General features: G+C 69.7%; 47 protein-coding genes and 9 pseudogenes (1 of these 56 running past the window's edge). 24 read left to right on the top strand and 32 right to left on the bottom strand.

From position 1 onward, the window contains the following. From SRB17_RS42000 to SRB17_RS41990, 3 genes are all read right to left on the bottom strand, one after another. Positions 1-42, bottom strand: partial view of a hypothetical protein gene (locus SRB17_RS42000; protein WP_153547015.1) — the beginning only. Its footprint begins 120 nt before the window's first position; 42 of the gene's 162 nt are visible here — the first part of the coding sequence; its start codon is at positions 40-42; its stop codon lies off the left edge, out of view. Between the two features lie 164 nt (positions 43-206). Next, on the bottom strand, positions 207-785 hold the full coding sequence (locus tag SRB17_RS41995; protein WP_153547013.1) for a GNAT family N-acetyltransferase: 579 nt from the start codon (positions 783-785) through the stop codon (positions 207-209). Between the two features lie 198 nt (positions 786-983). Next, positions 984-1376: a hypothetical protein gene (locus SRB17_RS41990; protein ID WP_323377507.1), complete on the bottom strand. Its 393-nt coding sequence runs from the start codon at positions 1374-1376 to the stop codon at positions 984-986. Positions 1377-1394: 18 nt separating this feature from the next. Between SRB17_RS41990 and SRB17_RS47160 the strand changes: the two are divergent. From SRB17_RS47160 to SRB17_RS41980, 3 genes and pseudogenes are all read left to right on the top strand, one after another. Next, a pseudogene (locus SRB17_RS47160) lies at positions 1395-1568 on the top strand (IS256 family transposase); the annotation flags it as partial. An 820-nt stretch (positions 1569-2388) separates the two neighbouring features. After that, positions 2389-3336 carry an NAD-dependent epimerase/dehydratase family protein gene (locus tag SRB17_RS41985; protein ID WP_153547011.1) on the top strand — a complete coding sequence of 316 codons (948 nt, stop codon included), beginning with the start codon at positions 2389-2391 and terminating at the stop codon, positions 3334-3336. A 58-nt stretch (positions 3337-3394) separates the two neighbouring features. After that, complete coding sequence (locus tag SRB17_RS41980; RefSeq protein ID WP_153547009.1) at positions 3395-4288, top strand: RNA polymerase sigma-70 factor; 894 nt, start codon at positions 3395-3397, stop codon at positions 4286-4288. Between the two features lie 19 nt (positions 4289-4307). Here SRB17_RS41980 and SRB17_RS41975 read toward each other — a convergent pair whose 3' ends face one another. From SRB17_RS41975 to SRB17_RS41965, 3 genes are read right to left on the bottom strand one after another with little or no spacing between them, the layout of a single operon-like run. Further along, positions 4308-5336 (bottom strand): aldo/keto reductase, encoded by a 1029-nt coding sequence (locus SRB17_RS41975; protein WP_153547007.1) that lies wholly within the window; start codon positions 5334-5336, stop codon positions 4308-4310. Next, on the bottom strand, positions 5336-6229 hold the full coding sequence (locus SRB17_RS41970) for an alpha/beta hydrolase (RefSeq protein WP_194294321.1): 894 nt from the start codon (positions 6227-6229) through the stop codon (positions 5336-5338). Before SRB17_RS41970 ends, SRB17_RS41975 begins: the two co-directional genes overlap by 1 nt. Positions 6230-6279: 50 nt before the next feature. After that, complete coding sequence (locus SRB17_RS41965; RefSeq protein ID WP_194294320.1) at positions 6280-7176, bottom strand: AraC family transcriptional regulator; 897 nt, start codon at positions 7174-7176, stop codon at positions 6280-6282. Between the two features lie 243 nt (positions 7177-7419). Between SRB17_RS41965 and SRB17_RS41960 the strand changes: the two are divergent. After that, positions 7420-7753 (top strand): annotated as a pseudogene (locus tag SRB17_RS41960) (histidine kinase dimerization/phospho-acceptor domain-containing protein); the annotation flags it as partial. A 39-nt stretch (positions 7754-7792) separates the two neighbouring features. Here the strand turns inward: SRB17_RS41960 and SRB17_RS41955 are convergent. Beyond that, positions 7793-8492 (bottom strand): annotated as a pseudogene (locus SRB17_RS41955) (response regulator transcription factor). A gap of 134 nt (positions 8493-8626) precedes the next feature. On the opposite strand from SRB17_RS41955, the gene SRB17_RS41950 reads away from it, so the two are divergent. Continuing rightward, positions 8627-9328 carry a PepSY domain-containing protein gene (locus SRB17_RS41950; RefSeq protein ID WP_153547001.1) on the top strand — a complete coding sequence of 234 codons (702 nt, stop codon included), beginning with the start codon at positions 8627-8629 and terminating at the stop codon, positions 9326-9328. A gap of 153 nt (positions 9329-9481) precedes the next feature. Then, the gene (locus SRB17_RS41945) at positions 9482-10264 is read left to right on the top strand and encodes a class I SAM-dependent methyltransferase (protein WP_153546999.1); all 783 of its coding nucleotides are present in this window, start codon (positions 9482-9484) and stop codon (positions 10262-10264) included. A 27-nt stretch (positions 10265-10291) separates the two neighbouring features. Here the strand turns inward: SRB17_RS41945 and SRB17_RS47155 are convergent, their stop codons facing one another. Continuing rightward, the gene (locus tag SRB17_RS47155) at positions 10292-10921 is read right to left on the bottom strand and encodes a response regulator transcription factor (protein WP_323377504.1); all 630 of its coding nucleotides are present in this window, start codon (positions 10919-10921) and stop codon (positions 10292-10294) included. Between the two features lie 343 nt (positions 10922-11264). Between SRB17_RS47155 and SRB17_RS48735 the strand changes: the two genes are divergently transcribed. Further along, on the top strand, positions 11265-11432 hold the full coding sequence (locus SRB17_RS48735; protein ID WP_153546995.1) for a hypothetical protein: 168 nt from the start codon (positions 11265-11267) through the stop codon (positions 11430-11432). A 570-nt stretch (positions 11433-12002) separates the two neighbouring features. Here the strand turns inward: SRB17_RS48735 and SRB17_RS41930 are convergent. Next, positions 12003-12422 (bottom strand): annotated as a pseudogene (locus SRB17_RS41930) (RNA-guided endonuclease InsQ/TnpB family protein); the annotation flags it as partial. Between the two features lie 3 nt (positions 12423-12425). Here SRB17_RS41930 and tnpA point away from each other — a divergent pair. Together tnpA and SRB17_RS41920 are read left to right on the top strand one after the other, a co-directional pair. Beyond that, positions 12426-12692: pseudogene (tnpA, locus tag SRB17_RS41925) on the top strand (IS200/IS605 family transposase); the annotation flags it as partial. 442 nt (positions 12693-13134) lie between these two features. Beyond that, on the top strand, positions 13135-13587 hold the full coding sequence (locus SRB17_RS41920; protein WP_153546993.1) for a hypothetical protein: 453 nt from the start codon (positions 13135-13137) through the stop codon (positions 13585-13587). Positions 13588-13770: 183 nt separating this feature from the next. Here the strand turns inward: SRB17_RS41920 and SRB17_RS41915 are convergent. Then, positions 13771-14088: pseudogene (locus SRB17_RS41915) on the bottom strand (nucleotidyltransferase family protein); the annotation flags it as partial. Between the two features lie 52 nt (positions 14089-14140). After that, a complete protein-coding gene (locus SRB17_RS41910) occupies positions 14141-15361 on the bottom strand; it encodes an RNA-guided endonuclease InsQ/TnpB family protein (RefSeq protein WP_153546991.1) in 1221 nt (406 codons plus the stop codon). A 182-nt stretch (positions 15362-15543) separates the two neighbouring features. On the opposite strand from SRB17_RS41910, the gene SRB17_RS48730 reads away from it, so the two are divergent. Next, entirely contained in the window at positions 15544-15714 is a 171-nt protein-coding gene (locus SRB17_RS48730) for a twin-arginine translocation signal domain-containing protein (RefSeq protein ID WP_416237138.1), read from the top strand. Continuing rightward, on the top strand, positions 15705-15827 hold the full coding sequence (locus tag SRB17_RS47800) for a hypothetical protein (RefSeq protein ID WP_267133499.1): 123 nt from the start codon (positions 15705-15707) through the stop codon (positions 15825-15827). The genes SRB17_RS48730 and SRB17_RS47800 overlap by 10 nt, the downstream gene beginning before the upstream one ends. Before the next feature lie 98 nt (positions 15828-15925). Here SRB17_RS47800 and SRB17_RS41900 read toward each other — a convergent pair. From SRB17_RS41900 to SRB17_RS41840, 13 genes and pseudogenes are all read right to left on the bottom strand, one after another. After that, positions 15926-17198, bottom strand: a pseudogene (locus tag SRB17_RS41900) (IS701 family transposase). A gap of 489 nt (positions 17199-17687) precedes the next feature. Next, on the bottom strand, positions 17688-18395 hold the full coding sequence (locus SRB17_RS41895) for a FadR/GntR family transcriptional regulator (RefSeq protein WP_323377503.1): 708 nt from the start codon (positions 18393-18395) through the stop codon (positions 17688-17690). Then, on the bottom strand, positions 18386-19414 hold the full coding sequence (locus SRB17_RS41890) for an aldo/keto reductase (protein WP_153546986.1): 1029 nt from the start codon (positions 19412-19414) through the stop codon (positions 18386-18388). The genes SRB17_RS41895 and SRB17_RS41890 overlap by 10 nt, the downstream gene beginning before the upstream one ends. Before the next feature lie 46 nt (positions 19415-19460). Continuing rightward, a complete protein-coding gene (locus tag SRB17_RS41885; protein WP_323377502.1) occupies positions 19461-20555 on the bottom strand; it encodes a sugar kinase in 1095 nt (364 codons plus the stop codon). After that, positions 20552-21184, bottom strand: a complete 633-nt coding sequence (locus SRB17_RS41880; RefSeq protein ID WP_153546984.1) for a bifunctional 4-hydroxy-2-oxoglutarate aldolase/2-dehydro-3-deoxy-phosphogluconate aldolase — start codon at positions 21182-21184, stop codon at positions 20552-20554. Before SRB17_RS41880 ends, SRB17_RS41885 begins: the two co-directional genes overlap by 4 nt. After that, positions 21181-21942: an SDR family oxidoreductase gene (locus SRB17_RS41875; protein WP_153546982.1), complete on the bottom strand. Its 762-nt coding sequence runs from the start codon at positions 21940-21942 to the stop codon at positions 21181-21183. The genes SRB17_RS41880 and SRB17_RS41875 overlap by 4 nt, the downstream gene beginning before the upstream one ends. After that, the gene (locus SRB17_RS41870) at positions 21939-22982 is read right to left on the bottom strand and encodes a zinc-dependent alcohol dehydrogenase (protein ID WP_153546980.1); all 1044 of its coding nucleotides are present in this window, start codon (positions 22980-22982) and stop codon (positions 21939-21941) included. The genes SRB17_RS41875 and SRB17_RS41870 overlap by 4 nt, the downstream gene beginning before the upstream one ends. After that, on the bottom strand, positions 22979-23416 hold the full coding sequence (locus SRB17_RS41865) for an RbsD/FucU domain-containing protein (RefSeq protein WP_153546978.1): 438 nt from the start codon (positions 23414-23416) through the stop codon (positions 22979-22981). The genes SRB17_RS41870 and SRB17_RS41865 overlap by 4 nt, the downstream gene beginning before the upstream one ends. After that, positions 23407-24309, bottom strand: coding sequence for an amidohydrolase family protein (locus tag SRB17_RS41860; protein ID WP_323377501.1), 903 nt, complete (start codon positions 24307-24309; stop codon positions 23407-23409). Before SRB17_RS41860 ends, SRB17_RS41865 begins: the two co-directional genes overlap by 10 nt. After that, positions 24302-25627: an L-fuconate dehydratase gene (locus tag SRB17_RS41855; RefSeq protein ID WP_153546975.1), complete on the bottom strand. Its 1326-nt coding sequence runs from the start codon at positions 25625-25627 to the stop codon at positions 24302-24304. The genes SRB17_RS41860 and SRB17_RS41855 overlap by 8 nt, the downstream gene beginning before the upstream one ends. A gap of 94 nt (positions 25628-25721) precedes the next feature. Beyond that, positions 25722-26762, bottom strand: a complete 1041-nt coding sequence (locus tag SRB17_RS41850; RefSeq protein WP_153546973.1) for an ABC transporter permease — start codon at positions 26760-26762, stop codon at positions 25722-25724. Then, a complete protein-coding gene (locus SRB17_RS41845; RefSeq protein WP_153546972.1) occupies positions 26755-28320 on the bottom strand; it encodes a sugar ABC transporter ATP-binding protein in 1566 nt (521 codons plus the stop codon). Before SRB17_RS41845 ends, SRB17_RS41850 begins: the two co-directional genes overlap by 8 nt. A 46-nt stretch (positions 28321-28366) precedes the next feature. Beyond that, complete coding sequence (locus SRB17_RS41840; RefSeq protein WP_153546970.1) at positions 28367-29428, bottom strand: sugar ABC transporter substrate-binding protein; 1062 nt, start codon at positions 29426-29428, stop codon at positions 28367-28369. Positions 29429-29896: 468 nt separating this feature from the next. On the opposite strand from SRB17_RS41840, the gene SRB17_RS41835 reads away from it, so the two are divergent. The 3 genes from SRB17_RS41835 to SRB17_RS41825 all read left to right on the top strand — a co-directional run bounded on the left by SRB17_RS41835 (position 29897) and on the right by SRB17_RS41825 (position 36772). Beyond that, a complete protein-coding gene (locus SRB17_RS41835) occupies positions 29897-32128 on the top strand; it encodes an alpha-L-fucosidase (RefSeq protein WP_153546968.1) in 2232 nt (743 codons plus the stop codon). Positions 32129-32891: 763 nt separating this feature from the next. Then, positions 32892-34829 (top strand): autotransporter, encoded by a 1938-nt coding sequence (locus tag SRB17_RS41830; protein ID WP_228396610.1) that lies wholly within the window; start codon positions 32892-32894, stop codon positions 34827-34829. A gap of 176 nt (positions 34830-35005) precedes the next feature. Next, a complete protein-coding gene (locus tag SRB17_RS41825) occupies positions 35006-36772 on the top strand; it encodes an RNA polymerase sigma factor (protein WP_153546966.1) in 1767 nt (588 codons plus the stop codon). A gap of 321 nt (positions 36773-37093) precedes the next feature. Here SRB17_RS41825 and SRB17_RS41820 read toward each other — a convergent pair whose 3' ends face one another. From SRB17_RS41820 to SRB17_RS41810, 3 genes are all read right to left on the bottom strand, one after another. Continuing rightward, positions 37094-37879, bottom strand: coding sequence for a hypothetical protein (locus SRB17_RS41820; protein WP_323377499.1), 786 nt, complete (start codon positions 37877-37879; stop codon positions 37094-37096). Then, positions 37876-38406 carry a SigE family RNA polymerase sigma factor gene (locus SRB17_RS41815; RefSeq protein WP_153546964.1) on the bottom strand — a complete coding sequence of 177 codons (531 nt, stop codon included), beginning with the start codon at positions 38404-38406 and terminating at the stop codon, positions 37876-37878. The genes SRB17_RS41820 and SRB17_RS41815 overlap by 4 nt, the downstream gene beginning before the upstream one ends. Before the next feature lie 146 nt (positions 38407-38552). Further along, the gene (locus tag SRB17_RS41810) at positions 38553-39191 is read right to left on the bottom strand and encodes an expansin EXLX1 family cellulose-binding protein (protein ID WP_323377498.1); all 639 of its coding nucleotides are present in this window, start codon (positions 39189-39191) and stop codon (positions 38553-38555) included. Between the two features lie 573 nt (positions 39192-39764). Here SRB17_RS41810 and SRB17_RS41805 point away from each other — a divergent pair. Then, positions 39765-41555, top strand: a complete 1791-nt coding sequence (locus tag SRB17_RS41805; protein ID WP_323377497.1) for a cellulose-binding protein — start codon at positions 39765-39767, stop codon at positions 41553-41555. Between the two features lie 7 nt (positions 41556-41562). Here the strand turns inward: SRB17_RS41805 and SRB17_RS41800 are convergent, their stop codons facing one another. Further along, positions 41563-43188 carry an IS200/IS605 family accessory protein TnpB-related protein gene (locus SRB17_RS41800; RefSeq protein ID WP_153546960.1) on the bottom strand — a complete coding sequence of 542 codons (1626 nt, stop codon included), beginning with the start codon at positions 43186-43188 and terminating at the stop codon, positions 41563-41565. Continuing rightward, positions 43181-43756 (bottom strand): annotated as a pseudogene (locus tag SRB17_RS41795) (IS607 family transposase). Before SRB17_RS41795 ends, SRB17_RS41800 begins: the two are co-directional and overlap by 8 nt. 41 nt (positions 43757-43797) lie before the next feature. Between SRB17_RS41795 and SRB17_RS41790 the strand changes: the two are divergent. Beyond that, entirely contained in the window at positions 43798-44376 is a 579-nt protein-coding gene (locus SRB17_RS41790; protein WP_323377496.1) for an AbfB domain-containing protein, read from the top strand. A gap of 364 nt (positions 44377-44740) precedes the next feature. Here SRB17_RS41790 and SRB17_RS41785 read toward each other — a convergent pair whose 3' ends face one another. Both SRB17_RS41785 and SRB17_RS41780 read right to left on the bottom strand, forming a co-directional pair. Next, the gene (locus tag SRB17_RS41785; RefSeq protein WP_194294318.1) at positions 44741-45172 is read right to left on the bottom strand and encodes a hypothetical protein; all 432 of its coding nucleotides are present in this window, start codon (positions 45170-45172) and stop codon (positions 44741-44743) included. Positions 45173-45339: 167 nt separating this feature from the next. Beyond that, positions 45340-46137, bottom strand: coding sequence for a FadR/GntR family transcriptional regulator (locus SRB17_RS41780; protein WP_153546958.1), 798 nt, complete (start codon positions 46135-46137; stop codon positions 45340-45342). Positions 46138-46511: 374 nt separating this feature from the next. Here SRB17_RS41780 and SRB17_RS41775 point away from each other — a divergent pair, with 374 nt between their 5' ends. From SRB17_RS41775 to SRB17_RS41740, 8 genes and pseudogenes are all read left to right on the top strand, one after another. Continuing rightward, positions 46512-47873 carry an ABC transporter substrate-binding protein gene (locus SRB17_RS41775; RefSeq protein WP_153546956.1) on the top strand — a complete coding sequence of 454 codons (1362 nt, stop codon included), beginning with the start codon at positions 46512-46514 and terminating at the stop codon, positions 47871-47873. Beyond that, positions 47870-48784, top strand: a complete 915-nt coding sequence (locus SRB17_RS41770) for a sugar ABC transporter permease (RefSeq protein ID WP_323377495.1) — start codon at positions 47870-47872, stop codon at positions 48782-48784. Before SRB17_RS41775 ends, SRB17_RS41770 begins: the two co-directional genes overlap by 4 nt. A 112-nt stretch (positions 48785-48896) precedes the next feature. Continuing rightward, entirely contained in the window at positions 48897-49751 is an 855-nt protein-coding gene (locus SRB17_RS41765; protein ID WP_323377494.1) for a carbohydrate ABC transporter permease, read from the top strand. Positions 49752-49816: 65 nt separating this feature from the next. Beyond that, positions 49817-51829 carry a hypothetical protein gene (locus SRB17_RS41760; protein WP_153546952.1) on the top strand — a complete coding sequence of 671 codons (2013 nt, stop codon included), beginning with the start codon at positions 49817-49819 and terminating at the stop codon, positions 51827-51829. Continuing rightward, a complete protein-coding gene (locus SRB17_RS41755; RefSeq protein WP_153546950.1) occupies positions 51826-52173 on the top strand; it encodes an L-rhamnose mutarotase in 348 nt (115 codons plus the stop codon). The genes SRB17_RS41760 and SRB17_RS41755 overlap by 4 nt, the downstream gene beginning before the upstream one ends. A gap of 38 nt (positions 52174-52211) precedes the next feature. Continuing rightward, positions 52212-53138, top strand: coding sequence for an amidohydrolase family protein (locus tag SRB17_RS41750; protein WP_323377493.1), 927 nt, complete (start codon positions 52212-52214; stop codon positions 53136-53138). A gap of 144 nt (positions 53139-53282) precedes the next feature. Beyond that, positions 53283-53814: pseudogene (locus SRB17_RS41745) on the top strand (alcohol dehydrogenase catalytic domain-containing protein); the annotation flags it as partial. A 714-nt stretch (positions 53815-54528) separates the two neighbouring features. After that, positions 54529-56388: a WD40/YVTN/BNR-like repeat-containing protein gene (locus SRB17_RS41740; protein WP_194294317.1), complete on the top strand. Its 1860-nt coding sequence runs from the start codon at positions 54529-54531 to the stop codon at positions 56386-56388. Here the strand turns inward: SRB17_RS41740 and SRB17_RS41735 are convergent. Further along, positions 56378-57397: a helix-turn-helix domain-containing protein gene (locus tag SRB17_RS41735; RefSeq protein ID WP_323377492.1), complete on the bottom strand. Its 1020-nt coding sequence runs from the start codon at positions 57395-57397 to the stop codon at positions 56378-56380. The genes SRB17_RS41740 and SRB17_RS41735 overlap by 11 nt on opposite strands. Between the last annotated feature and the right edge of the window lie 274 nt (positions 57398-57671).

The following is a 57671-nucleotide window of genomic DNA, read 5'->3' as shown; positions in this document are numbered from 1 at the left end:
CCCGAGCTTCTCGACGACGGCGGTGTACAGCGGTCCCGGCAACGGACCTCCATCGAGCAGGGCGCCGGCGACGTCCGCCGCGAGTACCTCCTCCTCGGTGAGGTCGCCGGGGCGCCTGCCCGCGCACAGCGGCGCCGTTGCGTGTGGATGAGGCGCAGTGATCAGCTGCTTGAGGTCAGCCGCTACCGGGTGCCGAGCGACGGAACTCAGCGGGCGGGAACCGGCTCGGACGACGGCTGCCACTCCCGCCTGATCAGCCCGTAGACCCACGAGTCAGAGACCTCGCCGTTGACGACGCAGTCTTCCCGCAACGTCCCTTCACGCACGAAGCCGAGCTTCTCCAGCACGCGGGCAGAGGCCACGTTGCGCGTATCGGTCTCAGCTTGGACGCGATTCAGGTCCAGCGTGTCGAATGCCCACCGCAGCAGAGCGCGCGCGGCCTCGGTCGCGTAGCCGTGGCCCCACGCTGCATCGTCGAAGCAGTAGCCAAGCGACGCGCTGCGGTAGTCCGGATTCCACCTGTTCAGGCTGCACCAGCCGATGAACACCCCGTCGGAGACACGATCTACGGCCAGCCGCGCCCCGGTGCCCTCCTGTGCCATCTGCCGGCAAGCCGTGATGAACTTCTCGGCGCGCACGCGTTCGCTCCACGGTGGCGCGTCCCAGTAGCGCAGCACGTAGGCGCTGCTGTGCAGTGCGAAGAGGTCGTTCGCATCCGCGTCTTCGAAGGCACGCAGTCGAAGGCGAGCGGTGTGCAACGAGGGGGTGGGCAGCGACGTCCTCATGTTCCCTCCCCTGATCGGTGGCCGATCAATCAGACATCTGATGCGGGTCACTCGCAACGGGTTTTCTCGGCGGGCTGGCAGAACAACGTGTCCGCTCATCGGCGCGACCGAGCGCCCCCAGAGGGCAGCACCTGAGGTGATGCCCGGTTTGGCCTTTCGGTTGGGCTGAGCAGGCTGGTTGCGGCCCGCCGGAGGGGGCTACGGCCGCGGCAGGGTGAACAGCCCCTGCTCGGTCTCGGCCAGGATCCCCCGCTCGGCGAGCCGCTTAAGTTTCAGACGGACGTTGTTGATGTTGCTGGGAGCGATCTCCAAGTCCATCGCCTCACACACCGCCCGCGCCCGCAGCGGGGCATCGGCCGCGGCGAACACCGCCATGACCTGCTGGTAGGCCGGATGGTCCGGCAGCCTCGCGGCCGGCGGCACGGCCAGTGGCGGATCGGGCAGCTTCAGCGGCGTCTTGCGAGTGATCCGGATCTCCTCGGCGGCGGCGTCGAACCCGTCCAGGAGTGCGGTCAGCTCCGCGATCCTCTCCCGGGCCCCTTCGGCCTGCGCGGCGATCTCCCGCTCCCGCTCCTCCAGCCGCGCCAGCACCGCCCCCAACGTCAGCTCCCCGCCGCTCTGGACCGTCTCGCCGCCGCGGTCCTGGCCGAACTCCACGACGAATGGCAGGTCTTCGACCGCCGCTACCTGTCCGAAGCCCCCATGGCCGAGCTCTTCACCACCCAACCAACCGAACCCGAACCACAGATCACCCCACAACCGGAACCGAAACAGCTGCCGTGACTACACCACCCCGCGGGACATGACCCATGCTCCCGCGCCAGGCGGGCGTGGAAGTGCCGGTCAGCATCTTCGACATCCGGTCGCTTATCGCCCAGTACACCCGGGACTCGGCCGAGGCGAGCTGGTGCTCGTAGTCACGCACTAGCCTGCGGTGGAGCAGCCGGTGGCAAGCACCGTACCCGTCATGGAGAGCACCGCACTCACATGCGCATCCCGGTGCGTATCCACTCCCAAAACCACGTCCCCCGCCGGGCGACTACGACGGGCCTGCGGAGCAAGTGACGTACTGGACATGGTCGAACTGGACATGCCCGCTCCCCTTTCCGGTCCGTTGACTCATCGCGTTGCCGGTACCGGGCCTCGCCTGGCGGTCAGAATCGTGACGACGCCACAACAATCGGCAGGCCCCTATCGGGACACACCCCGCCGGCCGGCACCGACAGCGCACCATCCCCGGCCAAGAGCCAACACTGCCAGACCTGGACACTTCGGTCACAGATGTCATGAGTCAGACCCCAGACCCGGGACAGCACTCGTCAATCCTCCCGCCCGTCACAACATCCCCACGAGGAACCGCCGCTCCCTCGCTGGAGGTCGCGATGCGGGCCTGGGGGTCCGCATCCCGCCCACGACTCCCTGCCATGGCTGTGCCACGCGGCGCGGACCCGGTCCGTCGGGCAGGGCACCACCACGCTGCACTGTGACCCGGATCACCCGGACCGGCTGTCACAGGGTCGTGGGCTCGCCCGTCCTGAGTCCGTCAGCGCGCGGCCCGGCACCACGCCGGACCGCAGGACCACCACCTCAGGAGTCCGCCATCATGCGTGTTCTCGTTGCCGGAGCGAGCGGTGTCATCGGCAGCCGTCTCGTCCCCCTGCTCATCGCCGTCGGCCACGACGTGGTCGCCCTGGCCCGCGCCTCCCGGCGCACCGCCGTGCTCGAAGCCGTCGGCGCGGGCGTCGTCGTCGCCGACGCACTTGACCACGACCAACTGCACGCCGCCGTACGGCAGGCCGCGCCCGACGCGGTCGTCAACCTGCTCACCGCCATCCCCACTGATGTCGACCCGCGCCGCCTGGCCAGGGACTTCGCCCTCACCAACCGGCTGCGTACCGAAGGCACCCGCAACCTGATGGCGGCCGCCCGGGCGACGGGCGCGGGGCGGATCGTCGCCCAGGGACTAGCGTACGGCTATCAGCCGGGCGCCGGACTCGCCAACGAAGACGACCCGCTGTGGCACAACGCGACCCCTCGCCAGTTCACGCCGGTGCTCGCCGCTCTGGACTCGCTGGAGGAGCAGACAGCCGCGGCGGGCGGCACGGTCCTGCGGTTCGGGCACCTGTACGGCCCCGGTTCCGCTTACGCCGTCGACGGCGCCTTCACCGCCCAGGTCCGGGCGGGCAAGGTTCCGCTGGTCGGCGGCGGGAACTCGGTGTTCTCCTTCACGCACGCCGACGACGCGGCCACCGCGATCGTCGCCGCACTCGACCGCGATGCCGGCGGCGTCCTCAACGTCGTCGACGACGATCCGGCACCGCTGCACGTGTGGCTGCCGGAGTTCGCCGCCGGGCTCGGCGCGCCCGCGCCCAAGCGCGCTCCGGCCGCTCTGGCCCGGCTCGCGGTCGGGGGCTGGGGTGTCGCATTCATGAACCAGCTGCGTGGTGCCGCCAATGCCAGGGCCCGTCTTGCGCTCAACTGGCGTCCGCGGTACGCCTCTTGGCGCGAGGGCCTGCCGGTGACGGATACGGCCGCCGCCCAGGCGGCATGATGCGGTTGAGCGTTCCGCGTCACGTCCACCGCAGGGAAGTCCGACGAAGGGTCCGCCAATGACCACCACGCCCCCCACGGCCGCAGAGGCCCCGGACACGGTCTTCGAGGAGTACCGGCCGATGCTGCTCGGCCTCGCGTACCGGCTGACGGGCAGCATGTGGGATGCCGAGGACGTGGTGCAGGAGGCGTATCTGCGCTGGGCCGCGGCGGACCGCGCCGAGATCCGTGTCCCGCGCGCCTTCCTGATCACCGTCGTCTCACGCCTGGCCCTGGACCAGTTGCGCTCGGCACGCGTGACACGCGAGGCGTACACCGGACCGTGGCTGCCCGAACCGGTCGCCTCCGACGCGTTCGGTCCGGCACAGACCGCCGAGCTGCGGGACTCGCTCGCGTACGCGACACTCCATCTTATGGAGCGTCTGACCCCCCCGGAGCGCGCGGTGTTCGTGCTGCGGGAGGCGTTCGACCTGCCGTACGACGAGATCGCTTCAATCGTCGGCGTGACCTTGGCGAACTGCCGCCAGCTGCACAGCCGCGCGGCCCGCCACCTCGCCACCGACCGCGAAAGGTTCCACCTCGACGCGGACGCGCACGGTGAACTGTTGCGGCGCTTCCTCGATGCGGCGCAGCACGGCGATCTGGCCGCCCTGACCGACCTGTTGAGCGAGGACGTGGTGGTCTGGAACGACGGGGGCGGCAAAGTCCGCGCCGCACTGCGGCCGGTCGAGGGGCGCGCGAACGTCCTGGCGTTCCTGGCCGGCCTTCTCACCCGCTACGGCCTGGGTGAGACACGGCTGGTCGAGGTGGGCGACGGCTCGCCGGCGGTGTGGACCCAGGTCGACGGCAGCCGCCAGCTCGTCGCGTTCGACGTACGCGAGGACGGCCTGATCCACGGCATCTTCGCCGTCCTCAACCCCGACAAGCTCACGCACGTGGCCCCCCGGCCGTGACCGGGGAAACCGCACTGTGTCAGTACTGTCCGCGGCGGCCGTCGGTCCGCTTCCCGCTGGGCCCGTACACGAAGTCGCTGGTCGTGTCGAGGATGAAGTCCATCGGGAAACCGAGCTCGATCGCGCTCACCTTGTCGAGCCGGGCGAGGGCGTCGTCCGGCAGCTCCAGGTCGATCGCAGCGAGGTTGTCGGCCAGTTGGACCGGGGTGCGGGCGCCGAGGATCGGGTGGATCCACGGCCGGTGCGCCCTGGTCCACGCGAGGGCGACCTGCGAGGAGGACACCCCGAGCTCGTCGGCGACCGCGTCCACGGCCCGTGCGATCGTCAGGTCGCGTTCGGAGACGGCGGCGCGGTCGACCCGCGACGGACCGTCGCTGCCGGGCCGGGTGAACTTGCCGGACAGGACTCCGGCGGCCAGCGGCGACCACGCGGCCACCGACAGATCCAGGTTCGCCGCCATGGGCAGCAGTTCACGCTCGATGTCGCGCTTGACCAGGCTGTAGGGAAGCTGCAGACCGGCGAACGGTGTCCATCCACGCAGCTCGGCCATGGTCTGGGCGCGGGAGATCAACCACGCGGGGGCGTCCGAGATACCGATGTACAGCACCTTGCCCGCGCGGACGAGGTCGTCGAGGGCCCGCATCGTCTCCTCGACCGGCGTGTTGGGGTCCCAGATGTGCACGAACAGCAGATCGATGTAGTCCGTGCCCAGGCGCTTCAGGCTTCCCTCCACCGAACGGGCAAGGTTCTTACGGTGGTTGCCGCTTGCGTTGGGGTCACTCCCGTCCATGGTCAGCGTGTACTTCGTGGACAGCACGAAGCGGTCGCGGTCGGACCCCAGCAGTTCACCGACGATGCGCTCACTGCTGCCCTCCGTGTACCGGTTGGCCGTGTCGATGACGTTCCCGCCGGCCTCCGCGTACGCGGTGAACATCGCCCGGCACTCCTCCTTGCCGGCACCCCACCCCCAGTCCTCACCGAACGTCATCGTGCCCAGGAACGCTTCGGAGACCCGAAGCCCGGTCCGGCCCAGCAGCCGGTAACGCATCACAGGCTCCCGTCGAAGAAGGAAACGGCGCGGTCAACGGCCGGTAGCACATAGGTGTCGTCGTCGTACAGGTCGATGTGATTGCTCGTGTCCAGCACGAGAAGCTCCTTCGGTCCGGACACCTTGACGAAGGCCGCCTCCGCGTCGGCCGCCGGGACGGCCTGGTCACCGCGGCCGTGCACGATCAGCAGGGGCGCGGTGACCAGCGGCAGGTACGCGTCCACGTCGAGCGTCAGCTCCTGCAGCACCGACAGCGCGGTGCAGCGGTTCTCCCAGCCGGGGCGGGCACCACGCTCGGTGCCGTAGTAGGCGAACGGCTCCGGGCCGGGATTGCCGGCGGGCATGCCCTCCGGGTTGACCGCGGGCCAGTACGCTACCTCGCCGGTGTCCACCTGCTGCTGCGCGATCTGCGCGAACTGCCCCATCAGAGCAGTGAAGTTGTCCGCCCCGAACCGCTCGCGAATCAGCGTGGGGTTGTTGTACGCCGCCGCGATCAGCGCCACCGCCTTGACACGGGGGTCGAACGCGGCGAGCTGCACGGAGTAGATACCGCCCAGGCACACCCCGCACACCGCGATCTTCTCCCCATCGACCTCGGGCCGACCGGCCAGAAAACCCACGGCACTGCGCAGGTCCGCGACCTTGGCGGTGGCATCCTCGTGCTGGCGCGGTGTGCCCTCGCTGTCGCCCCAGTTGCGGTGGTCGAAGGCCAGGGCCAGATATCCGCGCTCGGCGAACCGCGCCGCGTAATACCCGACCACCTGGTCCTTTACCCCGGAAAACGGGCCCGTCAGCATGACCGCGCCACGCGGTTCGGTGCCCGGCACAGGCAGATGCAGGTCACCCACCAGCCGGTAACCGTCGCTGTCGAATTCGATCTTCTCGATCGGCACGTGCGTTCCCTTCGGTTGTGCCGAGGCAGGTCCTCGGCCCAGGAGGAAAACTACGAGCGGCGGTCACCCGCCGTATTGCACGTTCTTGCCCCGCCCGCGTCGACGCGGGGCCGGCCCGTCCACGCCGCGCCACGGAACGTCGCCTGGTACACGGCCGGGGTGACGCCGTACGCCGAGGCGAACACCCGCGTCAGGTGCGCCTGGTCATGGAAACCCGTCGCGTACGCGGCCTCGGCGATCGCGCTCCCCCGCCGCAGCAACTCCCGTGCCCGGTCGAGCCGGAGCCGTAGATGCAGCTTGTGCGGAGGCAGTCCGAACCACGCCGTGCAGACGCGCACGAGCCGGTACTTGCTCACGCCCGCCACCACGCTCAGTTCGTCGAGCGTCACATTGCGGCTGAGGTGCGCCCGCAGATACTCGCGTACGACCTCGGGGGCACGCCGCGCCGCCCCCGTCCCCCTGACTTCGCCCGCCGCGTGGGGCGCGTGCCGGGCCAGTGCCGCGACGAAGTCCAGAACCCCCGTCTCCCGAGTCAGCGCCGAACCGGTCCGCCCGGCCGGCTCGTACAGGGCCCCGTGCACGTCCCGGAAACGGTCGGCGAGACCCCCGTCCTCCCGGATCACCGGATCGCCGAACCGCACCGCGCCGGGCGCGGCGACCTCGGCGATCAACGACGGCGCCACACACATGATGAGCCACCGCGCGGGATCGTCATCGTCCGGCCCCCCGGAGTGCGCGTCATCGGCATGCAGCGCGACCAACTGCCCCGGGGCGGCCCGGAACGTCGTGCCGCGCCGCCGCACGGTGAAACCGGAGTCGAGCACAAGGACGACCTTGAGCTCTTCATGGACGTTGCCCCGGTAGGACTGGGCGCAGCCCCCCACCACGACGACATCCGAAACGTCGCCCGACACCTGCGGAGCCGCGCTCCGATCCGCCCCCGACATGGCAGCAACCTTAGTGGTCGGCTCCGGAAGTCCTTCGGGGTTTGACGTGCGACCCCACCGCATGCAGGGCCTGAGATAGGTCTGGGTCGAGGTGGAGGCTGCAAGCCCAGTCCAGGGCGTCCTCCGGGGAGCCAGCGAAGTCGCCGGTGGGCAGGGCGCACTCCGCATCATATGGACCATAGACGGCCCTGCCTCTCGCATCGGCGCTCGCACTGCCCAGCGCCAGGGCGGTTGCCCAGACTCGCCAGCGAGTCGTCGGTGGAGCGTCAGCACCGCTTCGTTCGCCGACGCCTCCCACGAACTGCGCAGCCCCATCGCCTCCCTGCGCACCCAGCTGGAGGTCGCCGAGCAGCATCCCGAGCTGCTGGACGTCCCCGACCTGCTGCACGACGTCGTACGCCTCAACCACCTGGCCGCCGACCTGCTGCGGCTCACCCGCCTCGACGCCGGCGAGAGCGCCGCCGACGCCCTGGTCGACCTGGGGACTGTTGTGCCGGAGGAGGCGGCCCGGCGCGCGCCGACCGACCGCATCACCCCCACGATCACTACCGCCGATACCGCGCTGGAGGTGAAGGGAGGCATCGTGGCCTCCGCCGGCCTCCAGCCGGTACCCGGCTCAGCGCACGGTGGTGATCGACCGCCGCCCGAAGGGCACGTCGATCTTGCGGCGCAGGGCGCTGACGTAGACCTCGACGATGTTCGGGTCGCCGTCGTAGGCGAAGTCCCACACGTGATCGAGCATGTTGCCCTTCGACACCACCTGTCCGGCGTGCAGGGCCAGGTGTTCCAGGACCGCGAACTCCTTCGCGGTCAGCGTGATGTCCGTGCCCCCCCCGCTCCACGCGTTTGGCCGCCGGGCCGACGGTCAGGTCGCCGATCCGCAGGACCTGTGATCCGGCGCGGGTGCGGCGGCGAAGGAGCGCCCTGATGCGGGATTGCAGGACCACATAGGAGAATGGCTTGGTCAGATAGTCGTCCGCGCCGGTGTCGAGGCCCTCGGCCTCGTCGTACTCGCCGTCCTTGGCGGTGAGCATCAGGATCGGCGTGTCATGGCCGGCGGCCCGCAGCTGCGCGCACACGCGGTAGCCGTTAGGGCCGGGCAGCATGATGTCCAGGACAACCACGTCGTAATCCTGCTCCTGCGCCAAGTGCAGACCGGTGACGCCGTCATGGGCCGCATCCACGGCGAAGCCCTCGGCGCCCAGGCCGCGGGCCAGGGCGGTGGCGAGGCGTTTCTCGTCCTCCACGATCAAGAATCGAAAGGGGCGGCGCGTAGCGCCTCCGGCAGGGCGGTGGTGGGAGACGGGCGGGCGCATGCCTCAAGCGTCGCAGACCGTTCCTGAAGGGATCTTCAGGACGCTTCAGCGTGGCTTCAGGATCGCTCGCGCATGGTGGACGGCGTCAGGACGACACCGTCCCGCACTGTCCGTTGAAGAAGGGAAACGTACTCATGAAGGCTCGTCTGCGCACCCTGACCAGCCGTCGCCGCACCGTCGCCACCGTGCTCACGGCCACCGTGGTCTTCGGCGGCGCCGGAGCCGCGGCCGCCTTCGCCTTCGCCGAGGTCGGCGACCACCACAACGTCAAGACCGTCACGACCAACGCTGCCGGTCTTGACCGCGACGACCACGGAAACGACCATGATCACGACAGCGCCCTGGTCAAGAGCGCCAAGATCGACATCAAGCAGGCCGCCACCACCGCCACGAAGTCCGTCGCGGGAACCGTCACCGCCGTCGACCTGGACAGCCAGAATGGCAAAGCGGTGTGGAAGGTCGACGTGACCGACTCCAAGGGCACCAAGCACGAGGTCACCGTCAACGACACGGACGGCAAGGTCACCGCGACCAAGGCCGACCAGGACAACGACTCCGACGACCGCAGCGGCGACGAAGCCCTGGCCAAGGCCGCCAAGACCGACCTGGCCAAGGCCGTGGACGCGGCTCTCGCCAAGGTCAAGGGCACCGCCACCTCCGCCGACCTCGACAAGCACCACGGCAGGACCGCAGCCTGGCACGTCGACGTGACGGACGCCAAGGGCAAGGACCACGAGGTCGCCGTCGACGCGCAGAACGGCAAGGTCACGGCTGCCAAGACCGACGAGGACCGGAACGACAACGACAGCTCCTCCGGCGACCACGACGAGGACTGACGACGTAGGACGGCACTCACTTCCGGGAGAGACCGCTCCCGCGGCCCCCCGCCCCGCCCGGTCACACCGCTGGTCACCGGTCTGCGGGAGGCCGTACCGCAAGCCCCGGGCTACGCTGCCGGACGGGGGCTGACGTGGATCACGGAGGCAGCCATGCCGAAGTCCGAGCTGTCGAGGAACCGGTCGTCCCTGGGGCACAAGCTGCGTTATGCCCTGCGGTACCCCGGCCGGATCCCTCGCTATCTACGCCGCGCTGCACGGGACAACTGGCTGGGTCTCCGGCACCGCGACCACGTGGCGTACTACCGCGCGGTCATGGCCGCCGACACCGGGCGCAGCCCGGAGCGTGCCGTCGGCAGCGGCTCGGAGGAACGCTGGTTGGCGCTGGGGCAGATGCAGTTCGACTACCTGGTCGAGCACGGCCTGAAGCCGCAGGACCGGATGCTGGAGATCGGCTGCGGGAACCTGCGCGCGGGGTGGCGGTTCATCGGCTACCTCGACCCCGGTCGCTACTACGGCATCGACATATCGCCGGACATCCTCCTCGAGGCACAGCACACCATCGTCCAGCGGGGCCTGCAGGACCGGCTACCCCACCTGGCGCTCGTCGAGAACCTGACGCTCGACTTCCTGCCCTCGGGCTGGTTCACCGTGGTGCACGCCCACAGCCTCTTCTCGCACTCGCCGCTGGAGGTGATCGACGAGTGCCTGGCCCACGTCGGCCGGGTGCTGGCCCCCGGCGGCTTCTTCGACTTCACCTATGACCGCACGGAGGGCACCGAGCACCAGGTGCTCCGCGAGGACTTCTACTACCGCACCGAGACCCTGCTCTCGCTGGCCGAGCGGCACGGCCTGATCGCGCGTTTCATGGACGACTGGGAGCGGCGCCCGCACGGCCAGTCGAAGATCCGGGTCACGCACGCGGCAGCGGTTTAGCTTGTGCCCCCGGAAAACGCGACGCCGTCAGCGGCGCAGCCAGGCGAGCACCGCGAGGACCCGGCGATGGTCGGTGTCGGCCGGTGGCAGGTCGAGCTTGGTGAAGATGCTGCGGATGTGTTTGCTGACCGCGGCGTCGGTGACGTAGAGCGTCTTGGCGATCGCCGCGTTGAAGCGGCCCTCGGCCATCAGCGCGAGCACCTCCCGTTCCCGTGGGGAGAGCCGGTCGATCGAGTCACGGCGGCGACGCAGCCGCTGGCGCACCACCTGCGGGTCGACGACGGTCCCGCCGGCGAGCACCCGGCCGACCGCGTCGACGAAGTCCGCGACGTCGGCGATCCGGTTCTTGAGCAGGTACCCGGTGCCGGCGTCACCGCTGTCGAGCAGCTCGGTTGCATAGGTCTGCTCCACGTATTGGGAGAGCACCAGCAGGGGGAGCTTCGGATGCCGCCCGCATAACTGGACGGCGTCGCGCAGCCCGTCGTCGGCGTTGCCGGGCGGCATCCGTACGTCGGTGAGCACCAGGTCCGGCGGGTCGGCGTCCACCGTGGAGAGCAGCGCGGGCGCGTCGCCGACCGCCGCAGTCACGGCGTATCCGAAGCGTTCGAGCAGACCGACCAGCCCCTCACGGAGCAGCACGCCGTCCTCGGCGATCACGACCCTGGGTCGCTGGTCTGGGTGCACGGAATCTGCAGCACGGTTGGCCCACCCGGCGGGCTGGACAGGCCCGCCGCCGCGGGCCGCCGACGCCGTCGTCGCCGACCTCCAGCACCAGGCGGTCCTCCACGAGTCGTCCGGTGACCCAGGCTCGCCGCGCCTCGCTGTGCTTGGCCACGTTGGCAAGCGCCTCGCAGACCGCGAAGTACCCGGCCGCCTCGAGCGGCTCCGGCAGCCGCCGGGGCAACTCGACCGCGACGTCCACAGGTACCGGGGACCGCCCGGCCACGTCCGCGACCCCGGCGGGCAGGCCGCGGTCGGTGAGCACCTGCGGGTGGATGCCATGGATGAGTTCGCCCAGCTCGGCGAGCGCGAGCTTGGCCTGCTCGTGCGCATGCGCGACGAGATCGGCGACCGGCCCGGCGGGCAGGTCGAGCCGGGCGAGGATCGTTTTCCGCGGGGAGTCAGCGAGCGCCGCGGTTGCTGGCTGTTCGGGTACCGGATCAGGTGATGCGGTGTCCCCCGTCGACGTGCAGCACGGTTCCGGTGATGAGTCCGTTGTTCAGCACCGACGAGAGGCATATAACTCCGTCCGGAAGCGTGACACTTCCGTGACCGCGTCCCGCAGGACGCCCTGATGTCCCAAACTCACGACCACTCGCGCACGGCTGGAGGAGTGACCGTCAGCCGTGCCTGATCAGCCAAGCAGCAGTTTTGACGGCTGCGTGTCCTTGGCCTGCCCGTGTACGTTAAGCAGACGACACGTCGCGTGCACCGTGTGTCTGCGGCCTTGATCTGCATCTCCTCCATCTTCGGCGCAGGTCGGGCCGCATCCTTATCGCCTGACGGACCGGCCGGTGAAGGCGGCCCCAGGAGGTCCCCCGGGGCCGCAGGCCAGTCATGAAGATCCCCCACTCCCCGTTCGGTTCACCGTGGCCTTCAACACTTCATGCCCTGCGGCCAGGGACTTCCCCTCGGCAGGGTGCTGTTGTACGGCCTCGCATCCGAGGCCGAATCCACCCACACACAGAGGGATGTGACCGTGGTGACTCCTCCCCCGGCTGAAGCCGGGGGCTTCTCGTTAACCCTGGCGGGCGTCGCGACGGACCAGCCCGGCCCGTAGAACGTTCAGGGCTCCCACCGTGTCTGCGTGCGCGCTGTGGCCGCAGGATTGACAGTGGAACTTCTCCTGAGTGGGCCGGTTCTCCGCTGAGACGTGCCCGCATTCGGGGCAGGTCCGGGAGGTGTTGCGGGGGTGCACGGCAATCACATCTCGTCCGGCGCTTTCAGCCTTGGCGTGCAGGATCGTCAGGAACACCGCCCATCCGGCATCTGAGATCGAGTGCTTGAGACCAGCCTCCGCCGCCGACCCGTTGGGCAGGAAACTGCCCGGCTGCTCAGGGTCGGGCTTGGGCGCGGAGGCCTTGACCATGTTGCGGATCTTGAGGTCTTCGTGCGCGATGTAGTCGTGTTCCCGCACGAGGTCAAGCGCGGTCTTGTGAAGTTCGAGGTGGAGTTGCGTGAGTTCAACGGCGAAACGGATCACGTGCACCTCTTGGTGCACTACCCGCCGAAGGTCGCCCTGTCCAAGCTGATCAACAGCCTCAAGGGCGTCAGCTCCCGATACCTGCGGGCCGAGTACACCGCCCGACTCAACCGGATCGGCATGGGCTCGGTGTTCTGGTCCCGCTCCTACTTCGCAGGCTCCTGCGGAGGTGCGCCGCTCACAGTGATCCGCCAGTACATCGAGGGCCAGAAGCGGCCTATCTGACCCTCACCCCGCAGGCGGAGCGAACTTCGGCGCTGCGCGCCTCCGGGCCGAGGATGCATTCCCCCGGCTAGAGCCGGGGATACCCCGCAAGATCAGGGATGGGCGGTCGCCAACGCGGCGAATCGTTATGTGGGCTTCAGCCGGACCGATCATGCCCGCGTGATCGGCATGCCAGCCGTTGCGATGGCTCCCCTGCCGCCATCACTGTCCGTGGCCGCATTGAGCCGATTGAGCGACAAAAGGTAAGGGAAAAGTAAGAGTGATTGTCAGGAAGGACGTCGCCCAGCCTGCGGATTTACCCAAAGCGATAGAAGCTTGAACGGCTCGCGTGCCCGTTTCGACAGGCCGCTCGGCCGCGCTCGGGCCAGCCTGGATTCGCGAACCGCCCCGAGTGGCCGATTCGCTCCCAGGGGGGACTCCGACGAAAAACGGGAGACCCACAATGAGCTTCACCCGAAGCCGCCGCGCCCGTGCGCTTGCCGCCGGTGCCCTGTCCGCCGCCATGCTGTCGACCGGTACGGCGGGAGCCGTCGCCGCAACCGGGACGCCGGCCCCCAAGCCCTCCATGACGCGCACCGGTATGCCGAGCATGAAGCCGTCGCCGAAGCCGACCGCCATGGGCTCGATCACCGTCTCGGCCAACCGCAAGTCCGTAAAGGTGGGCAACACCGTGGCGTTCACGGGCCGAGTCAAGGGCATCAAGGCCGGTTCTACGCTGGTTCTCCAGCATCTGCACAACGGCAAGTGGACCACACTGAGGACCACGGCGGCCGTCAACAAGAACGGCACCTACACGATCAAGCGGACGTTCACCAACAAGGGCACCGAACAGGTGCGGGTGGCGGCCAAGTCCGGCACGTTCCACTCCTCGCCGGTCACCGTTCAGGTCAGCTGACGGCGCGCCGATGCGGGTCCAGAGCTGCTCGTAGGTCCTTTCGGCAGGACCGCTCCGCCGCACTGTTCTCGCGACCGAGTTCCCCGCCGCGATCCTCGCGGCGGGGACTCGGTGTCCACATCAAGGTCGCCGTCCAGTGGCAGCAGGCATCCGCGGCGGACTGGGCCGCCTACGCTGCCGACGTCAGTCGACGGACGAGGTCGACATGACACTTGTGGAGGGCCAGTCCAGAACAGTCAGCTCGGGCCATTGCTCTCGCCACCGCGCTGCCTTGGTCTCATAGACCGCCCGTGGAGCGAGCACCGGGTTCGGCCGGACGACGAGGTTGAACACGTCCGACAGGCCGTGCGGCGCATACACGCGCCACCGGCCGTCCGCTTCCACACGTACTCCGAGGCAGCAGGTCGTCGCGGCGAAACTGTCGATCGCCGCCTCAGTGAAGTCATACGGCGGACACGGGACACCGAACTTGTCCGGATACCAGAGTTGAAGGCTCCCCTCCCTGAAGGGAGGGGGATTCGTCACCCTCCAGGGCTGAGCGGGGATTTACGGCTCAGGCCGCCACCGGAGCCAGCGGCTCAGGTGGTCTTACGCCCTCGACACCGTCCGGGTTCCAACCTGCCCGGACCAGCATCACGCGGGCGGAGTTCTTGTCCCTGGGGGACACGGCTCCACACACGGTGCAGGCATACGTTCTCATCGACAGAGGTAGTGCGTGCTTGGTTCTCGCTCCGCACTTGGCACAGTCCATCGTGGTGTGCGCCGGGTGCACCAGACGGACGTCCCGCCCGTGCTTGCGGCCCATCTCGCACAGGGCACGCTTCGTCGCGGCAATGGCGGCATCGGCCGCCTTGCGGGCCATGGTGGTCTTCGCCAGGAACCTCGGCCTAAAGTCCTCCACCGCAACCCCGTCATGGCCACGCATCACGGACTTGGCCCACTTGCGGCCGGTGTCCTCACGCTGCCTCGCGATCTTCTTGTGCAGCTTCGCCGCCTGCGCCTGCGCGGCCCGGTAGCCCGCGGATGCGGGCTGTCCCTTCGGACGCCGACGCCGGGCCATCATCCGCTGATACCTCGCCAGCCGCTGCGCGGCCCGCTTGCCGTGCTCGCCATGCGGCAGATCGTAGGCGTCGTCAGTGGTCGTGGCGGCCTCCTTCACACCCCAGTCCACCCCGAGCACGCGCCCCGTGCGGGCGAGCGGTTCGCTCTGCGCGGCAACGACGAAGGACACGTACCAATGTCCGAGCGTGTCCCGGTACACGCGCACACTCGACGGATCGGCCGGAAGGGGCCGCGACCACACCACCCTCAGCACGATCCCGCCTGCAAGGTGCAGGCGGCCGTCCTTGAGGCGGAAACCGCGCTTCGTGTAGTTGAGGCTGCACCGCGCCTCCCGCTTCTTCTTGAAGCGGGGCATCTGGGCCCGGCAGTGCATCGGCAACCGGTCCTTGATGTCCTTCAGCGCTTTCGCCCTCGACTTGGCAAAGTCCCGAATCACCTGCTGCTGCGGCACCGACGCGCCCTCAGCCAGCCATGGCGTCACCCCGCGGGCCTCGGTCAGCATCCTGTCCAACTGCGCCGGACCACAGGTCACCTTCTCGCCGGTCGCCCGGCTCTGCGCGTGCGCCTGCTTGGACTTCGCGACGCACTCATTCCAGATCCACCGGCAGCGCGCCCACTCCGCTTCAAGTGCGCGCCGCGCAGCAGCCGACAGGCGCACACGGAAGGTGTACCGGGCATGCCCGGTGTCCTTCGTGGTCGCCTCTGCCGTCATGCACCCGAACCTACCCGAGAGGACTGACAGTTGAGAGCTCTTGATCAATTGTGGGCGCGACATCACCGCTGCCCGGGGTGGACGCCGGATCACCCTGACGGCGACCCGGCTATCCCTGCCCTGCTCCGCAGGACTCCGATTCCTCCCCGGCCTGAACGCCAGGGCATCCTCGGAGGAACCCGGTGAACGTGCCAGGGCATCAGGAACCCTCTCGCCGCAGGGTGCTCAAGAGCGCGGCTGTCGCCGCCGCAACGGCCGCGCCGGGCATCGGCAGCACGTATCCGGCCGAGGCCTCAGACGCCTCGGTCACCCGACGTCGCTCGACGGCACCACCAGCATCACCATGCCGCTGACGGGCGGCTCGCTCCAGTGGTCGGCCCGGCACAACGGCGCGACAGCCATGGCCGGTTCGGCCATGGGCCTGCGGCTGAGCGACGGAACCACCTCCGCACCGACGCCGTTCTGACGAACTACCAGTAGGACTCCGTTAGGTCTGTCTTGATCTTGGTGTGGTCCTGCGGGGCAGGGGTTGGTGGCAGGTGGTGCAGATGCCGCTCCAGCAGTTCAGCAGGTCCTGGAGGGCGTCGAGGATCTGGTAGAGGGTGAGTCCGGTGTGTCGGCTTTTGGGGTCAGCCGCTGTTCGGTGAGGCGTGGGCGGCGGTGACCAGGGTGGCGTGGTGGTGCCAGCCGTTCCAGGAGCGGCCTTCGAAGTGGTCCAGGCCCAGGCCGTGCTTGAGTTCCCGGTAGTCGTGCTCGATGCGCCAGCGGATCTTCGCCAGGCGGACTAGCTCCGGGATCGGGGTGTCGGCGGGCAGGTCAGACAGCCAGAACCGGGTCGGTTCGTCCTCGCCGTCGGGCCACTCGGCCAGCAGTCGCACCTGGGGCAGCACGCCGTCCCACCGGCCGTGCTCGGCCACCGCGGCTTGCTGGGCCAGCCGACGCGGGCGGACCCCGGCCGGCCGGACCCACATCGCGAGGAAGCGGGAGGTCATCGGGGAGCGGGAGCCTTCCCGCCAGGTCACCTCCTGGAAGGCTTCCCATCCGGCGGCCGCGGCCAGTTCCGCCACCGTCAGTGGTGGCTGCCGGTAGCGGGGAACCGGCCGGCGGCCGTTCCCGGACCAGACTGGGGCATCAGGGACTGCGTCATGCGGCTGGACGATCAGATCGCCGCGGATGCCGACCACGTACGCGTGTCCCCGCTCGGCCAGTGCGGCACGGAAGTCCGCGTTCTGGCCGTAGCCCGCATCGGCCACCACCACGGGCGGCACCAGTCCCCATCCGGCCAGTTCGTCCAGGGCGTCCAGTGCCAGACGCCACTTCTCCCGGTGTCCGACGTCCTCCGGCACGCCGGTCTGCCGGCGCCGGACGGTGTCCTCGGCCCATTCCCGCGGCAGGAACAGCCGCCAGTTCAGCGGGCACGACGCCGTGTCGGAGACCGCGTGGACACTGACCGCGACCTGGCAGTTGGCCTGCTTGCCCAGCGCACCGCAGTACTGGGGAGCAACACCGACCGACATCCTGCCGTCCTTGGGGAACGACACGTCATCGACCGCCCAGGCGTCCGCGCCGACCTGCGGCACCATCCGCTCAGCGATCCGCCGACGCACCGGCACCGCATCCCACGTGGACTGGTTCACGAACTGCTGCAGGTTCTGCTCATTGCCGTCCGGCAGCCGCGAGGCCATGGCCTGAATGGACTTGCGGCGACCGTCCATCATCAGTCCCCGCAGATAGCAGTCACCCTTGGCCCGCTGGTCCTTGCGCGGACCGAGGCGAACACGTCCGCCACGAATAACGCCCACGTCGCCCGAACACGGTTCACTTCATGTGCGTCCACACACTCACCGTGCCCCTGAACAAGGACGACACACAGACCTAACGGAGTCCTACCAGTACTGGCCTGCCCACCACCCCCTGCGCCATCCCGCCCCGCCTCACCGGCCCGGAGACGAGCGCCGCTGAGCAGGGCACGCCTCGGCGGACGCCCCACAGGGGCCGGCCCTCCGCCCTGCCAAGCACCACCGTCGCCGTCCCCCGGCGACCTGAACGTCTTGAAGAACGCCCACTTGCTCACCCCCCGATCCCGCAGGGCGGCAGCGGGCATCCCCGTCTTCCACAGCCGCGACCTCGTGCACTGGACGCAGATCGGCAATGCTCTGGACGTGCCGAGCCGACTGCGCCTCACCAAGGACACGCCCTCGTCCACCGGGATGGGCTGCGATCAGCTTGTTGACCTGCTTCTTCGCCGACTTGAGTGGCCCGGCCAAGGACATCTGCGCCCAGCTGGGCAAGCTCACCGCACCTGGGCAGGTGAAGCTATCGACGTCTACCGAAGGGGAGGGGTCTGGCCGGAGCGCAGGTGTTCTCTGAGCCACTCTTCGGTGTTGCTCACGTGCAGCAGTGCTGCGGCCTGGCTGAGGGAGGCGTCGCGGGTGGACAGGGCATGGAAGATCGCCTCGTGCTCGGCGAGGGTCCGGCCCGCGGCCTGGGTGTCGACCAGGCCGCGCCAGATGCGGGCGCGCAAAGTGCGGCCGGAGATGCCCTCAAGGAGGGTGAGCAGGGTCTCGTTGCCGGTGGCCGTGATGACGGCGCGGTGGAAGGCGGCGTCGTGGATGTTGAGCTGCTCGACGTCGTCGCGGGCCTCGCGCATGGCGTCCAGGTGCCGCTTGACCTCGGCAAGCTGGTCGTCGGAGATCCGGGTGGCGGCCAGGGCGGTGGCGACTGGTTCGAGGAGGCGCCGCACCTCCATGAGGTCCTGCAGGGCGGCGGAGTCGCCCTGCAGCAGTTCCACCGCTCCGCCGAGCCCTTCCAGGAGCAGGCTCGGCTGCAGGCTGGTCACGTACGTGCCGTCACCCCGTCGGACCTCCAGAACCCGCGCGACGGCCAGCGCCTTGACCGCCTCACGGGCCAGGTTGCGGGACAGACCCAGCTGTGCTGCCAGGTCCGGCTCCGGCGGCAGCTTGGAGCCGGGAGGCAGCGCGCCCGTGCGGATCAGCTCGCGGATCTGCGCTATGGCCTTGTCCGTCAGAGACACTGCGAGCTCCTTCCGGGATCGTTCGCCGTGGGCACGTCCGACCTGATCAGTCCTCGGGCACGGAGATCATCCCAGAGATGTTCAGCGATCCGCTGATCGTGGAGTTCCACGTTCTGTGCAACCTGTTCCGCGTTCCGCATACCGAGGGTGATGTTGATGATACTGGGATGGGTGCGCGGGAAGGCGATCGCGGCGGCGGGCAGGGTCGTGCCGTGCGCCGCGCAGACGTCGGCGATCGCCCGAGCGCGGGCTACCAGGGCAGGCGGGGCGTCCTGGTAGTCGTACTTCATGCCCTCGGCAGGGCGGTCGCTGGAGAGCAGCCCCGAGTTGAAGACGCCCACCGCTACGACGCTCTTGCCGAGTTCCCGGGCGGCGGGCAGGACATCGTCCAGAGCCGACTGGTCGAGGAGTGTGTAGCGCCCGGCCAGCATGACCAGGTCGGCTGCGGTCTCGCGCAGGAAGCGGGCGAGCATGGCCGACTGGTTCATGCCGGCGCCGATCGCGCCGATCACCCCCTGGTCGCGGAGGTCCGCGAGGGCCGGCATGGCCTCCTCGGCGGCCTGTCTCCAGTGGTCGTCGGGGTCGTGCAGGTAGACGATGTCCAGGCGGTCCAGGCCGGTGCGTTCCAAGGTCGCCTCGATGGAGCGGAGCACTCCGTCGCGGCTGAAGTCCCATTGTCTGCGCAGGTCGTCCGGCACCACGAAGCCCTCGGTGTCGATGCCGCGCGGCTGCTCGTTGGGGACGAGCAGGCGGCCGACCTTGGAGGAGACGGCGTACGCGTCGCGTGGACGGTCCCGCAGGGCGGCTCCCAGGCGTCGCTCGGAGAGGCCGAGCCCGTAGTGCGGTGCCGTGTCGAAGTACCGGATGCCGACCGCCCAGGCCGCCTCGATCGCGGCCTGCGCGTCGTGAGGAGGGGTGACACGGTAGAGATTGCCGATCACGGAGGCCCCGAAGCCGAGGTCCGTGAGCTCGACGGGGGTGTTCGTGATCTTCCGGTGTCCCCTGGTCCGATGTGTCAACTGTGCTCCTCTGGTGGTGCGGTTCGGTACGGCGGCCGAGGGCCGGTCATCGTCTGACGGCGGCCGAGCCACCTGCCATGAGCGCCTCGACCTCGGTGAGTGAGGCCATGGAGACGTCACCGGGCGTGGTCATGGTCAGTGCGCCGTGGACGGTGCCGTAGCCCAGAGCGCGCCGCAGGCCGACGGCATCGAGGTTCGCCGCGGGCCTGGCGCGGGCCGCCGAGCCGCCCTCCTCGCCGTCGCCCGTCAGCAGTCCGTAGATCAGTCCGGCCGCGAAAGCGTCGCCGGAGCCGATGCGGTCAAGGACGTGCAGGCCGGGCATGTCGGGGCCACGCACGCAGCCGGTCCGGGCCGACCAGGCGGCCGAGGACCAGTCGTTCACCCCGGCCGAGGTCACCGTGCGCACGGTCGTCGCCAGCACCTCGGCCTGGGGCAGGCGTCCCGCGACCTCTGCGAGTGCGTCCTGCACCTCGTCCGCCTCGATCCGCAGCGCCCCTGGGTGCGTTCCGGCCAGGCCCAGGGCGCCCACGACGACGTCGGCGTGCCGGGCGAGCCGCAGGTCGACCTCGCGGGCGGCGTTGGCGCCGCCCCGGCCGGCCCAGAGACTGGGGCGGTAGTTGGGGTCGTAGGAGACCGTCACACCGTGCCGCCGCGCGGCCGCCATGGCCTCGTCCGCGACGTCCACGGTGGTGTCCGACAGACCGGCGAAGATGCCGCCGGTGTGGAACCAGCGCGGTCCCGAGGCGAAGACCGCGTCCCAGTCGACATCCCCTTTGCGCAGCTGCGAGACGGCCGTGCCCGCGCGGTCGCTGACGCCCAGTGCGCCCCGGATGCCGAATCCGCGCTCGACGAAGTTCAGACCGTTGCGTGCGCCGCGGCCGATGCCGTCCGCGGGCATCCAGCGGATCTGCGAGGTGTCGACTCCGCCCTGGAGGACCAGGTCCTCGACCAGCCGCCCCACCTGGTTGTCGGCCAGGGCGGTCACGACGGCCGTACGCAGGCCGAAGCAGCGGCGCAGTCCGCGTACGACGTTGTACTCGCCGCCGCCTTCCCAGACCTGGAAGGTGCGGGCGGTGCGGATCCTGCCCTCGCCCGGGTCGAAGCGGAGCATCACCTCGCCGAGGGCCACCACGTCGGTCACGTCGCGCTCCTCCGTACGGCCTCGGCGGTCAGCCGGCGGATCTCCTCGTACTCGCCCCGTTCCAGATGGGCGGCGGTGGCCATCCAGCTGCCGCCGACGGCGAGGACTGCCGGGTCGGCGAGGTAGGCGGTCATGCGGTAGGCGTCGATGCCGCCCGTCGGCACGAACCGTGCCCGCGGAAAGGGCGCCGCCAGGGCTCGCAGCATGGGGATCCCGCCGAGCGGCTCGGCGGGGAAGAGCTTGACGGTGTCGAGGCCGGCCCGCAGCGCACGCATCAGCTCGGTGGCGGAGGCGATGCCGGGCACCACGGGTACCCCCAGCTCGCCGCACCTGGCGACGACTGCCTCGTCGAAGCCGGGGGAGACGACGAAACGGGCCCCGGCCGCCAAGGCCCGGTCCACCTGCTCGGACGTGAGGACCGTACCGGCGCCGACGGTCAGCCCGCCGTGGGCGGCCATCGTCTTGAGTACCTGCTCGGCGTCGGGGGTGCGGAAGGTGACCTCGGCGCACCGGGCGCCGCCCGCCGCGAGCGCGTCGGCCAGCGGGGCGGCGGTCGCGGCGGACGGCACGGTCAACACCGGCATGACGCGGGCGCCGGCCAGTACGGAGGCCAGGTCGGTGTCACTCATCGGCCGAGCCATCCGCCGTCGACGGGCAGGACGGTGCCGTGGACGTAGGCGGCGGCGTCCGAGGCGAGGAACACCGTGGCGCCCGCGAGGTCGTCGGCGCTGCCCCAGCGCGCGGCCGGGATTCGGTCCAGGATCGCCTTGCTGCGGACGGGGTCGTCCTGCAGGGCCTGGGTGTTGTCGGTGGCGATGTAGCCGGGCGCGATGGCGTTGACGTTGACGCCGTGCGGGGCCCACTCGTTGGCCAGGGCCTTGGTCAGTCCGGCGATGCCGTGCTTGGCGGCGGTGTAGCCGGGGACGGTGATGCCGCCCTGGAAGCTGAGCAGCGACGCCGTGAAGATGATCTTCCCGTGGCGGCGCGCCACCATGGCCGCGCCCACCGCGCGGGACAGGGCGAACTGGGCGTTGAGGTTGACCTGGAGGACCAACTCCCAGTCATCGTCGGGGTGTTCGGTGGCCGGGGCGCGGCGGATCGTGCCCGCGTTGTTGACCAGGATGTCCACCGGCCGCTCACGCCCGGCGAGATCCGCGCCCAGCGCCCGTACGGCGTCCGGGTTGGCGAAGTCGGTGCGGATGGCCTCGAAGGTACGGCCCACGGCGAGAACGTCCTTCTCCACCGCGCTGCCGGACTCCTCCAGCGAGGCGCTGACGCCGATGACGTCCGCACCGGCCTCGGCGAGCGCGCGGGCCATGGCCCGGCCGATGCCGCGCCGGGCTCCCGTGACGACGGCGAGCTTCCCGGTGAGGTCGAAGGCGGTCATACGGCGGCTCCCTGAGCGTCGTCGGTGCAGTCCACGAGGATCTTCATCACGTCGCCGCCGCCCTCCAGGGCCTCGAAGGCGGCCGGCGCCTGGGTGAGGGGGACGACCTTGCTGATCAGCCGCTCGGCCGGGATGGTGCCGTCGGCGACCGCGGCGACCGCCCGCTCGAAGTCGGAACGGTCGTACAACCGGGCGCCCACCAGGGTGAGTTCGCGCCAGAAGAAGCGGTGCAGGTTGACCTCGCGCGGGCGGGGGTGGATGGCGACCAGGCACAACCGGCCGCGCACGCCGAGGACCTCGACGGCGGTGTCCACTCCGCCCTGCGCGCCGGAGACTTCGAAGGCGACGTCCGCGCCGGCGTCGCCGGTCCACTGCCGGACCAGCTCGGGCACGTCGTCGGCGCCCGGATCCCAGGTGGCCAGCCCCAGCTCCTGTGCGAGCCGCCGCCGGTGAGGGGTCAGCTCGACCACCCGGACGTCGGCTCCGGCTGCCCGGGCGACCAGGGCGATGAGGATGCCGACAGGGCCGCCGCCGACCACGACGGCCTTCTCGCCGTCGCGGACCTGGGCCCGGCCGACGTCGTGCACCGCGACCGCGGTGGGCTCCACGAGGGCGGCGTGGTGCAGAGGGAGGGAGTCGGGCAGCCGGATGAGGGTGGTGGCGGGCACGGCCCAGCGCTGCTGCATCGCGCCCGGGGAGTCGATGCCGATGAAGTCCAGGTGCTGGCAGATGTGCTGGTGCCCCGCCTGGCAGGCCGGACAGGTGTCGTCCCAGCGCAGCGGCATCACGGTGACCGCGTCACCGGACTGCCAGCCCTCCACGCCGGGGCCGACCCGTACGATCCGGCCGGACATCTCGTGGCCGAGGACGGCGGGCACGGCGACCCGGGTGTCCATGTCGCCGTGGAAGATGTGCAGGTCGGTGCCGCAGATACCGACGTAGGCGGGGGCGATCTCCACCTGACCGGGGCCGGGCGGCGGGTTCTCGGCGGGCGCGGTGTCCAGGGTGCGGGCGGCGAGGTAGCGGACTGCGAGTGTCATCGTGTTCTCAGGGTCCCTTCAGCGCGGACGCCGATAGTCAGCAGCAGGTTGGCGTAGGTGCGGATGTCGGCGGTGACGACGGCGAGGGCCAGGTCGGGTGAGCGGGCGGCGTCGTAGAACTCGAAGCGGCCGAGCGTCGCGACCGGGACGGGCGCCAGCATCGAGCGGTACTCCGCGATGGCCGGCGGCTCCGGCTCGCCCTCGGGCGGCACCATCACATGCGCCGACTCGACGGGCAGAGCCCGCAGCAGGACGTCGAGCACGGTCGTGACGTCCAGCAGACCCGGCGCCAGGTTGAGATGGACGGTCCTGGCCCGCGGGCCGGTGGCCGTACTCGCCGGATAGTGGCCGTCGGCGAGCAGGACCCGGGCTCCATGCCCGGCGCCCGCCAGGGCTTCGAGAATGCCCGGGTGCAGGAGTTCGGTCAGGAGCATGGAGTCCGTCCCTTCCTTTCAGCGGCATCGAGGCGGTAGAACGTGGTGGCCGTGCCGGCGAGGACCGCCTCGGTCTCGGCGGCGGAACAGCCCGCCAGGAGTTCCCCGACGGTGGCGGCCCACCGGTTCCAGCCGCCGGCGAGGACGCAGACCGGCCAATCGGAGCCGAACATCAGCCGGTCGGGGCCGAAGGCCGCCAGCAGGACCTCCCACACCGGCCGGATGTCGTCGATGGTCCACTTCTCGTGGTCGGCCTCGGTGACCAGGCCGGAGACCTTGCAGCGCACCTGCGGATGCGTGGCGAGCCGGCGCACGCCCCGCTCCCAGTCGTCCAGGTCCTGCCGGGCGATGGGTGGTTTGCCGGCGTGGTCGAGGACCAGGGCAAGTTCGGGCAGGCGTTCTGCCAGGCGGATCGCCTGGGGGAACTGATGGCTGCGGATGAGCAGGTCGTACCCCAGGCCGCGTTCGCCCACCTCCCGCAATCCCCGCTCCACTGAGGGCTGTTGCAACCAGTCGGGATCGGACTCCCCCTGGACGAGGTGACGTACGGCCCGCAGACGCGTACCGCCGGGGCCGGCGCGCAGTGCGTCCAGTGCGTCGCCGATCGAGGGGGACGTGAGGTCCGCCCAGCCGACGACCGCGCCGATGAGCGGGTCGCCGTCGGCGAGGGCGAGGAACTCACGGGTCTCGTCGACGGACGGCAAGCACTGGACGAGCACCGTGCACTCCAGCCGCCGTCCTGCCACGGTCGCGGTCGCGGCTGTGCGCAGGTCGTCGGTGCCGAAGGTACGGCGGATGGGTTCGTGCCCGGGTTCGTCCAGCCAGGGCTGCGGCCGGAGGTCCAGGGCCCACACGTGGTGGTGGGCGTCGACGAGTACCTGGGTGTCAGGCACGAGCGCTCCAGACGGGGCCGTCGGGGTATGCGTACTCCTTGAGCGAGTCCGGGTGCATCTGCGCGCTCAGTCCGGGCAGGGTCGGCGCGAGATAGTGGCCGTCGACGATGCGGACGGGGTCGACGAAGTGCTCGTGCAGGTGGTCGACGTACTCGATGACCCGGTCCTCCAGGGTGCCGGAGACGGCGACGTAGTCGAACATCGACAGGTGCTGCACCATCTCGCACAGGCCCACACCGCCGGCGTGCGGGCAGACCGGCACCCCGAACTTCGCGGCGAGCAGCAGGATCGCGATGTTCTCGTTCACGCCGCCGACCCGGGCCGAGTCGATCTGCACGATGTCCACCGCGCCCGCCTGCAGCAGCTGTTTGAAGACGACCCGGTTGGCGATGTGCTCACCGGTGGCGACCTTGATGGGGCTGAGCGCCCGGCGGACGGCCGCGTGGCCGAGGACGTCGTCGGGGGAGGTCGGCTCCTCGATCCAGTACGGCTCGTACGGCGCCAGGGCGCGCATCCAGTCGATGGCGGGCTGGACGTCCCAGCGCTGGTTGGCGTCGACGGCGATGCGGATGTCCGGGCCGACCGTCTCGCGGGCGACGCGCAAGCGCCGTACGTCGTCCTCGAGGGAAGCGCCGACCTTCAGCTTGATCTGGGTGAAGCCGTCGGCGACGGCCTCGCGGGCGAGGCGGGCCAGCTTCTCGTCGGAGTAGCCGAGCCAGCCGGGGGTGGTGGTGTAGGCGGGGTAGCCCTGGTCGGTGAGACGGCCGATGCGGCGATCGCGGCCCGGCTCGGCACGGCGCAGGATCTCCAGGGCCTCCTCGGGAGTGAGCGCGTCGCTCAGCCAGCGGAAGTCGACCTGCGCGACCAGCTCCTCGGGCGACATCTCCCCGAGGAAGCGCCACACCGGCTTGCCCGCGCGCTTGGCGGCGAGGTCCCAGGCGGCGTTGACCACCGCGCCGGTGGCCATGTGGATGGCGCCCTTCTCCGGTCCCAGCCAGCGCAGTTGGGGATCGTGCACGAGGGAGCGGGAGAACGCGCCGAGGTCGGCGCAGACCTCCTCCACCGAGAGGCCGACCACGTGCGGGGCGAGCGCCGCGATCGCGGCGGCCTGCACGTCGTTGCCGCGTCCGGTGGTGAAGGCCAGGGCGTGGCCCTCCAGTCCGTCGCCGACGTCGGTGCGCAGGACCACGTAGGCGGCGGAGTAGTCGGGCTCGGGGTTCATGGCGTCCGAGCCGTCGAGGTGTTCGGAGGTGGGGAACCGCACATCCAGGACGTCCAGGGCGGTGATGCGGGCGGATGAGGGCACGGTGGAGGACATGGCGGCAACTCCTGTGAGGGGCAAGGGGGAATCGGTCCCTTGCGACGAGGCGTGAACGCGGCGGAGGACGAGCGGCCGGCGACGGCCGCCCGGATCACTCCTGGACCTTGCCGCCGGTGATACGGGAGATGGCGAGGGCGACCAGGATGATCAGGCCGTTGAGAGCGCCGATCCACTGAGCGGGGACACCCGCCAGCGTGAGCACATTCTGGATCATGAAGAGCAGCAGGATGCCGCAGAACGCACCGAACATGGTGCCCTTGCCGCCGTTGAGGCTGATCCCGCCGATGACGGCGGCGGCGAAGACGGTGAAGATGTAGCCGTTGCCCTGCGCGGAGGCGACCGAGGCCAGGCGTCCGGACAGCATCAGTCCGGCGAGGGCGGCGAGCACGCTGCCCGTGACGATCACGATCCACAGCACCCGGTCGGTACGGATGCCGGCCGCCTTCGCCGCGTCGACGTTGCCGCCGATGGCGTACAGGGAGCGGCCGAAGCTGGTCCAGCCGAGGACCACGATCGCGATCGCGAACAGGGCAAGGCAGATCCAGATGGAGGCGGGCATACCGAACCATTCGGCGGTGCCGATGTAGAGCATCGACTGCGGCAGCTGGAAGAAGGTCTGGCCACCGGAGATGCCGGTGAGAATGCCGCGCAGCACGATGAGCATGCCGAGGGTGACGATGAAGCCGTTGAGGCCGAAACGGATGATCAGCAGGGCGTTGATCACGCCGACGAGCAGGCCCACGGCGAGGGTGAGGGGGATCGACCAGGCGCCGGGGAGCAGGCCGAGTCCGTGTCCGGCGCCCGCCGGGACGACCAGCCAGGCCGCGACGCCGGGCGCGAGGCCCATGGTGGACTCCAGGGACAGGTCCATCTTCTTGACGATCAGGATCATCGTCTGGGCGAGGACCAGCAGCGCCATCTCGGACATGGTCTGCAGGACGTTGATGAGGTTGTCGGCCTGCAGGAAGACCGGGTTGACGATCTGGCCGACGATCGCGATGACGACGATCGCCGGGACGAGGGCGAGGTCGCGCAGGCGGGCCAGGGGTATCCGGCCGCCGAGCAGCGCGGTGCGCCCGGGTTTGGGTTCCATGGCCTTGGCGGCCGCGTCCGCGAGGACGGTCTCAGGCATTGAGGTCCACTCCTTCCATCGCGGCCACGAGTTCGTGGTCGTGCCAGCCGCGGGCGATCTCTGAGGTCACACGGCCCTGGAACATCACCAGGACCCGGTCGCACATGCGCAGATCGTCGAGTTCGTCGGAGGCGATGAGCACTCCGGTGCCGGACTCGGCGGTCTCCTCGACCTTGCCGAGGAGGAACTCCTTGGAGCGCACGTCCACGCCCGCGGTCGGGTTGATCAGCACCAGCAGCCGCGGGTCGTCCGCCAGGGCGCGGGCCATGACGACCTTCTGCTGATTGCCGCCCGAGAGCGCGGAGACGGGCAGCTCGGGTCCAGGCGTCTTGATCGCCAGCTTCTCGATCATGTTGTCGGCGAGCCGGTCCCGTCGGTCACGGCTGAGGAAGCCGTTCTTGCCGAGTCGGTGAGGAACGGACAGCGTGGCGTTGTCCGCGATCGACATGTCGGGCACGAATCCCTGGTGGTGCCGGTCCTGCGGGACGAACCCGGCGCCCGCGGCGAGCGCGGCGGGCACGCTGCCCGGCCGGGGCCGGCGCCCGGCGATCTCCACCTCGCCCGCCTGGGCCGCCCGCAGCCCTACGACGGTCTCGGCGACCTCGGTGCGGCCGCTGCCGGCGGCACCCGCGAGTCCGACGATCTCACCGGCGCCCACCTGGAAGGTGACATCACCGTAAGCGCCGTCACTGCCCAGCGCCTGCACGGACAGCGCGGGCGTGGCGGTGCGGTCGAGGGCGCTCGACCGCGCCTGCAGCCGGTCGACCGCCGCCTCGCCGGTCATCGCGGCGACCAGCTCGGTGCGAGGGAGCTCTGCGACCGGCGCGGTGACGATGTGCCGGGCGTCGCGGAACACCGTCACCATGTCGCAGATGTCGTAGACCTCCTGGAGATGGTGGCTGATGAACAGGAAGGTCACGCCCTGGCGCTGCAGGTCGCGGATCCGGTCGAAGAGCCGGTTGATGGCCGCACCGTCGAGCTGGGCGGTCGGCTCGTCGAGGATGACGAACCGGGCTCCGAAGGACAGCGCCCGGGCGATCTCCACGAACTGCCGCTGCTCCACGCTCAGATCGCCGGCCGAGGTCCGCGGGTCGACGTCCACCGACCACGTCGACAGCAGCTCCTGCGCCCGCCGGCGAACACCCTGCCAGCTGATGAGCCGGCTGCGGCCGTGGTCGTGCCGGTTCAGGAAGAGGTTCTCGGCGACGGTCAGGGTGGGGATGATCGTCGACTTCTGGTAGACGCAGGCCACGCGCTGTCGCCAGGCGTCGCGGTCCGCGAGTCGTGGTGCGGGGCCGCCGCCGAAGGTGACCGTTCCCTCGTCGGGTGCCTGCAGGCCGGTGAGGACCGACACGAGCGTCGACTTGCCGGCCCCGTTGCGGCCGACGAGGGCGTGGGTCTCGCCGGGCCTGATCGTGATCCGGGCGCCGTTGAGGGCCACCGTGGGACCGAATCGTTTGACTATGCCCGTCGCCTCGACGACGGGCGGGCCCACCGGGGGCCGTCCGTCGTCCGCCGGGGCGGGCGCGGGGCTGACTGCTCGCTCCCCGTCGCTCATCACAACCACCTTGTAGTCATTATCCGTTGGGGCCTGACAGGGCAGGTCAGCCGAGGTTGTTGCCCCACAGGGAGGTGTCGCTGCTCTTGACGCTGGATGCGCCGCCGTAGGTGCCGCCGTCGACGGTGACCAGCGGAGCGGAGAGCTGGTCCTCGAGCAGACCGGGACGGACCTGGATGATGGTGCTGTCGTGGTCGGTCTTGCCGGGCTTGAACGTCTTCCCGTCTATCGCGGCCTTCAGGTAGTACAGGGCGTACTTGGCGTAGAGGTCGGCCGGCTGGGACACGGTGGCATCGATGTGCCCGGCGGCGATGTCCTTCAATTCCTCGGGAATGCCGTCGTTGGAGACCACGAACACGTGCTTCGGGTCCTTCGGGCCGACCAGCAGCCCCTTCTGCTTGAGGACCTGCAGCGTGCCGGACAGGGCGAAGCTGGACTCCATGTAGACGCCCTTGATGTCCGGGTTGGCGGTCAGGTCCGTCTGGAGCTTCTGCGCCGCGACCGCACCGTCCCAGTTCGTGGCCTCGCCGAACACCTTGATGCCGGGGAAGTTCTTCTTCATGCAGTCGTTGAACGCCTCGGTGCGGTCGCGGCCGTTGATCGAGTCGAGGCCGCCCTCCAGCATGGCGACCTTGCCCTTGCCGTTCAGCTTCGTGCCGAGGAACTGGCAGGCCTTCTCGCCGTAGGCCCGGTTGTCGGCCCGCACCACCATGAACACCTTGCCGCTGTCGGGGCGCGTGTCGACCGTGACGACCGGGATCTTCTTCGCCTCCAGCTGCGCCAGCGTCGGCGCGATGGCGGCGGTGTCCTGGGGCGCCATCGCGATGCCCTTCACACCCTGGCTGATGAAAGTCTGCGCGTTGGCGGTCAGTTTGGCGACGTCGTTCTGCGAGTTCGTCGTCTTCAGCGACAGGCCCAGCTGCTTGGCGTACTCCGGCGTGTACTTGATGTACGAGTTCCAGAAGTCGGTGTCGGAACGCGGGTAGTCGACACCGACCAGCGGCGTGTCGCTGGACGACGCCGCGGTGCCGGAGCCGTTGCAGGCGGTGAGCAGCGCCAGTGCGGAGAGGACGGAGGCGGTGGAACAGAGAGCAGTTCTGAGTCTCATCGGTACTTCCTCGCGCTGGTCCCGGAGCGGGAGATGGTTCGCAGGGCGACAGCCGTGTGCCGCCGCATCGAAGAGATGGGATGTATATATAGGCCGCGACCGAGGGGGCTGTCTAGGCCTCGGGCGAAGTCACTGCAAGCGTGGGGGTCGTGGGGCTTATCACCGTGACGGGCGAGTTGAATCAATCCCATCAATGACGAGTATCTGCAAGGCGCCGACGGCTTGCCCGAGGACTCCCCGTGTGGGTGTCGCACCCTTCGTGCACCGCGCAAACATGCCATGTCTGATGTTCAACAAAAAGGACATGAGCTCCCATATACACATTAAACTGCAAGCCACGAGGCACTTTCATCCCTGCACGCCCGTTGACATCGGCGCGTCACATGCTCGAACTTCGTGCGTAACGTCCGCGCTTCAGTGCCGTGGGCGTCGTGTCCTCCCTCTGTCCCCCACATCAGGGATGTCCTCATGTCGAGCTCGTTCAACAGACGTCAGTTCCTGGCCGCCGCCACAGGTGTCGCGGCGGCAGCCGTCGCCGGCGGCGGCCCCGGGGCCGGCGTCGCCCAGGCGGCACCGAGCACGTACACCCCCGCGTGGCCCTCGGTCGACCAGCACCCGCCCGCTCCCGAGTGGTTCCAGGACGCCAAGTTCGGCATCTACTTCCACTGGGGCGTCTTCAGCGTTCCCGCCTACGACAGCGAGTGGTACCCGCGCAACATGTACATAGCCGGCAGCGCGGCCAACCAGCACCACATCGCGACCTACGGCGACCCGTCGGTGTGGCCGTACCACAACTTCATCAACGGGGCGAAGGATCTCGCCGGGAACACCGTGCAGTTCGCACCGAAGCTGAAGTCGGCGGGCGGGAACTTCGACCCCGACGCGTGGGCGCAGCTGTTCGTCGACGCGGGAGCGAGGTTCGCCGGACCGGTCGCCGAGCACCACGACGGCTTCTCCATGTGGAACAGCAAGGTCAACGAGTGGAACTCGGCCGCCAAGGGCCCGAAGCTCAATCTGCTGCAGCTGTTCACCACGGCGATCCGGGCCAAGGGACTGAAGCTGCTGGTCGCCATGCACCACGCGTACAACTTCAACGGCTACTACGACCACGTCCCAGCCCAGTCGGACCCGAGCCTGCAGAAGCTCTACGGGCAGTTGGGCAGGGCACAGGAGAACCAGCTCTGGTACGACAAGCTGAAGGAGGTCATCGACCTCGCCCAACCGGACATCCTCTGGCAGGACTTCGATCTGAGCGCGGTCGACGAGACGCGGCGCCTGAACTTCCTGTCGTACTACTACAACCAGGCCAACGCCTGGGGCCGCGAGGTCGTCGCCACCTACAAGGACGGCCTCGACAGCAAGGGCGAGGTGTTCGACTACGAGCGCGGCGGCCCGGCCGACCTGACCGCGCCGTACTGGCTCACCGACGACAGCATCTCCAGCTCCAGCTGGTGCTACACGCAGGGCATCGGCTACTACAGCACGCAGCAGATGCTGCACTCACTCATCGACCGGGTGAGCAAGAACGGCAACATGCTGCTGAACATCGCGCCGATGGCGGACGGCACGATCCCGCAGGGACAGAAGGACGTCCTGCTCGGCATCGGCGACTACCTGAAGCGCTTCGGCGAGTCGATCTACTCGACCCGGCCCTGGACGGCGTACGGCGAAGGCCCGACGAAGATGGGCGGCGGCTCCTTCACCACCCCGACCGCCGGCACCGCGCAGGACCTCCGCTTCACCCGGAACAAGACCGACACGGTCCTATACGCCACCGCCCTCGGCTGGCCCGGCAGTTCACTGACGATCAAGACCCTCAGCTCCGACCGGATCGACCTGTCCTCGCTGACGTCGGTCAAGCTGCTCGACTCGACGGCCGGCAGCTACATCAGCCTCGCCACGCCCACGCAGGACGCCGCCGGGCTGAAGGTGACCCTGCCGTCGTCGGCACCGTTCAGTGCCAACGCCTACGTCCTGAAGCTCGCCTTCTCGGGACAGATCCCCAGCTTGCGGCCCCTCTCCGGCGCCGTGGTCTTCGGGGACGTCAACTACTCGGGCACGACGGCCGTGCTCCCTGTCGGCGACTACACCGCGGACCAGCTGACGCTCGCAGGGCTCGGCCCACTCACCCTCTCGTCCCTGCGCCTGGCTCCCGGCTTCCAGCTGATCGGCTACTCAGGGGACAACTTCACCGGCACCTCGTGGACCTTCACCGCCGACAACCCCGACCTCAGGGTCTCCGGCAACAACGACCAGATCACCTCGCTGAAGGTCCGGTTCAACCCGTCGACGTACTTCCGGCTCACCAACGTCACCGACGGCCTTGCCCTGGACAGCGGCGGCAACGTCGCCTCCGGGTCCAACCTCAAGCAGTGGACCTGGGACGGCAGCCCCAACCTCCAGTGGCAGGCGGTCGATGTCGGCGGCGGCTACTACAAGCTGGTCAACCGCACCAACGGCATGGTCGCCGACGGTTGGGGGGACACTGCCAACGGTTCAGCGGCCAGGCAGGCACCATGGAACGGCGGCACGAACCAGCAGTGGAAGATCACCCACCGAGGCGACGGCCGCCACACGATCGCCAACCGCACCACCGGCCTGCTCCTCGACGGCGGAGGCAACGTGGCCTCGGGCTCCGTCACCAAACAGTGGGCCTACGGAAGCAGCACCAACCTCCTGTGGACCTTCACGGCCCTCTGACACCGGCACCAGCATGAGAAGCGGCCGCGGCGGGCGCGCTCGCGAGGACTGGGAGTTCCAGTCGGTAGACGTCCCGTATCGGCGGAGCTTGGCCGGCAGCACTTCGGGGGCTCTGGCCACCACGAGGCCCATGTCATCAGGAAGAAGAGTGTCCCGTCGTACCCTGCCGGGCGCCGCGGGCGCCGCTGTGGCCGCGAGCGCGCTGCCCGTGGCTCCCGGCTTCTCCCGCCTGCCCCCTCAGGCGGCCGCCGCGGACCTCACGGGCTACGGAAGGACGCCACGACCGGGCCCACGGCCGGCTGTCTGTCTCGGGTCTCGGGTCTCGGGAGAAACGACGGACCGCGTGGTCCGGCAGTACGGCGATCGAGTCCTGCCCCCGGTCATCCCCGCCGCACGGGCCCGCACGGCGATCACCGCGGCCCGTGCGGCAGCTCTCGGATTCCACCGCGGAGTCGACCGGCCGGTCCTTCGGCCGGTGAGTTCCCCACAGCAACTGCGGCATTGCGCGACCCAGTCGCGCTTGTCCTGAACCGTTTCCCAGGACCCGATGCCTTCCGTGTGCCAGGTGGGCCAGTCCTCATGTCCACGGCGCCTCGTCCTCCCCGATAGGCGGCGAGCACACGGCCCTCATTCGAGCCGGCCAGGTCCGGATGGGCGGCGTAGGAGGAACGGAGAACTTCTCCGGGTTTTTGAGATCCCCGTGGCCGGCCACCGGTCTTCACGTCCGTAAGGATCACCAGCACTCCAGGAAGCACCTGACTCGATGAAGCGTTCTTGGCACCTTGTCCTGGCGTCGGCTCTCGTCGCGGGAACCGTCACACCGGTGGTTGCGGTGGGCAGCGCAGTCGCCGCAGACGGGGACATCACCTCCGCCGTCCTGGCGAACCGTGATGTCGTCCTGACCGGCGACGCGGTCGTGCGCGTCCCGCAGGGAACCCACACGTACACCGGTGTGATCAGCGGTGAAGGAGCCCTTCGCGTGTCCGGCACCGGCACGCTGGTCCTCGCCAAGGACAGCACCTTCACCCTGCCGCACTCCCGGCAGCACCAGAGGGTCCAGATCCCGGGCGACAACCACCCGTACGTCGTGGTCGACAGTCCCGACGAGCCCGCGGTCACCGTGGACGCGGGGGCAACCCTCCAGTACGGCACCGGCGGTACGACCGGCCTGATCGGGTCCTTCCCGTACAACACGCCCGGTTACCAGCAGAACCAGGACAACATCCGGGTCGACGGCACACTGCGCCTGTCGCTGACCCGGCTGTTCAACCTGGGCATCATCAGCGGCTCCGGCCTGGTCACCCAGCCCCGGAACATGTGGGGAGCGCTCCAGATCTGCGGCACCAACCCGTTCTCCGGCATCCTCGACAACGGCACGGGGGTCAACTTCGCGAGCACCACGTGTGCCGCCGACCTGCCCAACGCCCGCTCCGTCGTCAACCGCGGTTCATGGATCATCGACACCCCGCTCAACCACACTGTCGTACAGCGGCAGAACTTCTACAGCCACGAGTACGGCAACGACGTCAACGTGCACTCCCGGCCGGGCAGCAAGGTGATCCTCACCGGCGTCTACAGCTGGAGTGACAGCGGCGACGGGGCGGCGCCCTCGCTGAGCGACCCCGGACTGAACTGGCGACCCGTGGCCCACAAACTCAACAAGCGCGGCACCAACATCGAGGGCGCCGACGTCCAGTGGGGCGACGGGACCACACACCGGATCTTCATGCCCGGCACGGCACAGACGGTCTACATCAACCTGCACGCCAGACGGCAGCGCTCCCGGCTCACCTTCGACTACAACGGACCGGTAACCCTGGGTGCGCCCATCGGCGGCGGCATGTATCACGACACCCTCAGCGCTCCCGGCGCCGGGGACATCGTCATCGCCGGCACCCGCGGCAACGACGTGACCTTCGCAGCAGCGCAGTACTACGACGGATCCACGACCATCGGCAGGAGTGCGACCCTCCGTCTCGGCTCCGGGACCGCGGGCGGCGACGGAAGCCTCTACACCGGCGGAGCCCTCGACAAAGTGATCGACGACGGTTCACTCGTGCTCCGCAACACCAGGACTCCCACCTCCCTCCCGGCGGTGACCGGTGCCGGATCGGTGACGCAGAGCGGAGCCGCGGCCACCACCGTCACCAGCGCCGCCTACACCGGCGCCACCACCGTGGCCAAAGGCAGCCTGATCGTCTCCGGGACCTCTTTGCGGACATCCAACGCGGTCGCTCTGACCGGTCCCTCGGCCGTCCTGGACCTCAGCAAGGCACGCGACACGACCCTGCGCAAGCTACAGGTCGTCACAGGCGCGAAGATCCTCCTTTCCCGGAACTCCCCCGAGCTGACCGTCGGTTCGGCGACCGCAACAATCGCCGGTACCGGTCTCGCCGTCGGCGGGGCGCGTTTCTCCGTCAGCCGGGCCGGCGCCCACACCGTGCTCACCGCTCTCACGTCCACCACGGCCGCACGCCCGTCCTCCGCCGCGACAGGACCCGCGCCCTCCCCCGCCCAGAGCGGCCGAGCCGCCACGCCCCTGGGCGCCTCCGCCGGCGCCATGGCGGACACCGGCAGCAACTTCGGTGCTCTGTGGACCGTCACAGGACTGGCGGGCGTCGTACTCGCCGGCGTCGCCGCGGTCTTCGTCTTCGTACGCAGCCGCTCGCGTCTGCGTACGGCCCCGCGTCACTCCCGCTGATCCCCGGCCGCCACGGATTCCACCGGCCCGCCCATGGCTGTTCAGCGCTCACCCTTACGATGGCATCGCTGCCGCGGTGTCTGTGATATCGACGGCGGTTGCCCGAGGACCCCCGCAACCTGGCTCGGTCGGCGCGAGCGGGGCTTCATACCCGCGGCAGGTCGAAGGGAGACCCGATGCCAAGGCATGCCGCGCCCGCGGCCGACGTGGTCGCCGCGGCTCAGGCCGGCGAACGCGGCGCCCTGGAAGAGCTCAGCTCCCGGACGCTTCCGCTGGTCTACAGCGTCGCGGCGCGTGCGCACCCGTACCGCGACGACGTCGACGACATCGTCCAGGAGACGATGATGCGCATCCTGCGTGGCATCGGGGGGCTGGAGCGCCCGGAGGCGTTCCGATCCTGGGTGATCACCATCACCGTGAACGAGGTCCGCGACCACATCCGCAGGCGCGGCAGGAGGGAGACGACGGGAGCGGCGTTCGACGCGGCTGAGCACCGGCCCGACCCGGCCGCCGACTTCGCCGAGGGGGTCATCCTCAACCTGCGGCTGTCCGGGCAGCGCGAGGAGTCCTTGCGCGCGACCCGTTGGCTCGACGAGGACGACCGGGAGCTGCTGTCACTGTGGTGGCTGGAGACGGCCGGCCGGCTCGCCCGGGCCGAGCTCGCTTCCGCTCTGGACATGACCGGCCATCAAGCTGCGGTACGGGTGCAACGCATGAAGGAGCGCCTGCACATCTCCCGCGTCATCGTACGAGCCCTCGCGGCCAGGCCCGGATGCGGGGAACTGACCCGGCTGACCCTGGACTGGAACGGGGCCCCCAGCGGCCTGTGGCGCAAACGCCTCGGCCGCCATGTGCGGCAGTGCCCGCGGTGCGTGCGCCACGAGGAAGGCATGCTGGCCCCGGAAGGACTGCTGGCGCCCCTGGCCCTCCTGCCCGTGCCGGCGGCACTGCTGGCCTGGCGCCCGTGGCTGTCCGCGGGAACGCACGCCGCTGCGGCCGACCACGCCGGCACCGCGGCCACTTCAGGCGGCGGGGGTTCCGCGACGGCGGGGACGGCAGGGACCACGGGGACGAGCTTCACCGCGAAGGCGGTGGTGGCGGCGAGTGCGCTGCTCGCCGTGGGCGGCGGCGCGCTCGTGTACACGGCCCCATGGTCCAGCCCGTCGGCGCGTCCGGCCACCGCCCCGACGGCTTCCAGCCCGGCACCCGCGGCCTCGCCCACCGCATCCGCATCACCGTCGCGGCCGGCACCGGTTCCGGGCTCGGCCGTCTCGCGTCCCTCGCCCCGGCCGCGTTACGGGTCCGTGGTCGACACCGTGGACAGCGCGCCGCCGCCGGACCGGCCGCCCGCAGCATTGCCGCACCGCCCGCAGACCACGGTGACGATGACGGGGCTCAAGAGGCACCTGGACGGCTACCAGCTCGTCCACCGCGGGGACACGGTGGTACTGCGTGGGAAGGGCTACTTCACCGTCCACTGGGACGTGATGTACGGGCTGCGCCCCGGGCTGCTGACCATGCCCTCGTGGACCGGACTGCGAGGAAGGCTGTTCCACGTGGCCTCGGGCGGCGGCCACCGCATGGACGACCGCCAGCCGGGCGCGACCGCCGGCGGCACCTGGATGGGCAACAGGCAGCAGGGACTGATCATCCTGCCGCCGGGAGCCCAGCAGATGTGGCAGAACGAGTACTACTACCTCGACGGCAGTGTCACACTCCACCTCAACGAAACCCAGGCCGACTACAACCTCGACGTCCTGCCCTCCTCCTGGCAGGAGACAGCCGACGACATCGCCACTCCCCCGGCTCCGAACCCCGCCGACCGCGAACGGTACGGACTCGTGCGCGACACCGGCCGCGACGACGCCCCCGTACCGCAGTACGCCACCCGCTCCACGCCGACCGACGCTGCCACCGTGCCCCAGCGCTCCGTCGTGTCCTGACCATGGGCGGTTGCCCTGGCCGGGCGGTGCCCTTGCCGAAGACTTGTCCGCCCTGGTGGGAGCCGGTGTGCGGTTGGCGACCGCGGTCGCTTGCGCCTGTGCTCTCGCGCGGTTGCCGATCGCTGCGACATGATGATCGGCCGTGCTGCTGCGACTGGCGGGGCGTTCGGGAACCTGGGACGTGCGGGTCTTCGCCACGGGCCGGTAGCCGACCCGGCAACACCTGCTTCGCTGGTACTCGACCGGGGGCGCCTCACCGGGATCTGCTCGACCATCGAGCTGTGCGGCAAGGGAACTCGTCCCCTTGCCGCACAACGGCGTTCACCGGGTCGGGACGAACCCTCCCCGGACCGACGCGGAGCCGCCCGAACCGTGCGCGTCGACGCGGTAGCCGTCGCCCGCGGCACTGCGCACGCCGGTGCCGTTGTTGAACTGGGCGGCGAACTCGTAGCTCCCGGCCGGCACGGTCAGGCCCGGCTTGAGGACCCAGCGGTAGACCAGCGTGCCGCCGGCCTCCTGGGCGGTGACGGTGAAGTCAGCACTCGGCAGGGTCTGCCAGGTGCCGGTGTTCTTCACTCCGCCGGTCTGCACGATCCGCATCTCGACCGTGAGCGAGGTGAGCGGCTGGGTCGTCTTGAGGGCGAGGTTGCTCTGCGTCCAGTAGACGGTGCTGTGCGGGTCCACCGAGCCGGCCGACCACAGCGCCCCGTTCTGGCTCCCGCCGGCGGCCGGCGATGGACTGGTGGCCGGCGGAGTCGGGCGCGCGCTGCCCGGGGTAGTGGCCGGGCCCGGCGCGACGGGGGTGGGGCGGGTCGATGTCGGGTGCGGGGAGCTGACGGTCGGGTCCGGGGTGGCAGGCGTGGTCACAGTGGCCGACGGCGACGAGTGCGCGACGATGGCGGCGACGGCGAGGCCGCCGGTCGCCAGGATGCCGGTGGCGGCGAGCCCGGCGAGCGCGACCCTGGTCCCGGACCTCGCGAACGGCCGCGCGCGGTGACGGACGGCGGGGCCGGCCACGCCGCGTTGCACCCGGGCCAGCATCCTCGCACGGTCGGGCCGGTGGGCCTCGGCGGCCTCGCGCAGCCGACGGGCGATCTCCTCGTTCACCGGTTCCTCCTCCCTGCCACCAGGTCCCCGACCGCTCGTACGCCCAGTATCCTTTCCAGCTCGGCCATTCCCTTCGAGGTCTGGCTCTTCACCGTACCGACCGATATGCCCAGCGCTGCCGCCGTGTCCTTCTCCGACAGGTCGAAGGCGTGCCGCAGCACCACGCAGGCGCGCTTGCGGAACGGCAGCCGGGCGAGCGCCGCGCGGACGTCCAGCACGGCCGCCATGTCCGGCCCCTCCACCTTCTCGGGGCTGCGGGACCAGAAGAGCGTGATCCGGCGTCGCTCGCGCACCGCGCTGCGGATCCGTCCCCGCGCCAGGTTGGCCACCACACCGCGGGCGTAGGCGAGCGGGTGGTCGGCCTGCCGCAACCGGTCCCAGCGCTGCCACAGAGCGACCAGGGCATCCGCCGCGAGGTCGTCCGCCGCGTCGGTCTCGCCGGTCAGGAGGTGTGCTAGACGGGCGAGTTCGGCATAGTGGCGTTCGAAGAATTCGTGGAACTCCGCGGACGCGTCATCGAGGAGCATCCCCCGGTCGCCCTCTCCTGGCAATGATGCGCGCGTTGGTTGCGCGTTTAACAACAACGGGGGGCGCAGCCTAACAGTGCCCAGCCCGGGATACGAACGGCGGTCGTGCTCGGTTGCGGGCCGCTGAAGGCTGACCGGCGGTCTGGTCAATGCCGGGCGAACTGGACGCCCGTCGGCTGCACGACGTCCGGCCGCACGGCGATGCCGTCGACGGTCAGCCGCTCCCCGTAGATGTCGCTGATCCTGAGCGCCCCGCCGCAGCCGGTGCCATCGGCGGACAGGAAGTAGTTGTAGTCGGTGCGGGGCAGCCGCCGCCAGCCGCCGGCGGTCCGCACCTCCAGCGCGGCCACCGGGTTCCGGTGGCCGATCACCTGGATCCCGCACCACCACTTGGTGGACCCGGTCTTGTACCGGATGGCGATCCTGCCCGGCAGGTCCGGGCTCAGCAGCGACCAGGTGATCGGGAGCCGACCCACCGACAGATCGGCGAGCTTGGCGAACGCCTGCCGACTGAGGTCGAGTTGCCCCGGCGCGCAGGGCCACGGGCATTCGTTGACGATCCGTACCGTGACGGTGGCCCCACTTGCCGCGCGGACCAGCACGTAGGCCCCGCACGCCTTGGCCGACTCGTAGTCGGTGACGTTCATCGCCGCGATCATCAGGTCGTCGGACGGCCCGTACAGGCAGGAGCCGCTGCCGTCACCAGCGGCGTAGGCGGTGGCGACCCCCTGGTTGCTGACGGCCGGTTTGATCCGTCCGGCCAGGGCCGCCGCCCTGGAGGTCACGGGCGCGGCACCGGTGGCCGAGGCCGTCGCAGTGGCCGAAACCGAAGACGACGGCGTGGCCGAGGCCCGGCTCGTCGGACTGGCCGAGGCAGTCGGCTGCACCGTCGCCCCCGCACCGCCGCCCGCCGCGGACCCGGCATCGGACGGGGCGGCCGCCCGCGCGCCTGCGGCGGACGCGTCGGCTGTCCTTCCGGCACCGCATCCGCTCCCGGTGAGGACGGTCAGAGTCAGGCACACCAGCACACCAACGACCAGCAGCCCCAAGGGAATGCCCGTGACCAGTCCGCGCCTGCGCCACGGTTGCGGCGCGGCGTGCTTCGTTGCCCTCATGTCCATCCATCCGGTAGTTCGACTCGACCTTCCGGCTCCCAGTTGCCGCAGGAGACGAGAAGGTTGCCGCCCCGACGCTGATTTCTCGGCGACCGGTGCACGGCACGAAAGCAATCTGAAGAACATCGGATACGGCGGCAACCTTTCCATCCCGAGCGGCCACCTAGGGGTGCACCAACCACGGCGAGCGCAGTCAGCCGCGCTACGCCACCCTTGTCCACGCACTCCGATCGGGAGCCACACGTGTCACCTGACGACCCGATAACCACCGAGCAGCCGATGCCTCAGGGCCGTATGCACCGCCGTAGCCGAACGCGCCGCCACATCGTGGCGGGGACGGCGGCGGCCCTGCTGGCCGGGGCCGGCGCGGGCGCCCTGGCGCTCAGCGCGGGCGCCGCGCCGACCGTCGCCGTCACCGTCGACGCAGGCACGTCGCTGGGCACGGTGCCCAGCACCGGGGTCGGCCTCAACACAGCGGTCTACGACGCCTACATGAACGACGCCTCGGCGGCGTCGCTGATGAAGGCGGCTGGGATCCGGCAGTTGCGCTTCCCCGGCGGCTCGGTCGCGGACGCCTACCACTGGAAGACCCATACCGTCACCGGCGGCAGCTGGGCCGCGCCCGGTACCGACTTCGACCACTTCATGGCCACCGCGAAGAAGGTCGGCGCCCAGCCGATCATCACCGCCAACTACGGTTCCGGCACCCCGCAGGAAGCCGCCGACTGGGTCAAGTACGCCAACGTCGACAAGGGCTACGGCGTGAAGTACTGGGAGATCGGCAACGAGATCCCCGGCAACGGGCACTACGGCAGCAAATGGGAGGTCGACACCCACGCCGACAAGAGCCCGACGGCATACGCGAAGAACCTGCTCGCCTACGCGAAGGCGATGAAGGCCGTGGACCCGAAGGTGAAGATCGGGGCGGTGCTCACCACTCCGGGCTCCTGGCCGGACGGGCTGAAAGCTTCCGGCGACAACGCCGACTGGAACCACACGGTGCTCTCCATCGCGGGCAAGTCGATCGACTTCGTGATCATCCACTGGTACCCGAGCGGTGCCGGCACGGCCGACATTCTGAACACCCCCGCCCAGATCGCCGGCACCACCTCCGCGGTGCGCTCGCTGCTCCACACCTACGCGGGCCCGCACGCCGCCTCGGTGAAGATCGCGGTCACCGAGACCTCCAGCGCCATGTCGCCGGCCCAGACCAGCCAGGCCGCGGCGCTGTTCGCGCCGGACACGTACATGAGCTGGCTCGAGCAAGGGGCCGTCAACGTCGACTGGTGGGACCTGCACAACGGGGTGGGCAAGCCCACCACCGTCAACGGCGAGACCGACTACCAGGACGGGGGCGTGCTCTCCGTCGGATCCTGCTCCGGCGGTACCTGCGAGCCGGCCCGCGAAACGCCCTTCCCCACCTACTGGGGCATCCGCTCGCTGACCGCACTGGCCCGGCCCGGCGCCACCATGGTCAAGGCGTCCTCGGCCAACCCGTCGGTCGCCGTGCACGCGGTGCGGAACAGCAACGGCGGCCTGAACGTCATGCTGATCAACAAGAACCCGCAGAACGCGGCACAGGTGTCACTCTCCTACACCGGATACACCCCGGCCCCAGGAACGATAAGGACCGTCTCGTACACCAAGGGCGGCACCGCCCTGACCACGGCGACGCGGGGAACAGCGGCCGCACAGACGCTGCCCCCGTACTCGATCACGACTCTCCAGCTGAAACCCGCGTCGGCGGCCACCCGCACTCACACCCCGTCTCCCGCCCCCACACCGACTGCCGCCACACTCACCGCCGCTGCGCCGGTTGCCGCCGCCTCAGGCACCATCGGCACCCGAGCGCAGGCCACGGCGGCCGGCACACCCGTCGGCCGGCCGGCCCAGAGCAACATGGCCGGCGGCCTGGCTTCCACCGGGATGAGCAACACTGTCACCTACAGCGGCCTCGGTGGCCTGCTGGCCCTCACCGCCGGCTCCGTGCTGGTGCTCCGCCAACGCCGCAGCAGGGCTTCGCACGGCAGGTGAACCGTTCCTAAAGACTGAGCATGAGTTGCACATGTTCAGCCGAACGCCCCGAACGGTCTTGGGCGTTCTGGTCCTCCGCTTTCTCTCCGCGTCCAGCGTCAGCGGATCGTGTCCGTGGTCCGGGTACGCGGGGGCGGTTTCCCTCGCTCCCTCGGTCGCCGGTTCGGGCCTGGGCGGTCCGATGCCCCACACCATCGCTCTGGTGGTGTGGGGGCGGTGCCGTCCGTCGCCTGATCCGCAGGCCGAGGGAGCGTCGTCCGATCGCCACCGAGGCCGCAGCGTGGCGGCTTGCGGGGCGTCGCGTGGCGGTGAGGGGCTTCTGCCAGTGCTCGGCCCCCCACATGGAGGTGTAGGCGGGATCGACAGCGATCACGCTGATACCAGCCTCGGCGCACATCGACAGCAGTCGGGCGCGGAGTTTGCCGGTGGGGATGCCGGAGATGAGCTGCCGGAATCGCTTGCGGCGTCCGTGCTTCTCGCGGGTTTTGGAGTCGGTGAAGTCGAGGTCTTCGATCGCGATGGCCTGCACACCGCAGTCCCGCGCCCAGTGGAGGAGGCGGGTGAGGGCGTGGCGGAGCTGGGCGTCGCGGTGGTCGGCGGTACCGGTGAGGTCGTAGTCGAAGCGGCGCGGTGCGCCGGTCGGGTTGCCGTGCTCGTCCAGCAGCCAGGCGGCCAGGTGGTCGGCGTTGGTGTCCACGCCGATCACACCTCCGGCCCGCAAGCTGTCGAGCGGGATCACGGGAAGGTCTTTGCGAGTCCAGGACGCGTCCAGGTACCAGCGGTCACGGGAAACGTCGAGGTGGATTCGGTAGGCCACGGCCCGGTTCGCTTCGATCCGGTCGCGCCACTCCCCGCCCCGGTGAGGGAAGGCGACGCGGGCAGCCAGCACATACCGGCCGTGCCGGGCATTGGCCAGGTCGGCGAGCGGGGCGGGCAGCTTGATGCTGATCTCGCCGTCGGGTGTGACGCGGATCGTTTCGTTGCCGTAGCGCTTGCCGGACTCACCGTCAGCGGTCAGGAACCAGCGGGCTGCCTCCCATTCGCCGCGCCACTGCGCAGGCGTCTTCTGAGGATCGGTGAGGTTGTGGCGCTGCTTGAGCAGCCGTCTGCCGCCGCGTACGACGGAGACCTTCCCGGCTTCACGCTCGGCGCGCACTCGCTCGTACTGCTCTTCGAGGATCGCCAGACGGCGCGTCTTGTGGAACCACTCGTGCCGGGACCGGTAGCCGCCGGGCTTGCCCCGGCTGCCCTTCTCCCCGATCGGGAGGGACAGGCGGTGCCGCAGGGTGCGGATACCGGCGTCGAGGGACTGGAGGTGTTGATGCTGGGCGCGGCGGGACAGGCCCCACTGATCGTGGGTGTTGGAAGTTACCGACCCGGCCCACCGGGACGACGAGGCGGCCGTCAGGTCCCGCTTGCGGGCGGCCCACGTGTCGGCGGAGTGGTCCAGGCCATCACGGCAGCGCCGGGCCAGATCGAGGGAGGCGAGACGGCCCATGTGCTCGCCCACGGCCCGCAAGACCTTCTCGTCCTCGGGCGTGAGGCCCTTGAGCCGGTCCCGTATCGACACCCCGGAAGGTCCGTCGGCGACGAACGGCCGGGCGATCTGCCGGAGCTGCTTCTTCTCAGCCATGCTGCGCGGCCTCCAGGGCCTTGCGGGCACGGTGCTTCGCCGACCGACGCCCGTGCAGGCGGGCGCCGAAAGAGGTCAGCACCTCCACCACATCGCGCACCTAGTCGTCTTCCACCTCGCCGTCGTCCAGGACAACCAGGCGACGGCCGTGCGCGGACAGAGCCGCTTCCACGAGTTCGACGTTCATCCGGCCGAGCCGGTCTTTGTGCTCCACCACGACCGTGGTCACCGCCGGATCGGCCAGCAGCCGCTTCGCCTTCGACCTGGCCCCGTTCAACCCAGAAGCGATTTCCGCCTCAACGCGGACGACACGGTGACCGGTCCTGGCCGCCCACTGGGACAACCGGGCCACCTGACGTTCCAGGTCGGCCTTCTGATCGTGGGAGGAGACGCGGGCATACAGGCCCAGGCCACCGATCGCCTCCGGCGTCGCGGCGGTGTCGATGTTCACGAGGATCGTGCGCGGCCCAACCCGCTGAGCGGGCACGGGAAGCGTCCCGTTCTTAAACCACCGGTACGCGGTATGGGGACTCACCCCCTGCGCTCGTGCCCACTCAGTCAGATTCACGTGATGATCATAACGCAACTAAAGTCAGGTCCTGCACACTTATGCGCACTCAACCGACGGCAGCTCGCCACCCCTCCGACGCCACCGACGCCGCGGTCCAGGCCAACATCGCCGCAGTCGGCTACAGCACCACCACCACCAACCCCTTCACCCCGGGCGCGAAGCTGTCACTGCAGGCCACCACCTCCTGCTGCACCAGCCACTACCTGCAGCACGACACCAGCGACGACAAGGTCGTGATCGCGCCGGTGGCCTCCACCAGTTCCGCCACCGACAAGGGCAACGCCACCTGGATCGTCCGCGCCGGCCTGGCCAACAGCAACTGCGTCTCCTTCGAGGCGGCCAACACACCGGGCAGTTACCTCAGGCACTACGCGTTCCAGCTCCACCTCCAGCCCAATGCCGGCACCAGCCAGTTCGCCGCCGACGCAACCTTCTGCTCCAAGCCAGGAAACAGCGGCACGGGCTATTCCCTGCAGTCCTTCAACTACCCGGCCAAGTACATCCGCCACTACAACTTCACCGGCTACATCGCAAGCAATGGCGGTACCAACGCCTGGGACAACCCGTCGTCATGGGCCCAGGACACCAGCTGGCTCGCCGCCGCCCCCTGGAGCTGACGAACAACCAGCCCCGGGTCCGATGCCGAAGAGGGCAGAAGCCGCACCGGACCCGGAGGCGTCAATGCAACCCGCGCCGTGTTGCGCGCAGTTCGCGCCGGAGCCCCTTGCCGCTGACGGTCTTCGTGATGCTGTCGAGAGTCCCGGTCCGGTGGGGGTGCTTACGGGCGGCCATTCCTTCCTGCCGACCGTGGAGCGAAGGCGCCCCAACTGCCACGTTCGGTTCGCAGGCTTGGGCATCGCGTCTCTTCCCCGGATCGTGCACGGCCCGCGGCTTGCGCCACGGTGCGAACGCCGCCGACAGGCCGCATCCGGGCCAGTCTCGCGGGGGCTGAGCGTGGCAGGACTCCTGCGGTGACTGGAATCACTCAGGTCGTCCGCTTCGTCGTGCATCCGTCGCCGGGCGCCGTGTGGACCGGCGAGGCGTTGGCACCGGCTGCACGAGCCGACACCGGTCCACACCGCCACGGGCGTTGATGACGGCGATCAGCAGGTCGACCGCTTCGGTGCCCATGCGGTCCGGGCTGAGGCTGAGGGTGGTGACGAGCGGATTGGTCGTCGCGTAGTCCGGATCCTCGCTGATCGGCGTACTCCTGCACGAGGGAGGGCATGCGGTGTTCGTCGCACCCAGCACCCGGTAGGCGTGCGCGATCAGGCGCGGGTACGCGTCGTCGTGCAGGGGCAGGAAGAGCCCGATCCGCCGGGCGCCGGACTGCGCGAGGTGGTCGAGCATGGGGCACAGGCCCGCTTCGTAGTCCGTGAGGACCCACGCGTCGCACCAGTGTGGCTGGGGCATGTCCCACGTCCCCGAATCCCCAGACCGCCCTCATGCCGGTGGTCCTGCCCGGAGAGCCGGGAGACACAGCCAGATCCGCGACGTGCGCTTCCAGTCGCTGCCGCAGATCCTCGAAACGGCTCGGGCCATCGGGGTTGTAGTCACTGCCCCACGATCATGTCAGTCACCTAACCGAACAGGCGCCGCTGGATCTCTCGCCGGTAGTCCTCGAGCGTCCTGTCGAGATGCGCCGCCGTGGCCTGGGCCGCTTCGTCCGGAAGGCCGTCTCGGATGGCCCGGTAGATCGCCTCATGCTCCTCAACGGCCGACTCGGTGCCCTCGCCCAGTTTGTCGTGGATCCCGATCGCACTCGACTGTCGCTGCAGTCGTCGCGCATCTCGCACGGCGCTGACGAGGAAGGTGTTGTGCGAGGCGACCGCGACGCCCATGTGGAAGTCCTCGTCCGCCTTGTTGAACTCGTCGACCTGACCGTGGACGAACCCGTGTCGACACTGCTGCATGGCCACCTCGATGGTTCGCAGCTCGGCGGGCGTGGCACGGGTGGCGGCCAGACTGCTCGCGGCCATCTCCTGAACCCTGCGGAACTCGAACAGCATGAGCACGTGATCGAGGTCGACGGGGCGGAAGAAGCCGCCCCAGCGGCTGGTGATGAGCATGCCTTCGTCGTCCGCCACGAACAGTCCGCGACCCTTGTGCGCCCGGACCCGGCCGAGCGCCGAAAGGATCTTCACGGCCTCCCGCACCACTGCCCTGCTGGTGTTCAGCCTCTGGGCCAGATCGTTCTCCGTGGGCAGCCGATCCCCCGCCACCAGACGGGCCTCGGCGATGAACTCGAGGATCCGCTCCGCCACGACCTCGTATCCGGGCCGGTACTCACGCCGCTCCTCCGCGTCGTTCACCGCTGCCGCCTCAACGGTGGGTGCCTGCGTCGGCACGGCCGCCTGGGCCGCGGGCGTGTCGTTCATCTGTCCTGCCTCCTGGCTGACGCAACTGGGGCGGCTGATCACTGTGGAGCCACGCTCATCGTATCTCAAGCTCGATGAGTCGTACTCATCGAGCAGGTAGGCCCTCACAGTGAAGCAGGAGATCAAATAGATACACACGGTGATTTATTGGACATTCTCTCTGTGCACTGCAGCGACATCCTTGAAATCGCTGGAAATAAGGGCCGCACAAACCCTTGACGGAGCCCTTGATAAGGCGGCTAATTTCTTCCGCGACGGCAAGCGGGACGGCCGTCCGCGGTCCCCGACGCCCGACCGGTACGGCCGGCGTCGCCCCATCCTCGCGCCACCTGCTCATCTACTCGGAGCGCCCTGTGAAACCAGTGGAGTCGCACATGACCGTCAACAAACCTTCGTCCGGCCGGGAGAGGGCGTCCAGCAAGAGGCGTGCGGCGTTGCTGGCCGGCTGCGCGGCCACCGCGGCGCTGACCCTGACTGCTTGCGGCGGCGGCGCCACGGGTACGACGACCAAGGACGGCTTCGCTCAGGTGCCCCAGAAGGACGGCGCGTTGACCCTCTGGGTGGACGCGACCCGTCTGGACGCCGCGAAGCTGTACCAGAAGCTGCATCCGGACGTGAAGCTCGACATCGTCACCTACGACGGCGACGCCAACGGCTCGAACTACCTCCAGACCAAGGTCCAGCTGTTCAACCGCACCGGCAAGGGCTGGCCGGACGTGGTCTTCAGCTCCCAGAACAACGAGGCGACCTGGGCGGTCGACGCGGGCTTCGCCGCTCCGCTCAACAAGGGCCTGATCTCCCCCGCGACCCTGGACAATTTCGCCAAGGGCGCCAACGACGTCTGCACGGTGGGCGGCACCGTGTACTGCCTGCGCAACGACCTCTCCCAGGCCGTGTTGTGGTACAACGCGCCGTTGCTGAAGAAGTTCGGCTACACGGTGCCCACGACGTGGGAGGAATACCAGCAGCTCGGCGAGAAGGTGGCCAAGGAACACCCGGGCTACCTCGTGGGCGACGCGGGCGACGCCTTCACCCCCGAGATCTACCTGTGGGCGAGCAAGTGCGGCGGCAACCACATCACCGGCCCGAAGGCTGTGTCGGTGAACACCACCAGCGAGGCCTGCACCAAGATGGCCAAGCTCCTGGACGTACTGATCAAGAACAAGTCCATGTCCATCAGCGGGGTCTTCAGCACCGACTTCGGCAAGAACAAGGCCGACAAGGTGCTGCTCATGCCGGGTCCGGCCTGGTACGGCGGCGCGCTGTTCGAGGGCACCTTCAAGACGCCGGCCAAGCAGATCGCGGCCGCACCCATCCCCCAGTGGCAAGGGGAGACCTCGCCGTCCACCGGCAACGTCGGCGGCGGCACCTGGCTGCTGTCCCAGCACTCCGCGCACATCAAGGCCGCCACCGACTTCCTGAAGTGGGTCACCACCGACAACGCCTACCAGGGCGAGAAGGCGCCCGGGTTCCCGGCCTACGCGCCGGCGGCCGAGACGTGGCTGAAGGGGCAGGACACCTCCGGATACTTCGCCGGCGACCTGAGCGCCCTCAAGGCCGCCTCCTCCCAGGTCTGGCCCGGCTGGGGCTCGGGGCAGTTCAGCCAGGAGGCGATCTGGGCCGCCAGCGTCAAGCCCGGCCTGACCCAGGGCAAGAGCGTCGTCTCGATGCTGCCCGCCTGGCAGGACTCCATCGTCAAGTACGCCAAGTCCAACGGATACAAGGTCTCGCAGTGACCCTCACCCACTCCCCGGCCGGCTCTGCCACCCGGCGCCGTCGCGGCGCCGCCCGGCAGAGCCGGGCCGGTATGGCCTTCGTCGCCGCCTACGTGGTCCTGCTGGTCGCCTTCGGCGTCCTTCCGACCGCTTACGCGGTCTACTTCGCCTTCACGGACGCCGGGGGCGCGGTCACCGGCTTCGCCAACTTCGTCACCACGGCGAAGGACTTCCGCTTCCTGGACTCCGTGAGCCATGTCGCCGTCTACCTCGCCTTCTGGCTCCTGTCCCTGGTGGTGTTCGTGGTGGCCCTGGCACTGCTGCTGCACCGCCTGGCCTCGGGTTCCGCCGGCAAGGTGCTGCGCTTCCTCTACTACATCCCCGGAGCGCTCGCCGGCGCCGCGAGTGTGCTGGTGTGGCTGTTCATGCTCGACCCGACCGTCAGCCCGGTCAGCTCGCTGCTGGGCGCGCTGGGATTCCACACCTTCGGCGAGGTGATCGCACCCGGCAACCTGCCCCTGCTGTTCACGATCATCGCGTTCTGGACCGGCGCGGGCGGCTGGATCGTCGTCATGTACGGCGCACTCAACAACATACCCACGGACGTGATGGAAGCCGCTCGCATCGATGGCGCGGGCGGCTGGCAGACGGCCTGGCACGTGCAGATCCCGATGCTCCGCAAGTGGATCGTGTACATGGTGATCCTGGCATTCGCGGGCGGCGCCCAGCTCTTCGTCGAGCCGCAACTGCTCTCCCTCGCCAGCGTGGGCGTGGCCGGACGTGACTACTCGCTCAACCAGCTGACGTACGACTTCGCCTTCCAGATGAACAACATCAACGGCGCCGCCGCAGTCTCGGTGGAACTCCTGGTCGTCAGCGTGTCGGTCGCCACCGTCTTCGTCGCACGGTCGGGGTTCTTCGATGCCGAATAGGTCCTTTGCCATCCCGGGCGCCGCCACCCCACATGCGGAAGGGGAACCAAGCGTCATGAGCCGAACGCAGCACCGGGCTCCGCAGCGGCGGCGTTCCCGTCCCCCGCGGAACGTGGCATCACAGCTGCTGACCGGCACCGTACTGGCCGTGTTCGTCGTGTTCTTCGTGCTGCCGGTGCTGTGGCTCGTCCTCGCAGCGACCAAGACCGACCAGCAGCTGGTCCACGACAACCCGCTCTCCTTCGGGTCGTGGCACGCGCTGAAAGCCAACTGGCACGGGCTCACGGCGTTCCAGGACGACGCCGTCATGCAATGGCTGGGCAACTCGGCCCTCTACGCGGTGCTCTCGCTGGTCATCACCCTCGGCGTCGCGATTCCCGCGGGATACGCCCTGGCCATGACCGAGTTCCGTGGCCGGCACGCCCTGCTGGTCGCGACGCTGGTCGTGATGCTCATGCCGAACGCCACCCTGGTGGTGCCGTTGTTCCTGGAGATCAACGCGGTGCACCTGATCGGCACGATGTGGTCGATCATCCTGCCGTACTCCTTCTACCCGTTCGGGGTGTACCTGACGTACATCTACTTCACCACCGCCGTACCGAAGGACCTGCTGGCGGCGGCACGGATGGACGGCTGCTCGGAGTTCCGCGTCTTCTGGCACATCGCGCTGCCGCTGGCGACCCCGGTCATCGCGCTCGTGGGCTTCTTCGGCTTCGTGGCCAACTGGACCAACTTCTTCCTGCCGTACGTCATTCTCCCCGAGAGCAGCCAGATGCCCATCCAGGTGGGGGTCGGAACCCTGCTCAGCAATGTGCCGTCGTTCAATCCGGCCGTCGGCGCCCTGGCGATCCAGCGCCCGCAGCTGGCTCTGGCAACGCTCGTGGCCATCGCTCCCGTGCTGATCGTCTTTCTCTTCGCGCAGCGCTTCCTGGTCAGCGGGATGCTCGCCGGCGCCACCAAGGAATAGCGGCCCACCCGGCCGTCGTCCCCGGCGTGCGCCGTCCCGCCGCCCACCCCGAACGGAGATCTCCCATGCCCTACCGCTCTGCCGACGGCACCTCGGCCGAGGACGCCCCCTGCGACCGTCCGGTCCCGCCACCCGAGATCGAGGCGGGGGTGCCGCTGCTCGAACCACCCGGCTGGGCCGTGGCCCAGCGGTCCCTGTTCGACCTCCTCGACCACGCCTGGCGCCGGTTCGCCCGCGAGTTCACCGGCCCGGACGGACGACTGAACTACTCCGGCCCGCTGACCACCCGCGACGGTGTGGACGACTTCTACGAGGTGTTCTTCAACTGGCCCCAGCTGTACCTCCTCGGCGGTGCCGACGACCTGCTGCCCGCCAGTGAGCGGCACTGGGAGGGCGTGACCCGGCAGCTGACCGAACTGGGCATGCTGCGCGACGAGTTCGAGCGCGGCTACGACTGGTTCCACCAGGGCGAGAGCCTGCTGCTGCTCTACTTCCTGTGCATGGCCGCTCCCGACCGCTGGTCCGAGCGCGCGCTGCGCTTCGCCGAGCTGTACGTCGACCAGGCCAAGGGCAACTACGACCCCGCCCACCGCATCATCACCCGCCCGCACAACGGAAGCGACCCCGACCGCACGGGCCTGTTCGACGGCGACGTCTATCCCTGGCTGCTCAAGGAAGCGCAGACGTACGGCTTCCCGCTCGACTGGATCCCCGAGGCCGACGGCGGCCCCTACCCTCTCTCCGCAGACCCGCGTCTCGGCGCGCAGATGCGGGACCGGATGGGCGTCGGCGACACCGCGGTCAACCTCGCCGCGGCCGGGCTGGTCCTCAACGCCTGGATCCTGTCCGGCGAGGACCGCTACCGCGACTGGATCGTCGAGTATGTGGGCGCGTGGCGGGAGCGCACCGAGGCGAACGACGGTCTCATCCCGGACAACGCCGGCCCGGACGGCGTCGTCGGCAGCCTGCTGGAAGGCCGCTGGTACGGCGGCCACTACGGCTGGTCCTGGCCGCACGGCTGGCACAGCGTGGGTCACGCGGCCTGTGTGGCGGCACTCGCGGCGGCCACGGTCACCGGGGACGACGACTACCTCTCCATGGTCGCGGCCTCACTGGACACCCTCATCGGCCGCGGCAAGGTGATGCCCCACACCGAGGCGGACTCCAGCCTCCCCTCCAAGTGGGCGGTCGAGCTCGGCCCGGACATCCACACACCCACACTGCACCTGCCCTTCCGGCACAACGACTCGGGGTGGTTCGACTACAACCCGGTCACCGCGCCCGTGCCGGTGGCCCTGTGGCACCACACGGCCTCCGACACCGACCGCGCCCGGCTGGAACGGCTGCGCGAAGTCGACGGCATCGACTGGCGCACCGTCCGGTCGTTCCGGGCCAAGGAGGAGTCCGGGCACGAGAAGGCGTGGTTCGCCTTCCTCGCCGGCGACGACCCCGACTATCCCGAGCGCATCCTTGCCACCGCCCAGGCCCAGGTCCGCCATCGGCTCCGCCGCATCGACCGCTACCGCGACCTGGACGTGCCCGAGGCCGACATCCATGTGTGGCAGCAGTGCAACCCGGTGGCCACCGAAGCCCTCGTCCAACTGACCTGGGGCGGACCCCAGGTGCTCTACAACGGCGGCCTGCAGCAGGCCCGCCTGCGCTACCACGACGCCGAGGCCCGCCGCGCCGGCCTCCCCCAGGACGTGGCCGCGCTGGTCACCTCCATCGACCCCGAGGCGACGACCGTGGAACTGGTGAACCTCGCGCCCGAGGCCGAGCGCACGGTGATCGTCCAGGCCGGTGCCTTCGCCGAGCACACCATCACCGCCGTCCGGTACACCACCTGCGTGGACGACGGCTGGATCGGAGACATGTACGACTACGGCCACACCGAGCCGGTCGTCACCGAGTCGGAGCAGGTCTGCGACAACACCTTCCTGACGGTCCGGCTGCCCGCCTCCACCCGCATCCGGATCACCCTGCGCCTCCGGCTGCGTGCCAACACACCCAGCTACCGCACACCGTTCGACACCCCGGCAGGCCCGCCCTCGCCGGGCACGGAGGGAGAAGCCGCATGAAACGCGTCGCCCAGACCATCAGGCTCCGACCCGAGCACCGCGAGGAGTACCTCGAACTCCACTCGGCCGTCTGGCCCGCCGTCGAAGCCGCCCTGCACCGGTCGAACATCCGCAACTACAGCATCTTCCTCCACGGTGACGTGCTGTTCGCCTACTTCGAGTACCACGGCGACGACTTCGAGGCCGACATGGCCACCCTCGAAGCCGACCCCGAGACCCAGGAGTGGTGGAAGCTCACCGACCCCTGCCAGGAGCCCTGGCCCGACCGGGGCGACTCCCGCCAGTGGACGGAGCTCGCCGAGATCTGGCACCTGAACCCGCCAGGCGAACACGCCACCGCCTGACGCGGCCCGCACCAGACCGAACCGACTTGGAACCTGCCGTGACCTTCACCCCCGCCCCCGTCCTCATCGACGCCCACCACCACCTGTGGGACCTCGACCAGCGTCCGCAACCCTGGCTCAACGACCCCACCGTGGCATCGATCCGCCGCACCTTCACCCCCGGTGACCTGCGCACCGCCGCCACCCAGCCCATCGCGGGCCGCCGTCTGCACGGCACGGTGGCCGTGCAGTGCCTCCCGGACGTGCCCGAGACCGAAGACCTGCTCACCCTCGCGGAGCAGGAGCCGCTGATCGAGGCCGTGGTCGGCTGGGCGGACCTGACCTCCCCGGGGATCGGCGACCTGCTCGACGGGTTGCTCGCCGGGCCGGGCGGTACATATCTGCGCTCCCTGCGTCATCTCGTGCAAGGCGAGACGGATCCGGAATGGCTGCAACGCCCCGATGTCGAACGCGGGTTGGCGGCGGCCCGGGACCGCGGGCTCTGCTACGACGTGCTCGTCCGCAGCCACCAGCTCGACCAGGCGATCAGACTGGCCGAGCGGTTCCCGGACCTGCCCCAGGTGCTCGACCACGCCGGAAAGCCGCCGATCGCCGACGGTGACCTGGCCGACTGGGAACGCCACATGTGTCTGCTGGCCGCACACCCGCACGTGGTCTGCAAGGTGTCGGGCCTGATCACCGAGGCGGACCACGAGAGGTGGGCCGTCGACGACATCCGGCCGGTGTGGGAACTCCTGCTCTCCGCCTTCGGCCCCGACCGGCTGATGTTCGGCTCCGACTGGCCGGTCGCGAACCTCGCGGGCGGCTGGAACCGCTGGGCCGCCACCGTGGACGAACTGCTCGACGGCTGTTCCGACACCGACATCCACGCGGTGCTCGCCGGCACCGCGACCACCTTCTACCGCCTCCCCTCCGTGTCAGAACAAGCCGACGTCGCCGCGGACAGCGCCACGCACACCATCTGACCGTCACGCCCACCCCGGCGTGCGCACCCATCGCACACGCCGACGAACCCGCGCCGGACACTCATCCGCGTCTGCTGACCATCGGCATCCGCGCTGAAGGGACCCTGACGACACGATGCCACTCGCCGTCCGTTTCACTGCTCCCTGGACACGGCTCCCGCACTGAGCGCACCGCCCGGTCCGGACGAGGGCGAGCCGGCCCCCGCCTACGTCGGCATCTGCGGCACCGACCTGCACATCTTCCACGCCGACATGGACGCCCGAGTCCGGACGCCCGCCGTCCTGGGACACGAGATGTCCGGCCGCGCCGTAAGCGTCGGCCCGGGCGCGGCGGGCTGGCGCCCGGGGACGCGGTCACCGTGATGCCGCTGCGCCGGGACGACACCTGCCGCGCCGGCCACCGGCACATCTGCCGGCACCTCGACTTCATCGGCATCGACTCCCCGGGCGCGATGCAGCAGTACTGGATGGTGCCCGCCTCAACGCTCATCCGGCTGCCCGACACCCTCCCCCTGGACCGTGCCGTGCTGGTCGAGCCGACGGCGGTCGCCGTGCACGACGTGGGCCGGGCCGAGGTTACGGCGAGAAGGTCGTCGTGGCCGGCGGTGGGCCGGTCGGCATCCTCATCGCGTTGGTCGCGCGGACCGCCGACAACGCCGTGGGCCGACTCATCGAGGACCTCACCCTCCAGGGCGGCGTCGACACCTCACCGATCCGCTGGACACCCGACGACGGCATCGACTGGGACACGGTCTTCTCCACCGGGCCGCGCTGGTTGCACACCGGCGGCATCTTCGCGGGCCTCTCCGACACCACCATCGACGTCGCCGACGAAGCCATGGCCGCCGCCCGCCGTCACGGCGTCACTGTCTCCTACGACCCCAACCACAGCCCCAGGCTCTGGGCCGGCCGAGGCGGCCCGGACCGGGCCCGCGAGACCGAACCTGCGCCTCGCCCGGCACGCCGACGTCGTCGTCGGTGCCCCGGGCCTGACCGGACCCGAGGGCACAGCACATCGCCGCCGACGAAGTGACCGACGCACTCGCCGAGATCGCGCGCCGACCGCCCGCCGCCGGAGTGCTCGACCCAGTGGGACGGGCTCGGGCACATCTTCGACCACGGCAGGGCGTGGAACGGGCGGAACGCCGCCACCGCGCCGGGGCCCCGACAGCCGTGACGAAAATGCGACGCGTCGTGTTTCGGCCAGCGCCAGGCGGTGACAGCCGGCAAAGCACTGTTCGACGCTGCTCTCATGAACTCGAAATCCCTCGTGCGAGCGTTGCTCGCCGCGAGTTTCAGCACTGTCCTTGCGGCCGCTGCGGTGTCCACCGGCGCGACCCCGAGCGTCGCGGATGCCGCGGAAACTTCGGCAACAGCGCACTGGCAGTCCATGGGCCCCGACACCAGCGGTGGACATCTCGCGTTCACGCCGGCCGCACCATCCCGGCTGTATGTGCTGGCGAACGCGGGGAACAGCGTCTACCGCAGTGATGACCACGGCGTCACGTGGGGCGCGCCGGGCTGGCTGGGGCCCCGCAACTCCAGCGGCCGCCGGTTGGCGGCGGATCCCCGCAACGCCGACGTGGTCTGGGTGGCGGCCACCGCCCCGGGCACAGATCTGGGCTCGGTGCTGCGCAGCGAGGACGGCGCCAAGACCTTCCAGCCGGTCCTGAACAGCCCGACGGACATCACCGACGTGGTGGTGTCCCCCACAGGGCGCCAGCTCTTCGCCGCAGGAACGGCGGGTGTCTGGGAGAGCCTGGACCACGGCACGCACTGGACGCTGCTCCCCGGTTCGCCCGGCCATGTGCAACGGCTCGCGCTCAGCGGCGACCGTCTTTTCATCGGCACGACCACGTCGCTCTACGTGATCGCGGACGCACTGACGCAGCCGCAGGAGGCCCGGAAGCTCTCACTTCCGGCGAGCGTGTACGTGCAGCATCTGTCCGCTCACGGCGGGGTCGTCGTAGCCGATCAGAGCCCTGACGGCAGCGCGGTCATCTCCACCGACAACGGCAGCAGCTGGAGCACGCTCTCGGGCCCCTGGGACACGGACTGGGTAGTCTTCAGCGCGCTGACCGCGAACGGTGACATCCAGGTGGAGACGCTCCAGCCGGCTGCCGGCGCCACCACCGCGCGCAGGAACCTGTGGGTCAGCTCCGACCGCGGCCGCACCTGGACTCCCCGGCCGAAGGCCGTGCCGGCGGTCGACCTGTACGAGGACCTCGGTAGTTTCCCGGACCGCCCGGACGAGCAGGTGGTCACGGGACCCGCGGGAACCTTCAGCACGTACGACTCCGTCCGCTACCAGCGCATCGGGGTGCCCGCCGCCGAGGTCGACGCCCTGGCGGTGTCGGACCACGCTCTCTTCGCCGGTACATCCGTGGACAGCTACAGTTCGCGGGCAGCGCTCTCCACGGCTCTTCCCGCCGGCTACCAGAACTGGGGCTGGAACGGCCGGTCGCCTTACACGCTGGGCAACTCGATCGGCGCACTCGCCGTGGTGCCGGGCCGGGGACTGATCAGGGCGCGCATGGCCCTGTGCCCCGACTACTGCATCGCACTGGAGCGGTCCAACGACGGCGGGGGCACCTGGCAGCCGTTGAACTCGGTCTTCGTGGACGGGGCGACCCGCTCCATGGCCGTCGACCCCCGTGAACCGTCACACCTCTACGTCGGGGCCTATGGCCTGTCCAACGGTCTATACACCAGCACGGACGGCGGCCGGACCCTGCGGATGAGCCCCATCCCCGGGTTGCAGGGCGTCCGCTCTGTCGTCGTCGATCCCCGCGCCGGCGGTTCGCTGTGGATCGGCGATGTCTCCGGGCTCTACCTGAGCAAGGACTCCGGCGCGAGCGCGGTCAAGGTGCTCAGTGGGGACGTCGAGCGGGTCGCTGTCGACCCTCGCCGTTCCGATCACATCGTGGTTGTCGGCAAGGACATGCTCAAGGTCAGCCATGACGGCGGTGCCTCGTTCAGCGACGCCGTCGGCCACCCTGCGGCGACCTACGACGATGCGGCCTTCGCCCCGGACGGAACGGTGTTCGCCGCTTCCGCCGACGCGGAGGGTGAGCCTGGCCAGGGTGTGGTCCGCAGCGTGGACGGTGGTGCCCACTTCAGCGATGTCACCACCGACCTGCCCGACCGCGATGTGCGTTCGATCCTGGTCTCGCCCGACGGCGAGTGGCTGTTCGCGGGCACGGGCGGCAGCGGTGTGTACCGGATCGCCCTGGACCGCCTCAACGGATGATCGGAGCCGGTGCCGGGGGCTCTTCCTCGCCGTATGCAAGGTCCCCGGCATCGTCGTCCAGCCAGCCGAGCTTGCACGCCTGCCAGGCCAGCTGCATCCGGCCTCGTGCGTGGGCACGGCGCATCAGGTCGTGCACCCGCCGCTGCACCGTTCGGGGACTGACGCGCAACTGCTTGGCGATCGACTTGTCGCTCATCCCGCCGATGAGCAGGGACAGCAGCTCACGCTCGTCCGCGTCGAAAGGTCCGTCACCGTCCAAGGAGTCGACCCGCACCGGCGTCGCCCGCTCCCAGTGGGTCTCGAACAGGGAGATGAGCGCGACCAGCAGGCTGGTTCCCCGGACCAGCGCGGCGGTGGGTTCACCGGTCGTCTCGTCGCCCAACGGGCACAGCGCCACCGACCGGTCGGCGATGGCCAGGCGGATCGGCAGTCTCGAGATCGACCGCGCACGCTCCCCCGCGCGCAACCCCTTTGCGAGGTCTGCCGTCGCACCCGGCGCGTCCAGCAGTGCGGACTCATAGATCACCTGATAGCGCACACCCCGGGCCAGCGCACGGAACTCCTCGTCGTTCTCCCCCGCCGTCATGGCAATGGGTTCGTCACGGCAGAACCACAGCATCTCCTCCCGGGCGTCTCGTTGGAGACTCAGTGCCTGCTGCCGGATCGCCTCCGCGCCCGTCAGCACCTCGACCAGCTGCGTGGAATCGCGCAGCAGCGCGCTGCTGCGGTATTCCTGGGCCAACTGGGCAACGGCCGCCCGCGCGCGCTCCAACTCCGCCTGGCCGTCCACGAGCAGCGGGCCGAGCGCGACATCCGGCGGCGTGGGTACAAAATATCCTGAGGTGCGGCTGATGAACCGCTTGTCCAGCAGGATTTGCAGAACCGGCACCACCTCGGAGGCCGGCAGCCCGAGTTGAGCGGCGACCTCTTCGGGAGCGGACCGGTACCCACTCACGATCACGCGGTACACCCGCTCCTCGTCATCGCTCAAACCGAGAACGCCGAGCACGATGCCTCCTTCCCTGCTTCTCCTCAGTGACCAGCCGGAATGCTAACCGGACGGTCGCATGTATGGACTACGCGCGGTCCCCTTCGCTCGGGGGACGCCATAGCCGACCATGAGGGCAAGGGTGGCGCTGGGGCGGCTGCGCGGGGCGGGGGGTGATAGCTGCTACAAATTTTCTAGTCATCTGTAGACATCTCTTGTTGTGTATCTTGATCGTGTGAAGCTTTCGGAGTGGGCGCGCCGGCAGGGCGTGAGCTACCAGACCGCCTGGCGGTGG

Origin of the sequence: Streptomyces sp. RB17 (assembly GCF_009604455.1) — a bacterium.
GTDB lineage: Bacteria > Actinomycetota > Actinomycetes > Streptomycetales > Streptomycetaceae > Streptomyces.
Note: the sequence above shows the minus strand (reverse complement) of the source record. Positions and strands in the feature narration are given on the sequence as shown.

Bases quoted from the DNA above. Each gene is read 5' to 3' on its own strand.
- SRB17_RS41880 (WP_153546984.1), bottom strand. From the start codon at position 21,184: ATGAGTGACACCGACCTGGCCTCCGTACTGGCCGGCGCCCGCGTCATG.
- SRB17_RS41965 (WP_194294320.1), bottom strand. From the start codon at position 7,176: ATGTCGGGGGCGGATCGGAGCGCGGCTCCGCAGGTGTCGGGCGACGTT.
- SRB17_RS41865 (WP_153546978.1), bottom strand. From the start codon at position 23,416: ATGCTCCTGACCGAACTCCTGCACCCGGGCATTCTCGAAGCCCTGGCG.
- SRB17_RS41785 (WP_194294318.1), bottom strand. From the start codon at position 45,172: ATGCCCCAGCCACACTGGTGCGACGCGTGGGTCCTCACGGACTACGAA.
- SRB17_RS41775 (WP_153546956.1), top strand. From the start codon at position 46,512: ATGACCGTCAACAAACCTTCGTCCGGCCGGGAGAGGGCGTCCAGCAAG.
- SRB17_RS41800 (WP_153546960.1), bottom strand. From the start codon at position 43,188: ATGGCTGAGAAGAAGCAGCTCCGGCAGATCGCCCGGCCGTTCGTCGCC.
- SRB17_RS41835 (WP_153546968.1), top strand. From the start codon at position 29,897: ATGTCGAGCTCGTTCAACAGACGTCAGTTCCTGGCCGCCGCCACAGGT.
- SRB17_RS41790 (WP_323377496.1), top strand. From the start codon at position 43,798: ATGCGCACTCAACCGACGGCAGCTCGCCACCCCTCCGACGCCACCGAC.
- SRB17_RS41825 (WP_153546966.1), top strand. From the start codon at position 35,006: ATGCCAAGGCATGCCGCGCCCGCGGCCGACGTGGTCGCCGCGGCTCAG.
- SRB17_RS41875 (WP_153546982.1), bottom strand. From the start codon at position 21,942: ATGACCGCCTTCGACCTCACCGGGAAGCTCGCCGTCGTCACGGGAGCC.
- SRB17_RS41845 (WP_153546972.1), bottom strand. From the start codon at position 28,320: ATGAGCGACGGGGAGCGAGCAGTCAGCCCCGCGCCCGCCCCGGCGGAC.
- SRB17_RS41815 (WP_153546964.1), bottom strand. From the start codon at position 38,406: ATGCTCCTCGATGACGCGTCCGCGGAGTTCCACGAATTCTTCGAACGC.
- SRB17_RS41980 (WP_153547009.1), top strand. From the start codon at position 3,395: ATGACCACCACGCCCCCCACGGCCGCAGAGGCCCCGGACACGGTCTTC.
- SRB17_RS41760 (WP_153546952.1), top strand. From the start codon at position 49,817: ATGCCCTACCGCTCTGCCGACGGCACCTCGGCCGAGGACGCCCCCTGC.
- SRB17_RS41975 (WP_153547007.1), bottom strand. From the start codon at position 5,336: ATGCGTTACCGGCTGCTGGGCCGGACCGGGCTTCGGGTCTCCGAAGCG.
- SRB17_RS41780 (WP_153546958.1), bottom strand. From the start codon at position 46,137: ATGAACGACACGCCCGCGGCCCAGGCGGCCGTGCCGACGCAGGCACCC.
- SRB17_RS48735 (WP_153546995.1), top strand. From the start codon at position 11,265: ATGGATGAGTTCGCCCAGCTCGGCGAGCGCGAGCTTGGCCTGCTCGTG.
- SRB17_RS41870 (WP_153546980.1), bottom strand. From the start codon at position 22,982: ATGACACTCGCAGTCCGCTACCTCGCCGCCCGCACCCTGGACACCGCG.
- SRB17_RS41755 (WP_153546950.1), top strand. From the start codon at position 51,826: ATGAAACGCGTCGCCCAGACCATCAGGCTCCGACCCGAGCACCGCGAG.
- SRB17_RS41850 (WP_153546973.1), bottom strand. From the start codon at position 26,762: ATGCCTGAGACCGTCCTCGCGGACGCGGCCGCCAAGGCCATGGAACCC.
- SRB17_RS41920 (WP_153546993.1), top strand. From the start codon at position 13,135: ATGAGCTTCACCCGAAGCCGCCGCGCCCGTGCGCTTGCCGCCGGTGCC.
- SRB17_RS41985 (WP_153547011.1), top strand. From the start codon at position 2,389: ATGCGTGTTCTCGTTGCCGGAGCGAGCGGTGTCATCGGCAGCCGTCTC.
- SRB17_RS41830 (WP_228396610.1), top strand. From the start codon at position 32,892: ATGAAGCGTTCTTGGCACCTTGTCCTGGCGTCGGCTCTCGTCGCGGGA.
- SRB17_RS47800 (WP_267133499.1), top strand. From the start codon at position 15,705: ATGCCGCTGACGGGCGGCTCGCTCCAGTGGTCGGCCCGGCACAACGGC.
- SRB17_RS41950 (WP_153547001.1), top strand. From the start codon at position 8,627: ATGAAGGCTCGTCTGCGCACCCTGACCAGCCGTCGCCGCACCGTCGCC.
- SRB17_RS41995 (WP_153547013.1), bottom strand. From the start codon at position 785: ATGAGGACGTCGCTGCCCACCCCCTCGTTGCACACCGCTCGCCTTCGA.
- SRB17_RS41840 (WP_153546970.1), bottom strand. From the start codon at position 29,428: ATGAGACTCAGAACTGCTCTCTGTTCCACCGCCTCCGTCCTCTCCGCA.
- SRB17_RS41740 (WP_194294317.1), top strand. From the start codon at position 54,529: ATGGGCCCCGACACCAGCGGTGGACATCTCGCGTTCACGCCGGCCGCA.
- SRB17_RS41910 (WP_153546991.1), bottom strand. From the start codon at position 15,361: ATGACGGCAGAGGCGACCACGAAGGACACCGGGCATGCCCGGTACACC.
- SRB17_RS41855 (WP_153546975.1), bottom strand. From the start codon at position 25,627: ATGTCCTCCACCGTGCCCTCATCCGCCCGCATCACCGCCCTGGACGTC.
- SRB17_RS41945 (WP_153546999.1), top strand. From the start codon at position 9,482: ATGCCGAAGTCCGAGCTGTCGAGGAACCGGTCGTCCCTGGGGCACAAG.